General features: G+C 64.3%; 38 protein-coding genes. 12 read left to right on the top strand and 26 right to left on the bottom strand.

All coding sequences use genetic code 11. From position 1 onward, the window contains the following. From QK290_RS11145 to QK290_RS11130, 4 genes are all read right to left on the bottom strand, one after another. The coding region (locus QK290_RS11145; protein ID WP_282330720.1) for a cbb3-type cytochrome c oxidase subunit I at positions 1-1,051 on the bottom strand (1,051 nt) is incomplete at its 3' end. A gap of 10 nt (positions 1,052-1,061) precedes the next feature. Beyond that, positions 1,062-1,934 (bottom strand): cytochrome c oxidase subunit II, encoded by an 873-nt coding sequence (gene coxB, locus QK290_RS11140; protein ID WP_282330719.1) that lies wholly within the window; start codon positions 1,932-1,934, stop codon positions 1,062-1,064. A gap of 187 nt (positions 1,935-2,121) precedes the next feature. Beyond that, positions 2,122-2,511 (bottom strand): iron-sulfur cluster assembly accessory protein, encoded by a 390-nt coding sequence (locus QK290_RS11135; protein ID WP_282330718.1) that lies wholly within the window; start codon positions 2,509-2,511, stop codon positions 2,122-2,124. Positions 2,512-2,695: 184 nt separating this feature from the next. Further along, complete coding sequence (locus QK290_RS11130; RefSeq protein ID WP_282330725.1) at positions 2,696-4,102, bottom strand: dipeptidase; 1,407 nt, start codon at positions 4,100-4,102, stop codon at positions 2,696-2,698. A 93-nt stretch (positions 4,103-4,195) separates the two neighbouring features. Between QK290_RS11130 and QK290_RS11125 the strand changes: the two genes are divergently transcribed. Beyond that, the gene (locus tag QK290_RS11125; RefSeq protein WP_185260594.1) at positions 4,196-4,798 is read left to right on the top strand and encodes a DUF3043 domain-containing protein; all 603 of its coding nucleotides are present in this window, start codon (positions 4,196-4,198) and stop codon (positions 4,796-4,798) included. Positions 4,799-4,884: 86 nt separating this feature from the next. Here the strand turns inward: QK290_RS11125 and QK290_RS11120 are convergent, their stop codons facing one another. Next, complete coding sequence (locus QK290_RS11120; protein ID WP_282330717.1) at positions 4,885-5,958, bottom strand: quinone-dependent dihydroorotate dehydrogenase; 1,074 nt, start codon at positions 5,956-5,958, stop codon at positions 4,885-4,887. A 75-nt stretch (positions 5,959-6,033) separates the two neighbouring features. Between QK290_RS11120 and QK290_RS11115 the strand changes: the two genes are divergently transcribed. Beyond that, positions 6,034-7,044 carry an alpha/beta hydrolase gene (locus tag QK290_RS11115; RefSeq protein ID WP_282330716.1) on the top strand — a complete coding sequence of 337 codons (1,011 nt, stop codon included), beginning with the start codon at positions 6,034-6,036 and terminating at the stop codon, positions 7,042-7,044. Here QK290_RS11115 and QK290_RS11110 read toward each other — a convergent pair. From QK290_RS11110 to leuA, 3 genes are all read right to left on the bottom strand, one after another. Further along, positions 6,999-7,829: an isoprenyl transferase gene (locus QK290_RS11110; RefSeq protein ID WP_282330715.1), complete on the bottom strand. Its 831-nt coding sequence runs from the start codon at positions 7,827-7,829 to the stop codon at positions 6,999-7,001. The two genes, QK290_RS11115 and QK290_RS11110, sit on opposite strands and share 46 nt — an antisense overlap. Positions 7,830-7,831: 2 nt before the next feature. Beyond that, positions 7,832-8,584 carry a DNA repair protein RecO gene (gene recO / locus QK290_RS11105; RefSeq protein WP_282330714.1) on the bottom strand — a complete coding sequence of 251 codons (753 nt, stop codon included), beginning with the start codon at positions 8,582-8,584 and terminating at the stop codon, positions 7,832-7,834. 84 nt (positions 8,585-8,668) lie between these two features. Next, positions 8,669-10,408, bottom strand: a complete 1,740-nt coding sequence (leuA, locus tag QK290_RS11100; protein ID WP_282330713.1) for a 2-isopropylmalate synthase — start codon at positions 10,406-10,408, stop codon at positions 8,669-8,671. 255 nt (positions 10,409-10,663) lie between these two features. On the opposite strand from leuA, the gene QK290_RS11095 reads away from it, so the two are divergent. Continuing rightward, positions 10,664-12,616 (top strand): M13-type metalloendopeptidase, encoded by a 1,953-nt coding sequence (locus QK290_RS11095; RefSeq protein WP_282330712.1) that lies wholly within the window; start codon positions 10,664-10,666, stop codon positions 12,614-12,616. A 28-nt stretch (positions 12,617-12,644) separates the two neighbouring features. Here QK290_RS11095 and QK290_RS11090 read toward each other — a convergent pair whose 3' ends face one another. The 5 genes from QK290_RS11090 to QK290_RS11070 form a co-directional block, all read right to left on the bottom strand. Next, the gene (locus QK290_RS11090) at positions 12,645-14,219 is read right to left on the bottom strand and encodes an LCP family protein (protein WP_282330711.1); all 1,575 of its coding nucleotides are present in this window, start codon (positions 14,217-14,219) and stop codon (positions 12,645-12,647) included. 98 nt (positions 14,220-14,317) lie between these two features. Next, positions 14,318-15,292 (bottom strand): GTPase Era, encoded by a 975-nt coding sequence (gene era, locus QK290_RS11085; RefSeq protein WP_185260602.1) that lies wholly within the window; start codon positions 15,290-15,292, stop codon positions 14,318-14,320. Beyond that, positions 15,276-16,607, bottom strand: coding sequence for a hemolysin family protein (locus tag QK290_RS11080; protein WP_282330710.1), 1,332 nt, complete (start codon positions 16,605-16,607; stop codon positions 15,276-15,278). Before QK290_RS11080 ends, era begins: the two co-directional genes overlap by 17 nt. After that, entirely contained in the window at positions 16,604-17,077 is a 474-nt protein-coding gene (gene ybeY, locus QK290_RS11075) for an rRNA maturation RNase YbeY (protein WP_282330709.1), read from the bottom strand. The genes QK290_RS11080 and ybeY overlap by 4 nt, the downstream gene beginning before the upstream one ends. Further along, positions 17,074-18,159, bottom strand: a complete 1,086-nt coding sequence (locus QK290_RS11070) for a PhoH family protein (protein ID WP_282330724.1) — start codon at positions 18,157-18,159, stop codon at positions 17,074-17,076. The genes ybeY and QK290_RS11070 overlap by 4 nt, the downstream gene beginning before the upstream one ends. A 291-nt stretch (positions 18,160-18,450) precedes the next feature. Between QK290_RS11070 and QK290_RS11065 the strand changes: the two genes are divergently transcribed. Continuing rightward, a complete protein-coding gene (locus QK290_RS11065; RefSeq protein WP_282330708.1) occupies positions 18,451-19,491 on the top strand; it encodes a GerMN domain-containing protein in 1,041 nt (346 codons plus the stop codon). A 12-nt stretch (positions 19,492-19,503) separates the two neighbouring features. Here the strand turns inward: QK290_RS11065 and QK290_RS11060 are convergent, their stop codons facing one another. The 3 genes from QK290_RS11060 to hrcA all read right to left on the bottom strand — a co-directional run bounded on the left by QK290_RS11060 (position 19,504) and on the right by hrcA (position 22,507). Further along, positions 19,504-20,286: a 16S rRNA (uracil(1498)-N(3))-methyltransferase gene (locus QK290_RS11060; protein ID WP_282330707.1), complete on the bottom strand. Its 783-nt coding sequence runs from the start codon at positions 20,284-20,286 to the stop codon at positions 19,504-19,506. A gap of 2 nt (positions 20,287-20,288) precedes the next feature. Beyond that, complete coding sequence (gene dnaJ, locus QK290_RS11055; RefSeq protein ID WP_282330706.1) at positions 20,289-21,416, bottom strand: molecular chaperone DnaJ; 1,128 nt, start codon at positions 21,414-21,416, stop codon at positions 20,289-20,291. A 77-nt stretch (positions 21,417-21,493) separates the two neighbouring features. Further along, the gene (gene hrcA / locus QK290_RS11050) at positions 21,494-22,507 is read right to left on the bottom strand and encodes a heat-inducible transcriptional repressor HrcA (protein WP_282330705.1); all 1,014 of its coding nucleotides are present in this window, start codon (positions 22,505-22,507) and stop codon (positions 21,494-21,496) included. A gap of 147 nt (positions 22,508-22,654) precedes the next feature. Here hrcA and QK290_RS11045 point away from each other — a divergent pair, with 147 nt between their 5' ends. Both QK290_RS11045 and QK290_RS11040 read left to right on the top strand, forming a co-directional pair. Then, positions 22,655-23,503 (top strand): DUF3097 domain-containing protein, encoded by an 849-nt coding sequence (locus QK290_RS11045; protein WP_282330704.1) that lies wholly within the window; start codon positions 22,655-22,657, stop codon positions 23,501-23,503. 129 nt (positions 23,504-23,632) lie between these two features. Next, complete coding sequence (locus tag QK290_RS11040; protein ID WP_185260611.1) at positions 23,633-24,052, top strand: DUF4870 domain-containing protein; 420 nt, start codon at positions 23,633-23,635, stop codon at positions 24,050-24,052. Between the two features lie 12 nt (positions 24,053-24,064). Here the strand turns inward: QK290_RS11040 and hemW are convergent, their stop codons facing one another. Both hemW and lepA read right to left on the bottom strand, forming a co-directional pair. Beyond that, positions 24,065-25,294 carry a radical SAM family heme chaperone HemW gene (gene hemW, locus QK290_RS11035; protein WP_282330703.1) on the bottom strand — a complete coding sequence of 410 codons (1,230 nt, stop codon included), beginning with the start codon at positions 25,292-25,294 and terminating at the stop codon, positions 24,065-24,067. A gap of 36 nt (positions 25,295-25,330) precedes the next feature. Further along, entirely contained in the window at positions 25,331-27,184 is a 1,854-nt protein-coding gene (gene lepA, locus QK290_RS11030) for a translation elongation factor 4 (RefSeq protein WP_282330702.1), read from the bottom strand. Positions 27,185-27,347: 163 nt separating this feature from the next. Here lepA and QK290_RS11025 point away from each other — a divergent pair, with 163 nt between their 5' ends. Together QK290_RS11025 and rpsT are read left to right on the top strand one after the other, a co-directional pair. Beyond that, positions 27,348-27,854 (top strand): type II toxin-antitoxin system PemK/MazF family toxin, encoded by a 507-nt coding sequence (locus QK290_RS11025; protein ID WP_282330701.1) that lies wholly within the window; start codon positions 27,348-27,350, stop codon positions 27,852-27,854. A 168-nt stretch (positions 27,855-28,022) separates the two neighbouring features. Then, the gene (rpsT, locus tag QK290_RS11020) at positions 28,023-28,283 is read left to right on the top strand and encodes a 30S ribosomal protein S20 (protein WP_056340153.1); all 261 of its coding nucleotides are present in this window, start codon (positions 28,023-28,025) and stop codon (positions 28,281-28,283) included. 117 nt (positions 28,284-28,400) lie between these two features. On the opposite strand, the gene holA is transcribed toward rpsT, so the two are convergent. The 5 genes from holA to leuS all read right to left on the bottom strand — a co-directional run bounded on the left by holA (position 28,401) and on the right by leuS (position 35,921). After that, positions 28,401-29,417 (bottom strand): DNA polymerase III subunit delta, encoded by a 1,017-nt coding sequence (gene holA, locus QK290_RS11015; RefSeq protein ID WP_282330700.1) that lies wholly within the window; start codon positions 29,415-29,417, stop codon positions 28,401-28,403. Beyond that, positions 29,351-30,952 (bottom strand): ComEC/Rec2 family competence protein, encoded by a 1,602-nt coding sequence (locus QK290_RS11010; protein ID WP_282330699.1) that lies wholly within the window; start codon positions 30,950-30,952, stop codon positions 29,351-29,353. Before QK290_RS11010 ends, holA begins: the two co-directional genes overlap by 67 nt. A gap of 397 nt (positions 30,953-31,349) precedes the next feature. After that, the gene (locus QK290_RS11005) at positions 31,350-32,243 is read right to left on the bottom strand and encodes a ComEA family DNA-binding protein (RefSeq protein ID WP_282330698.1); all 894 of its coding nucleotides are present in this window, start codon (positions 32,241-32,243) and stop codon (positions 31,350-31,352) included. Between the two features lie 63 nt (positions 32,244-32,306). Continuing rightward, the gene (locus QK290_RS11000; RefSeq protein ID WP_282330697.1) at positions 32,307-33,332 is read right to left on the bottom strand and encodes a DegV family protein; all 1,026 of its coding nucleotides are present in this window, start codon (positions 33,330-33,332) and stop codon (positions 32,307-32,309) included. A 57-nt stretch (positions 33,333-33,389) separates the two neighbouring features. Beyond that, positions 33,390-35,921 carry a leucine--tRNA ligase gene (leuS, locus tag QK290_RS10995; protein WP_282330696.1) on the bottom strand — a complete coding sequence of 844 codons (2,532 nt, stop codon included), beginning with the start codon at positions 35,919-35,921 and terminating at the stop codon, positions 33,390-33,392. 605 nt (positions 35,922-36,526) lie between these two features. Here leuS and QK290_RS10990 point away from each other — a divergent pair. The 4 genes from QK290_RS10990 to QK290_RS10975 are packed head-to-tail and all read left to right on the top strand — an operon-like array spanning position 36,527 to position 44,236. Continuing rightward, entirely contained in the window at positions 36,527-39,703 is a 3,177-nt protein-coding gene (locus QK290_RS10990; RefSeq protein ID WP_282330695.1) for an efflux RND transporter permease subunit, read from the top strand. Continuing rightward, the gene (locus tag QK290_RS10985) at positions 39,700-40,155 is read left to right on the top strand and encodes a hypothetical protein (RefSeq protein WP_282330694.1); all 456 of its coding nucleotides are present in this window, start codon (positions 39,700-39,702) and stop codon (positions 40,153-40,155) included. The genes QK290_RS10990 and QK290_RS10985 overlap by 4 nt, the downstream gene beginning before the upstream one ends. Position 40,156: 1 nt before the next feature. After that, positions 40,157-43,300, top strand: a complete 3,144-nt coding sequence (locus QK290_RS10980; protein WP_282330693.1) for an efflux RND transporter permease subunit — start codon at positions 40,157-40,159, stop codon at positions 43,298-43,300. A gap of 33 nt (positions 43,301-43,333) precedes the next feature. Then, on the top strand, positions 43,334-44,236 hold the full coding sequence (locus QK290_RS10975) for a hypothetical protein (RefSeq protein ID WP_282330692.1): 903 nt from the start codon (positions 43,334-43,336) through the stop codon (positions 44,234-44,236). A gap of 79 nt (positions 44,237-44,315) precedes the next feature. Here the strand turns inward: QK290_RS10975 and glpK are convergent, their stop codons facing one another. The 3 genes from glpK to QK290_RS10960 all read right to left on the bottom strand — a co-directional run bounded on the left by glpK (position 44,316) and on the right by QK290_RS10960 (position 48,477). After that, entirely contained in the window at positions 44,316-45,830 is a 1,515-nt protein-coding gene (gene glpK / locus QK290_RS10970) for a glycerol kinase GlpK (RefSeq protein WP_282330691.1), read from the bottom strand. A gap of 43 nt (positions 45,831-45,873) precedes the next feature. After that, positions 45,874-46,626, bottom strand: a complete 753-nt coding sequence (locus tag QK290_RS10965) for an MIP/aquaporin family protein (protein ID WP_282330690.1) — start codon at positions 46,624-46,626, stop codon at positions 45,874-45,876. 93 nt (positions 46,627-46,719) lie between these two features. Further along, positions 46,720-48,477, bottom strand: a complete 1,758-nt coding sequence (locus tag QK290_RS10960; protein WP_282330723.1) for a glycerol-3-phosphate dehydrogenase/oxidase — start codon at positions 48,475-48,477, stop codon at positions 46,720-46,722. Positions 48,478-48,523 lie beyond the last annotated feature (46 nt).

Genomic DNA, 48,523 nt, shown 5'->3' with positions numbered 1-48,523 from the left:
ACCCCCGCCACATGGTGCCGATCCAGTTGAAGAACTTCACGCCGGTGGGGACCGCAATCAGCATGGTCATGAAAGCGAAGAACGGCAGCAGGACCGAACCGGTCACGTACATGTGGTGCGCCCATACGGTCACGGACAGGGCTGCAATGGCGATTGTCGCGTAGACCAGGCCCTTGTAGCCGAAGATGGGCTTCCGGCTGAAGACCGGGAAGATCTCGGACACGATGCCGAAGAACGGCAGCGCGATGATGTACACCTCCGGGTGACCGAAGAACCAGAACAGGTGCTGCCACAGCACCGCGCCGCCGTTTTCCGGATCGAAGATGTGTGCACCGAAGCGGCGGTCGGCTCCGAGTGCGAACAGTGCGGCAGCCAGCGGCGGGAAGGCCATCAGCACGAGGATGGACGTCACCAGGGCGTTCCAGGTGAAGATGGGCATCCGCCACATGGTCATGCCCGGAGCGCGCATGCAGATGATGGTGGTGATGAAGTTGACCGCACCCAGGATGGTGCCGAATCCGGACAGCGCCAGGCCGAAGACCCAGAGGTCACCGCCGATGCCTGGGCTGAACGTGGTGTTGGACAGCGGCGCGTAAGCGAACCAGCCGAACGACGCCGCACCCTGGGGGGTGATGAAGCCGGACACCGCGATGGTGGAGCCGAAGAGGAAGAACCAGAAGGCCAGGGCGTTCAGCCGTGGGAACGCGACATCGGGGGCCCCGATCTGCAGCGGCATGATGACGTTGGTGAAGCCGGCGAACAGCGGGGTGGCGAACATCAGCAGCATGACGGTGCCGTGCATCGTGAACAGCTGGTTGTACTGCTCCTTGGTCTGCAAGATCTGCATGCCAGGTTCGAACAGTTCAGCCCGAATGAGCAGAGCCATGACGCCACCGAGGCAGAAGAACACAAATGAGGCGATCAGGTACATGTACCCGATGGTCTTGTGGTCGGTGGAGGTGATCCAGTTGACGACGATGCGTCCCTTGGACTTAGGAACTACGGGAGCCTCTAAGGTTCCGGCAGGTGCGGTCTGGGTATAAGTAGCCACGTCGCTCCCCTTACTTAATTTCGTTCAGGTTCGGGTTGCGGTCATACTCTTCGCCGAGGAGTCCGGTATTGCCGTCTGCCTTGAGCTTGTCCAGGTGAGCCTGGAATTCGGCTTCGGAGACAACCTTGACGCGGAACAGCATTTCGGAGTGGTACTCACCACAGAGCTCGGCGCACTTGCCGTCGTAGGTTCCCTCTTTGGTGGGTGTGAACCTGATGTAGTTAGTCTTGCCGGGTATCATGTCGCGCTTCTGGAGGAAGGCGGGAACCCAGAAAGAGTGGATGACATCGCGGGAGTTCAGCTCGAGGTCCACAGACTTTCCAACCGGCAGGTAGAGCGTCGGCAGCGCTTCCTTATTGATGGTGTTACCGGTCAGGTGTGCTTGGACACCTGCCTCGTAGACATCCTCGGTGACGACATCGCCGGACTTGTAGTTGAAGTCCCAGGCCCACTGCTTGCCGCGGACGTCAACAACGACGTCGGCGGGCTTGGAGCGGTCATCGATGGCCTGCTGGTCGCGGTCGGTGAAGTAGAAGAACACCAGGACCATGAACAGCGGGATGGTCAGGTAAAAGACCTCCAGCGGGAGATTAAAGCTGGTCTGCCGCGGGAAACCCATGGTGCCCTTGCGGCGGCGGTAGGCGACAAGGCACCAAACGATCAAGCCCCACGTGATGATGCCCACAACAAGGGCTGCAATCCATGAGTTGACCCAGAGGTCCATGATCCGGTCAGTGTGATTGGTGGTGCCACGCTCGGTGGGCAGCCACCCCTTCTCTACCTCTGGCGAACATCCAGTCAAAACCAACGCGCCGGCAACTGCCAAGCCTGAGATCGTAGTGATCGTTTTGCGTCGGCTGCCGGTTCGGTTCTGCGAACTCACAGACGGCCCTTCCTACTTGTTGCTGTTGCCCGGCCACCCAAGGGGCCGGCCGGGCACACTAAAAGTTTTACTACTCGGTGTAGAGCTTACCGCTCTGCCGGGCGTTTCGCCCACATGTCGGCGCCGTGCCTCCGCGCCGTTTTTGGCGGACGGAATGCAGGCGCCGGCATCGGGCGAAAGAACCGGGTCAGTGGAACGAATCACCACAGGCGCAGGAGCCACCGGCATTGGGGTTGTCGATGGTGAAGCCCTGCTTGGAGATGGTGTCCTCGAAGTCGATGCTGGCTCCACTGAGGTACGGCACGCTCATCTTGTCCACCACGACTTCGACACCGTCATAGTCGCGGACGGCATCTCCTTCGAGGAGGCGCTCGTCGAAGTACAGCTGGTAAATGAGGCCGGAGCAGCCGCCGGGCTGGACGGCAACGCGGAGGCGGAGATCGGTCCGGCCTTCCTGCTCCAGGAGGCTGCGCACCTTGCCTGCTGCGACGTCGGTCAGTTTGACCTCGTGTGCGGCCAGTTCATCGCTGGCAGCGCTGGTGGTCTCGGTGATGTTCTCGTTGGTTGCGGTGCTCATTTGGCCTACCTTAGGACGGTCCTGGCGGCCCCGCGTCAGCGGTGCCTGCCCCTACGGATACGGTACGGGCTATAGCTACATGCTACGTCGGTCAGCCCTGTAGCTCTAACTCCTGACGTAACCCAGCCTGTCCGCTGATTGTTCCCAACGGTGGAGGAATGCCTGCATCAGAGCGGCATGGGATTCAGGCCAGGCCTTCTGCATTCAGCCGGGCAAGCAGCAGCGCCTCGGCAACCACAGCATTCTTGAAATCACCAATGTGAAGGGACTCGTTGGCGCTGTGGGCACGGGAATCTGGATCCTCAACACCGGTCACGAGGATCTGGACGTCCGGATAAACATCCATCAGGTCCGCGATGAACGGAATTGACCCGCCGATTCCAGTCTCCACGGCCGGAACGCCCCAGGCCTCCCCCAGCGCCCACATGGCGAACGTCGCCGCCGTTGAAGATGTATCCGCGAGGAACGATTTTCCACTTTCCCCGGGAGTGAACACCACCTTTGCCCCAAAGGGTGCATTGGTCTGGACGTGGCGCTGAACGGCTTCCATCGCTGCCGCCGGATCCTGGCCAGGCGCCAGGCGCAGGCTGAACTTGGCACGCGCCCGTGGCAGGAGCGTATTTGAGGCCACGTCCACGGCGGGAGCATCGAAGCCGATGATGGACAGCGCGGGCTTGGTCCACAGCCGGGCGGCGATGCTGCCCGTGCCGGCGAGCCGGACGCCGTCGAGAACGGAGGAATCGGCACGGTACTCCGCTTCGGTGAGCTCTACGCCGACGTTGTCATTTGATACCAGGCCTTCGATGGCCACGTTGCCGTCTGCATCGTGCAAGGTGGCAATCAAACGGGACAGCAGGGTTGGCGCGTCCAGTACGGGGCCGCCGAACATGCCCGAGTGGACAGCATGCTCCAGCACCTGAACTTCAATGGTTCCGTCCACAAGGCCGCGCAGGCTGGTGGTAAGGGCGGGAATGCCCACCTTCCAGTTGCTGGAGTCGGCCACCACGATCACATCGGCCTTCAGTAGTTCCCGGTGCGTTTCCAGGAACGAACGGAAGGTGGGAGAACCGGCTTCCTCCTCCCCTTCGAAGAAAAACGTCACGCCAAGCCCGAATTCCGCGCCCAGCACCTCGGTCGCTGCGGCATAGGCGGCCACATGGGCCATGATCCCGGCCTTGTCGTCTGCAGCGCCGCGTCCGTACAACCTGCCGTTCCGTTCGACGGCGGCAAAAGGCTCTGTTTCCCACAGCGCCGGATCTCCGGGCGGCTGGACATCGTGGTGGGCGTACAGCAGGATGGTCGGTTTCCCTGCCGCCGCCTGGCGGCGTGCGACGACGGCAGGGCCGCCGGGAGTGCCGTCGTCCTTGTTACTGCGCAGGATCTGGACATCCTCCACGCCGGCAGTGCGTAACAGTTCCGCTACGGCCTGCGCGCTGGCTTCCAAGGGGGCAGGATCGAAACTGGGCCAGGCGATGCCGGGAATGGCCACAAGTTCCTTGAGCCGGTCGAGGGTGGTATCGAAGGAAGCTGCGACGGATAACCTGAGTCCGTCCGCGTCGATGGCCGGCGCAGGGTGACCGGAGCCGGGCATGTCGGCGTCTGACGGGTTGGCTGCTGGAGTGGGAGTCATGGCGAACACAATACCCGCGCCGAAACTCCGTGTGCCGCAAGGTATTCTGTTCACGTGTTCGGACGTAAAAAGGAAGCGCCAACGGCGCAGCAATCAATAGACCAGCAGGCCGCCGAAGCGGCAGCCCGGCAGGATGCCGCGTTGGGCAAGGGTGCGCCCACGCCCAAGCGCAAAGCCCAGGAGGCCGCCCGTAAACGGCCTCTGGTGCCGGAGGACCGCAAGGCGTCCAAGGCCGTTGAGCGCCAGGCCATCCAGGACCAGCGGACCAAAATGCGTCAGGCGCTCGATACGGGTGATGAGAAATTCCTGCCCTTGCGCGACAAGGGACCGCAAAAGCGTTATGCCCGCGACTACGTGGATGCGCGCTTCAGCCTGGGCGAATACCTGATGTTCGGCGCCTTGGTATTTGTCATCATTTCCCTGATCGTGCCGGCTTCGAGCGAGCAGATGGTTTATGTCCTGGGCGGTTTCTGGGTGATGTTCCTGGCCGTCTTTGTGGATGTGTTCATTCTGTCCCGGCAGCTCCGCAAGAAGCTGACCGAGAAGTTCGGCGAGGTTGAGCGTGGCACCGTCTGGTACGGCTCCATGCGCTCCCTGCAGTTCCGCAAACTGCGCCTGCCCAAACCGCTGGTGAAGCGCGGGCAATACCCGTCCTGATGTGCAGGCCGGGCCAGACCCGGCAGCACTCCTCCCTTAGACAACGAAAACCCCGGCAGTCAGACTGCCGGGGTTTTGTTGCCTAATTAACTGTTGCGTTGGGCTTTCGCCAGGCCGCGGTTGATCCGGGACGCCCAGAAGGGCCCCTCGTACAGGAAGGCCGTGTAGCCCTGGACCAGCGTGGCCCCGGCATCCAGGCGGTCCTGGACGTCTTTGGCCGTCTCGACGCCGCCGACCGCCACCAGCGTGATCGCACCCCCAGTGGCCTCCCTGAGGCGGCGAAGGACTTCCAAGGAACGCTGCTTCAGCGGTGCCCCGGACAGGCCCCCGGCACCACATTCCTCCACTTTCGCAGCCGGCGACGACAGCCCCTCACGCCCGATGGTGGTATTGGTGGCGATAATGCCGTCCAGCTTAAGGTCCAGGGCCAGCTTGGCGACGTCGTCGATGTCCTCATCGCTGAGATCCGGTGCGATCTTCACCAGCAGCGGGACGTGCCGGCCAGCCGCCTTGTCCGCCTCGTGCCCCACTGCGGTCAGCAGCGGACGGAGGGTCTGGACATCCTGCAGGAGGCGCAGCCCGGGCGTGTTGGGTGAGCTGACATTGACTACCAGATAGTCCGCGGCCGGCGCCAGGCTCCTTGCACTGATCAGGTAATCGGCCACGGCGTCGTCGAGTTCCACCACCTTGCTCTTGCCAATGTTCACCCCGATCACGGGGCGCACTGTGGGAAGCCGGCGCTGCAGCGCCGCGCGTGCCGCTTTGAGGCGCGGTTCGACGGCGGCCGCGCCATCGTTGTTGAACCCCATCCGGTTAATGACAGCCCGGTCCTCGATCAGCCTGAAAAGGCGTGGCTTCTCGTTGCCCGGCTGCGCCTGCCCGGTGATGGTTCCTACTTCGACATGGCCAAAGCCAAGTTCGGTGAGGGCCTCGATGCCGAATCCCTCCTTGTCGAACCCGGCTGCGAGGCCGAACGGGGACGGGAAGGTCAGCCCGAAGGCAGAAGTCTGCAGTGAGGCCGCGGGCGCCGTGAACCGGTGCAGCAGCCGTCCTGCGCCGGAAGCATGGGCAAGCTTGATTCCCTTGAATCCGATCTTGTGGGCGCGTTCCGCGTCCATCCACGAAAAGGCCAGCCTGAAGAATGTCGGATATACGCGCATGGCTCTAGTTTTCCGTCTCGGACGGTCCAGACCAAACCGGGCCGCCATACACGCGACCCCGGCTAGCATAAAGCCATGAGGTGGCAGCCAGATATCCTCGGTGCTGGCTTCGAAGCCTGCACCTTCGAGGCCGGGGGCGACGACGGCGTCCAGCGCACCGCCACGCTGGTGCGCTTCCGTCCGGCGAACGAACCGGCGGCCACCGGCCGGCGACGGACCGTGCTGTTCCTCCATGGTTGGAGCGACTACTTCTTCAATGTGGACCTCGCCCGGTTCTGGACGGGCCGGGGCTACGAGTTCTACGCCCTGGACATGCACAACCACGGCCGCAGCCTGCGCCCGGAAACGCCGGGCGGCTACGTGGCGAACCTGGCGGACTATGACGCCGAGATCGAGGCGGCCATCGCCATCATCCGGGCCGACGCGCACCCCCCGGAGGTGGAGGCCGGGATCTCCCTTACGCTGATGGGCCACTCCACCGGCGGCCTGGTGGCCGCCCTCTTTGTCAGCAAGCACCCCGGAGCAGCCTCCCAGCTGGTCCTGAACAGTCCATGGCTGGAGATGCACGGCAGCTCGCTGGTGCGCCGTGCTGCGTCCACGATGGTGGGGCCCGTGGCGCGTTTCCGGCCGGAGGCTGTTTTGCGCCTGCCCGAGCGGGGGTTCTATTGGCGGACCATCAGCAGTTCAGCCGACGGCGAGTGGCCGCTTGACGACAGGTTCCGGCCGCCCATGGCGTTTCCGCTCCGCGCGGGCTGGCTCAGCGCCATCCTGGCCGGCCACACCAAGGTGGCCCGTGGCCTGGACATCGACATACCCATCCTGGTGCTGCTTTCCCGGGGCAGCGCCACCGGGCCGTTCTGGTCCGAGGAAATGCGGCGCACCGACGCGGTACTGGACGTCAACATCATCGCCCTCCGCGCCCTGACACTGGGGGGCAGCGTCACGGTGGAACGGATCGACGGCGCGCTCCACGACGTTTTCCTCTCCCCTGCCAAAGTGCGGGCCGACGCCTATGCGCGGCTCGCCCGCTGGCTCCGGGGTTACGGTACGGCTGAACCGGGCGAGGCGTCCACGGCGCCGCCGTAGCGCCGGTCCCGCTGGGCGTAGATTTCGACGGCGTCCCACAGGGTCCGCCGGTCGACGTCGGGCCACAGCGTGTCCATAAAGACGAACTCAGCGTACGCCGACTGCCACAGCAGGAAGTTGGAGAGCCGCTGCTCCCCCGAGCTCCGCAGGAACAGGTCCACGTCCGGCAGGTCCGGCTCGTCGAGGAACTTCTGGATGGTTTTCTCGGTGATGGCACCGGGCTTGAGCCGGCCTGCGGCAACCTCGGCTGCTATGGCCGATACTGCGTCTGTGATTTCCGCCCGGCCGCCGTAATTAACACACATGGTCAACGTGCAGGTGCTGTTGCCCGCGGTAAATTCCTCGGCCTCTTCAAGTTCGCGGATCACCGAGCCCCACAGCCTGGGACGCCGGCCGGACCACCGCACGCGGACACCCCACTCGTCCAGCTGGTTTCGCTGCCTTCGTAGCACGTCCTTGTTAAAACCCATCAGGAAGCGGACCTCCTCCGGTGAGCGGCGCCAGTTTTCGGTGGAGAATGCATAGACGCTCACGAACTCGATGCCCAATTCGATGGCGCCCGCCACGACATCCAGGAGGGCAGGCTCGCCCGCCTTGTGACCCTCGATCCGCGGCAGGCCCCGCTGGTTGGCCCAACGGCCGTTTCCGTCCATCACAATAGCGACATGGCGGGGGACGAATTCGGCGGGAATCGCCGGGGCAACCGCGCCTGAAGGGTGCGGATACGGTGCCACCGCAGGGGTGGTCCGTTGCCGCGAAGGACTCATCTTTTTTCCCAAGGCCACTGTCAGCCACGCTCCACATGTTTGAGGGATTTCAGGACACGTTCAAGGTGCCATTGCAGGTATACGGCCACCAGTCCCGCAGCCTCCCGGCGGTGCGGCACCTGCGAACCGTCCGCCGTCGTCCAGTCCCCCGTCAGCAAGGCACCCAGCAGCACGACGGTCTCTGCCGCCGGCGCAGGCGAACCCGGTGGCCTGCAGTCGGCGCAGACCATGCCGCCGAGGGGAGCTGAAAACGCCGTATGGGGGCCGGGCCGGCCGCAGCGGGCACAGTTGGTGAAACTCGGCGCCCAGCCGCCGGTGGCGAGAGCGCGCAGGAGATAGGAATCGAGAATCAGTCCGGGCGCATGTTCGGCCCGGCTCAGCGAGGCCAGCGCACCCACCAGCAAGTTGTACTGGGCGGTGCCGGCTTCGCCGTCTACATCCGTCAGTTTCTCCGCAGTTTCAGTCATGGCAGCGGCCACGGTGTAACGGCCATAGTCTGCGGCGATGTTGCTGCCGTAGCCGCCCTTGGCAACCGCCTGGGTGACGATGTCCAGTGTCTTTCCGGAGACGAGCTGCAGGTCTGCAACCATAAAGGGCTCCAGCCGCGCCCCAAACTTGCTGCTGGTCCGCCGTACTCCCTTGGCGACGGCGCGGATCTGGCCGTGGTGCTTGGTCAGCAGGGTGATGATGCGGTCGGCTTCTCCCAGCTTGTGGGTACGGAGCACCACGGCGTCATCCCGGTAAGACCGGGCAGCAAAGGATTGTTGGACCACGGTTAATCTTCGCACTGAGTTCCGGAAAGCCGGCGATGCCGGTGCGTTGCGCGCCGTGATTCCCGGCGCGCAACGCATTCCGAATCAGGCGCGGGAATCCCGGATGGCCCGGTTGACCGCGGAAATGACGGCCTTGAGCGAGGACATGCTGGTGTTGGCATCGATTCCGACACCCCACAGGACCCGCTCCCCCACGGCGCACTCGACGTAGGCTGCGGCCATGGCGCTGCCGCCTTCGGAAAGGGCATGCTCGCTGTAGTCCAGCACCCGGACATCCACGCCGTCCTCGCGCAGGATGCTCAACAGCGCGGCGATGGGCCCGTTTCCGGCGCCCGTGCGACGGGCCTGGACGCCGTCAACGGTGAGCGAGGCGTGCAGGGTCATCCCGCCGTCGTCATCTGTTTCGGTGCTGACCGAACCGAGCGAGTAACGGCCCCACTGGCCGTCCGTCTGGCCGGAGGGCAGGTACTCATCCTGGAAATGCTGCCACAACTGGGCGCCGCTGACTTCGCCGCCCACGGTATCGGTCTTCTTCTGAATGACGCCCGAGAATTCCATCTGTGCGCGGCGCGGCAGGTCCAGGCTGTGTTCGTTCTTGAGCAGGTAGGCCACGCCACCCTTGCCGGACTGCGAGTTGACACGGATGACGGCCTCGTAGCTGCGGCCCAGGTCCTTGGGGTCAACGGGCAGGTACGGAACCTGCCAGGTGAAGTCCGCAACGTCCTTGCCCGCGGCGGCAGCATCCTTCTCGAGCGCCTCGAAGCCCTTCTTGATGGCGTCCTGGTGCGAGCCTGAGAATGCGGTAAACACGAGGTCGCCGCCGTAGGGGGAACGCTCTGCGACGGGGAGCTGGTTGCAGTACTCCACCGTGCGCCGGATCTCGTCGATGTCGGAGAAATCGATCATGGGATCGATGCCCTGCACGAACATGTTCAGGCCCAGGGTGACGAGGTCCACGTTGCCGGTCCGCTCGCCGTTGCCGAACAGGCAGCCCTCGATCCGGTCCGCGCCGGCCAGGTACCCCAGCTCGGCGGCGGCCACGCCGGTGCCCCGGTCATTGTGCGGGTGCAGGGACAGGATGATGCCTTCGCGCGGGTGCAGGTTCCGGCTCATCCACTCAATGGAATCGGCGTAAACGTTCGGAGTGGCCATTTCCACCGTGGCGGGCAGGTTGATGATGACCTGGCTGTCGGCGGATGCTTCGAAGACGTCGGCGATGGCGTTGCAGACCCGGACGGCATAGTCCAGTTCGGTTCCGGTGAACGACTCCGGCGAGTATTCATAGGTGATATGCGTGTCGACGAGGGTTTCCTCGTACTTCTTGCACAGCCGGGCGCCCTGGAGTGCGATGTCCAGAATGCCGTCCTGGTCCTGGTTGAACACCACGCGGCGCTGCAGGACGGACGTTGAGTTGTACAGGTGGACAATCGCCTGCTTAGCGCCGACCAAGGACTCATAGGTCCGTTCGATCAGGTGCTCGCGTGCCTGGGTGAGGACCTGGATCGTGACGTCGTCCGGGATGTGGTTTCCGACGATGAGCTGGCGGACAAAGTCGAAATCGGTCTGCGAAGCAGACGGGAAGCCGACTTCAATTTCCTTGTAACCCATGCGGACCAGCAGATCGAACATCTTCATCTTGCGGGCAGGGCTCATCGGGTCGATCAGCGCCTGGTTGCCGTCACGCAGGTCCACGGCGCACCAGCGCGGGGCTTTGGTGATGACCTTGTCCGGCCACGTGCGGTCAGGCAGTTCAACGGTGATCAGATCCTGGAACGGCGTGTAGCGGTGGACGGGCATTCCGGAGGGCTTCTGTGCGTTTCGCATTACTATCGGGGCCTTTTCTGTGGTTCAAATCTGAAAGGGTGGCCGGGCAACACAAACTCCGCGACGAGGATGGGCCTTGCGCTAGATCGCGTCTGAGGCCTCGCCGCGGCAGCTAAGAAGGAGCAGTTCTGCGCGCACCATTTGAGGGTAGCACGCGTGCGTAAGATGAGAGGGCGCCACCGTCCTTATCGTCCAACATGCAGACGCCGCGCCGGTGCCAGCGCCGGCCGCGGCACGTCACACGAAGGAGCTTTTGTGCCCATCTCGGGGATCGATCTGTCCAACATTGACCACACCGTCAGGCCGCAGGACGACCTGTACCAGCACGTGAACGGGTCCTGGCTCAAGGCCACGGAAATTCCGGATGACCGGCCACTCGAGGGAACATTCACCGCACTGCGTGACGGAGCGGAAATCGCGGTCCGGGACATCATCGAGGAAGCAGCCGCCAAAGGTGAGGCCGCCAGCGGGATAGAACGGAAGGTGGGCGAGCTCTACAACAGCTTTATGGACGAAGCCACCGTGGAGGCCAAGGGTATGGAGCCCATCGGCGGTCGCCTGGCCGACGTGTTCGCCACCACCACGGTTGCCGACCTTGTGGCCTTGGCCGGGCGCCTGTTCCGGTCAGACGTTTCCGGGCTCTTCTACATCTACCCGGCTCCGGACGCGGGCAACCCGGACCGCATCCTGCTCTATACCGGCCAGGGCGGCCTCGGACTGCCGGACGAGTCCTACTACCGGGAAGAAAAGTTCGCCCCCATGGTCAAGGCCTATGGCGAGCATGTCCGGACCATGTTCACGCTGGCAGGGGTGGCCGATCCGGAGCCTGCGGCCGCACGCGTCGTTGCCCTCGAAACCAGCCTCGCATCCCACCACTGGGACAACGTCACCCTGCGCGACCCGCAGAAGACCTATAACCTCAAGTCCGCTGAGGAAGCGGCCACCCTGTTCCCGCTCCTTAACACCTGGTTCGAAGCTGCCGGGATCGACGCCGACAAGCGCAACGAGATCGTAGTAAGCACACCGGACTTCTTCAGTGGGGCCGCCGGCCTGCTGGAGTCCGAACCGCTCTCCGTGTGGCAGGAGTGGCTGGCCCTGCGCATTGTCAACGGTGCGGCGCCCTACCTGTCCTCCGAGTTCGTGGATGCCAATTTTGCCTTCTACGGAACAACCATCAGCGGCACGCCCCGGAACAAGGACCGCTGGAAGCGGGCTGTCGCCGTCGTCGAAGCCGCACTCGGTGAGGCCGTTGGGCAGATCTACGTCTCGAAGCACTTCCCCGAAACCCACAAAGCCCGCATGCAGACCCTGGTGGCCAACCTGATCGAGGCCTACCGGCAGTCCATCACAGGCCTTGCGTGGATGGGTGCGGATACCAAGGCTGAGGCGCTGCGGAAGCTGGAGGCTTTCCGCGCCAAGATCGGCTACCCCGACAAGTGGATCGATTACTCCGCGGTGGAAATCGACCCGCTGGACCTTTTGGGGAATGTTGAGCGGGCCCACAATGCCGACGTCGACCGCCACCTGGATGAGGTGGGCAAACCGGTGGACCTTAACAAGTGGCTCATGACACCGCAGACGGTCAACGCGTACTACCATCCGATGCTCAACGAGATCGTCTTCCCGGCCGCTATCCTGCAGCCACCGTTCTTCACAGCCGACGCCGACGACGCCGTTAATTACGGTGGCATTGGAGCGGTGATCGGCCACGAGATCGGCCACGGTTTTGATGACCAGGGGTCGCAGTTCGACGGCGGCGGCGCGCTGCGGAACTGGTGGACCGAGGATGACAGGACGGCCTTTGAGGAGCTCACGGCGAAGCTGGTGGCACAGTTCGACGCGTTGTCGCCGTATGCCGCGCCAGCGCACAACGTCAACGGCAAGCTAACCCTCGGGGAAAACATCGGCGACCTCGGTGGCCTGACCATTGCCTACAAGGCTTATCTCCTCAGCCTCGATGGCAGGGAACCCGAGGTGCTGGACGGGCTAACGGGGCAGCAGCGGTTCTTCGCGTCCTGGGCGGCCGGCTGGCGGCAGGTGATCCGGTCTGAAGAGGCCATCAGGAGGCTCGCCACGGATCCCCACTCCCCCAACGAGTTCAGAACCAACGCCATCGCCCGGAACCTGGACGCCTTCCACGAGGCCTTTGGCGTGACCGAGCACGACGGCATGTGGATGCCCCCGGAAGCCCGCGTCAGCATCTGGTAATCTTCCCGGTGTCTGCTGGGTTCTGCCGTCAGCCCTGGACGATCAGCACCGGGTTGGCCTGCTGGCACACTGTATCGCCGGCCGTCTGGTTGACGATGTCCTCTGGCAGGGCGGTGCCCGCGCCGGCGCTGTAGGTTGCCCCGGTGCTGAAGTCAGTTCCAAGGTAGACCTGGACTCCCGCGACGCGGGGTGCCGGCTGGACCTGGACGGCCGGGATCCCGAGCAGCGCAGCCACATCGGCTGCGACGTCGGCGAATTCAGTACCGTAGTAGACAACGCTCTGCGCGACAGGTGCGGCTTGCAGTGGCCCGGATTGGGTGAAACCGCCGGTGATCAAGGCCTGCACGATTTCCTCGGCGCGTCCCGGGATGCCGCTGCCGTTGGCCACGGTGACTGGCTGCAGCGCCTTGTCATACGGCGGCACAGCCGGGGCTGTTTCTGTGGGCGGGGCTGTCGTTTCTGTCGGCGCCGAGGTAGGAGTGGTGGGAGCTGTTGGATCCGTGAGGTCCACGTCTTCGCGGAGTGCCGCAAACAGCTGTGACCCTGCGGGCTCCGCAATCTGCAGGCGGTTGATGTCCGTGGTTGCCGGTGCGTTGGGCACGGCCACAAACGCCACCTTGCTGATGTCGATGTCCTTCAGCCGGCTACCAATACTCACGAGCGACGGCACGGAGGCCAGCCCCTCATCCACGGTGAGGTTCTTCGTCACAACATCGGCAATGTTCAGCATTTTAGAGGGGTCGGACAGTGTGCCGTCGTCCTTGATCTTGCGCGTAAGGGAGGACAGGAATCCCTGCTGTGCCCTGATCCGGCCGAGATCGCCGCCGTCGGCGAAGGCGTGCCTGGTCCGCAGGAAGGCAAGGGCCATTTCGCCCTTGACCGAGGACGTGCCCTTCGGCAGGCGCAGCCGGGAGTCCGGATCGTAGACCGCGTCACTGATGCACACGTCAACGCCGCCCACCGTGTTGGAAAGTTCCTTCACGGCGGTAAAGTCCGCCATCATGAAGTGATCGATCTCCAGGCCAGTCAGTTTGTTGACCGTGTCTACGGCGCAGCCGATTCCTGCTTCATTCATGGCCTCGTTGATCATGACACCGCTGCGGGCAGGATACGTCCGTTTGGTCTTCTGGTCGGTGCACTCCGGAATATCGACCAGCAGGTCCCGGGGGAAGCTGATGACGCTGACGCGTTTGTTGTCGGCCGAGACGTCCATCAGCATCATAACGTCGGACTTGCCGTACCCGGTTGAGTCGTCCGCAGAGCCGTACTCCGCGTTTGCGCCGTCCCTGGTATCCGAGCCCAGGATCAGGATCTGCATCCGCTCCGATTTGTCTGCCTCGGGGTTCCCGGTGCCACCGGCGTTCAGCGGCGAAGTCGTGATGTTGGACTGAAGTCGAAAATACCAATACCCGGCAAAACCAAGACCGCCGACCACCAGGATGGTCACCACTGCGGTAGTCACCTTCAGCCACGCCCGCATCCGGCTGCGGGAGCCGAGATGCCGGGCAACGCCGACGGCTGTGGCATCAGCGTGGCGGGAGACAGGACCGGTCCCGGCTGACGCGTCAGCTCCGTACTCGCGATTGTCGCGGCCTCGCCCCATGTGTGGTACCTTCCTCGAAAAAATTGAACCCGGCCTATTTTAGTCGCCCAGTCTGGGAACTTCCCGACGACCGGCCGGGGCATGGTGTATGGGCCGCGTCAGAAACCCAGCTTGACCAGCTGCTTAGGGTCACGCTGCCAGTCCTTTGCCACCTTCACATGCAGGTCAAGGTAGATACGGGCGCCGAGCAGCGCCTCGATCCCCTTGCGGGCGGTGGTACCGACTTCGCGGAGACGTGCGCCGCCTTTGCCGATGATGATGGCCTTCTGCGACGGACGCTCCACATAAAGGTTGACCCGGACGTCGAGGAAGGGCCTGTCTTCGGGCCGGCCTTCACGCGGAACAATCTCATCAACGACGACCGCCAGTGAGTGGGGCAGTTCGTCCCTTACACCTTCGAGGGCCGCTTCCCGGATGAGTTCCGCGATCATCACAGCTTCGGGTTCGTCCGTCAGGTGGCCATCCGGATACAGGGGCGGCGATGCTGGCATGTGGCTGATCAGGACGTCTGCGAGGGTGTCGACCTGGAACCCGTCGGTGGCGGAAACGGGCACGATGTCTTTCCAGCCGTCCTCGCCTATGACATCCCTGCCCAATGCGGCGACGGCGAGCAACTGCTCCGTGAGCGCCTGCCGGTCCACCGTGTCCGCCTTGGTGACGACCGCGATGACCGGCTTGTTGCCGATGGCTGCGAGCTGCGCGGCGATGTATTTGTCGCCCGGGCCGATCTTCTCGTTGGCGGGAAGGCAGAAGCCGATCGCGTCGACCTCGGCGAGCGTGTCGGCGACGAGTTCGTTCAACCGTTTTCCCAGCAGGGTACGGGGGCGGTGCAGGCCAGGCGTATCAACCAGGATCAACTGGGCGTCATCGCGGTGCACGATCCCTCGGATGGTGTGCCGCGTGGTCTGCGGCTTGGCGGAAGTGATCGCCACCTTCTGGCCCACCAGGGCGTTCGTCAGGGTTGATTTTCCCGCGTTCGGCCGCCCCACGAGGACCGCAAAGCCCGCCCTGTATCCGCCGAACTCTGTTGCGGCTGAATCCGGGCTGGCCGGACGACTATTTTTCTTGCTCACGTGGAACTCCCTGCTGGGTTGCTTCCGCCTCGTCGAGGACGTCTTCAAGGTCAGTGTTTGTCTTTGGTGCTGCTGCGGCAATGATGTGGCTGACGCGGTTGCGGCGGCCCTCGAGCCGTTCGGCGAGCAGCGAGATGCCATCCACCTCCACGTGGCTGCCCACAATGGGAACGCGGCCCAGTGCCTTGGCCAGCAGCCCGCCCACGGTGTCAACTTCCTCGTCTTCGAGCTCTATGTCGAACAGTTCTCCGAGGTCATCGATGCTCATCCGGGCGCTCACGCGGTACGAACCACTGCCCAGGGCCACGGCCTCGGCGCTTTCTGTGTCATATTCGTCCACGATTTCGCCGACGATTTCCTCGATGAGGTCTTCGAGGGTGACAAGGCCGGCCGTGCCACCGTATTCGTCGATCACGATGGCCACGTGTGTAGACTCCTTCTGCAGCTCCCGGAGGAGGTCGCTGACCGGCTTGGACTCCGGGACGTACCGCACCTCGCGGGCCAAGGTTTCGACCGGGGGTGGCTCGTCGTCGGGCCCCAGCTCATGAAGCGTCGCCGCAACGTCCTTGAGGTAGACAATTCCGAGGATCTGGTCCGTGTTGTCGCGGATCACGGGGATCCGCGAGTAGCCCGACCGCAGGAACATCGACATGGCCCGTCTGAGACTGGAACCGGCGTCGATGCTGAGGATATCGGTTCTGGGCACCATTACGGCGCGCACCAGGGTATCGCCGAAGTCAAAGACTGATTGGATCATTTCCGCTTCGGTGTCTTCGATCATGTCCGATTCAGAGGCCCGGTCCACGAGCTCGCGGAATTCCTGTTCGCTGAAGAACGCGTCATCACCGGCAGGGGCGCCGGGAGCGACGGCACTGCCCAGTGCCACAAGCCACCCGGGAATGGGACCGAGGATCCACGTCAGGAACCTGATCAGCGACGCCGTATACCGGACCACAGCGGCCGAATGGAGCCTGCCGATCTGCCGCGGGGAAACTCCCACGATGACGAAGCCGAGCAAGGCCATGATCCCGGTTGCGGCAAGCCCGGCCAGCCAGACGTTGTCCAGCAGGCTGTGGAGCAGCACAGCCACCGCCACGGCTGAAGCCATCTCGAACCAGACCCGCCAGAACCTCAAGGCCCGGATGTGGGCCACCGGCTGGGCCAGGATGCGCTGCATGGCGTTTCCGCGGCTTTTCAGCAGCGCGTCTTCCGCGTCATGCCGGGAAAGAAATGTGAACGCGGCCTCGGCTGCGGTCAGGACTGCTGCGGTGCTGAGGAACGCCAGGGCCATGCCGACAAGGAGCAGAGGCGTCACTGCGTGGTCTCGGCGGGTGCTTCTTTGCCGGTGAAGCCGGAAAGCAGCTGGCGCTGGAGGCCGAACATCTCTTCCTTTTCCTCGGGCTCTGCGTGGTCATAGCCGAGCAGGTGGAGGATTCCGTGGGTGGTCAGCAGCAGCATCTCATCCTGCAGGGAATGCCTGGCGTTGACTGCCTGCACCTGCGCCACCTGGGGGCACACGGCAATGTCACCCAGCATCCCTTGTGGAGTGGGCCGGTCCGGCGTACCGGGAGTCAGTTCGTCCATGGGAACCGAGAGCACATCGGTGGATCCGGGCTCGTCCATGAGTTCGATGTGGAGCTTTTCCATGGCTGGTTCATCCACCAGGAGAATGGAGAGTTCAGCCTGCGGGTGGATAAACAACTGCTCGAAAACGTACCGGGACAGTGCCACGAGCGCGGCTTCATCAACCTGGATGCCGGATTCGTTGTTAACCTCAATGCTCACGCGTTTTCCCCCCGCTTTTCCCGGCTCACCGAGTGTTTGACTTTGCTCCGCTGGACGTCGTCCCAGAGACTGTAGGCACGCACGATGTCACCCACAAGGCGGTGGCGGACCACGTCAGTGGAGTCCAGAACGGTGAAGTTCACGTCCTCGATTCCCTGCAGGATCTCCTCTACTATCCGCAGGCCCGACCGGGTACCAAAGGGAAGGTCCACCTGGGTGACGTCGCCGGTGACCACCATTTTGGATCCGAAGCCCAAGCGCGTCAGAAACATCTTCATCTGTTCCGGTGTGGTGTTCTGTGCTTCGTCCAGAATGATGAAGGCGTCATTGAGCGTGCGCCCGCGCATGTAGGCCAGCGGCGCCACTTCGATGGTTCCCGCCGCCATCAGCCGCGGGATGGACTCGGGGTCCATCATGTCGTGCAGCGCGTCGTACAGCGGGCGCAGGTAGGGATCGATCTTGTCGCTCAGTGTGCCCGGCAGGAATCCCAGCCGTTCGCCGGCCTCGACCGCGGGCCTGGTCAGGATGATTCGGCTGACTTCCTTCTGCTGCAGGGCCTGGACAGCCTTGGCCATCGCGAGGTACGTCTTACCCGTGCCTGCAGGGCCAATCCCGAAAATCACGGTGTTCGCGTCAATCGCGTCCACGTAGTTCTTCTGGTTCAGGGTTTTGGGCCGGATGGTCTTCCCCCGGCTGGAGAGGATGTCATGGGTGAGGACATCCACAGGGTTCTGCAATGACTGGCTGCGCAGCAGCGCTACGAGCTGGTGCAGCACCGCGGGGCTTATGACGGTGCCGCGGGCCACGAGGCCGCGCACTTCGTGCAGGAGCCGCATAATGCGCGGAACTTCGTTGGCGGGGCCACTGATGGACAGTTCGTTTCCACGGACGTGGAAATTGACCGACGGGAACTGCTCTTCGATGTAACGCAAGGCCTCGTCATGGCTGCCGAGCGATTGGACCATCTGGTCGGAGTTGTCAAAGAGAACCACCTCCGTCCGGACACCGGGAAGTGAATGGGGGAATTCTCCGGCGGCGCGGTCGGTATTGAGCCGGCGCTTTCCGTTCGCTGATTCAGTCATGGTGCTGGCCCGCAGGCCCGGGGTCTCCTCCAGTTCGAAACTTAAAGTGCCGCCGGCTGCTGCGTGGGCGGGGCTGTTGCCGAGCACGCGGGAGCCAGCGGAGTCCTTCCATCTTACGCCAGGAGGCACCTCCCGGCAGCGCCCGGCAGTCGCCGGGAAGGGAGCCCGCCACGGGCGTGCTGCGGGACGGCTGGCGTCTTTAGGTATCAACTTCATATCAGGCTCATATCGTTCCCGTTGCAGTTGGGCCGGCAGCCGGGTTTCGGTCCTTTTGGCAGAACCGGCTATGCCATGCTGGAAATCACAGCCGTCCGGGGACCGGCTCACGGGGCCCAGGCCCACCATTTCACAGCCGGGAAAGGACAGGCCACGAGAGTGCCGGAAACCGCGATCGCCCTCACTGCCAGACGCGCCGCACCGCGTTTCCGTCCGCAACGCCTCCTGGGTCTGCTGCCAGCATTTCTCCTTCTCACCGGTTGCATCGCGGACCCCAGCCCGGAGCCTAACCTGACGGCAAATTCCAACCAGGCCGCCACCGGCTCACCCGGGGCGCCCTCCACCAGCGCGCCTCTGGAGACCACACAGTCTTCCAACAAGGCGCCCGTCTACTGGATTGGCCGAAGCAATAACAACGTGTTCCTGTACCGGGAGTTCCGGGACGTGCCGGAGCAGGAGAATCCTGTGACACGTGCCCTTCGGGCCATGATGTCGGAAAAGCCGCTGGACCCGGATTTCTTCACGCCCTGGCAGGATCCGGAGAAACTTGCCTCCTCCATCTCCGGCAAGAACGTCATTACCGTCGACGTCTCGGAGGATGCCTTTAACAGCAATCTCGACGCTGACATGGCCGGCCGCGCCATTCAGCAGCTGGTCTTTACCGCTACGGCAGCGGCCGCGAGTTCCGGCCTGATTGATTCCGGCCAGCAGATCCAGGTCAGGATCCTGGTGGATAGCCACACCGACTACGTTGCCTTCAACCACGTCCAGCTTGGCGACCCAATGTCCCGGGCTGCCGGAATGGTGGCGCCCGTTTGGATCATCGATCCGCAGGAAGGGACGGACCTGGCAGGCGGAAGCGTCAAGATCACCGGCCGCAGCACGGTTCCGGGCGGTAAGCTTCGCTGGCAGATCCTGCGGGCCGAAGCGAACGGGAACAAGACGCCCTACCTTACTGGGGAGACCACTGCAGCGGCCGAAGCGGCCCAGGCCGGAGTGTTCACGCTGGCGCTGAGCCTGTCCGCCGGGAACTATGAGCTCCGTGTTTCGCAGGTGGAGACGGCAGGCAGCAACCAGGAGCTGAATGTGGACACTCGGAACTTCGACGTCCGGTAGCAGCAGGCGGCCTCAGGATACCGGGGCTGTCCAGCGTCCCAGGACATCGCTCGCTAGGACAACCGCTGCCGGTCCGGCCGTGGATGACCTGAGGACGTGGTGGCCCAGGAGGGCCGTCACGGCCCCGGCGTCGCAAAGCCGGGTCACTTCGCGAGGACTGATTCCGCCTTCCGGGCCAACGATGAGCAGTATTTCGAGGGGTCGGGCGTCAGCCTGGGCGCCCTGCCATGATTCCAGGACAGACCGGAGCGGCCGGACCGCGTCTTCGTGCAGGATTACGGCCAGATCCGCTGCCGCCACTGCCGCTGCAAGGCCTGGCGTTTCGACGGCGGCGCGCACCTCGGGGATCCAGGCGCGGCGTGCCTGCTTGGCGGCCGCCGTGACCACGGACTGCCATTTTGCGTGGGCCTTGGCCGCACGCTCGCCCTTCCAGCGGACGATTGAGCGCTCGGACTGCCAGGGAATTACGGCATCGATCCCGAGTTCGGTTGCCGTTTCCACGGCCAGTTCGTCGCGGTCTCCCTTGGCGAGGGCCTGCACCAGCACGAGCCGGATGTCGTGCCGGTCCTCCACGGAGACGGCGGAGCATTCCACGGTAAGCTCTGCAGCCGACGCCGAGACAACAGTTCCCGTCAGCCGTTTTCCGGTGCCGTCAGCAATGTCCACGGCCTCTCCAGGAGATAGCCGTTTCACAGTCACGGCGTGGCGTGCCTCCGGCCCTTGGAGGACAAATCGGGCACCGGGCACCAGCTCGTCCAGCGACCCGGCAGCGCTGAAGAAAACGGGATTGCTCACCGCTACAGGTTACCGAAACGGTCCCGCAGCTTGGCAAAGACGCCGCCGCTGGCTGCCAGTTTGCCTTCCGTGAACTGCTCGCCCCGAAGCTTCGCCAGCTGCCGCAGGAGGTCCTCCTGCGCCGCATCCAGCTTGGCCGGCGTCTCAACCTGCAGATGGACCATCAGGTCCCCGCGGCCGTAACCGCGCAGGTGCGTCACGCCGAGCCCTCGGAGCGTGATGATTTCCCCTGACTGCGTGCCTGCCTTGACGTCGATCTCCTGCAGCCCGTCAAAGGTTTCCAGTGACAGTTCGGTGCCCAGGGCGGCGGCTGTCATCGGAATGTGCAGCGTTGCGTGCAGGTCGTCGCCGTCGCGGGCGTAGGTGGCGTCGTTGTTGACCCGTAGTTCCACGTAGAGGTCCCCGGATGGTCCTCCGGCCGGGCCTGCTTCGCCTTGCCCGGAGAGCTGGATCCGGGTGCCTGTGGCAACTCCGGCGGGCACCTTGATGGTGAGGGACCGCCGGCTGCGGATGCGGCCTTGGCCGCTGCATTCGTTGCAGGGGTCCTTGATGACCGTCCCGAAACCGTCGCAGCTGCCGCAGGGGGCCGCCGTCATGACCTGGCCCAGGATGGAGCGCACCGCGCGCTGGACCTGGCCGCTGCCGCCGCAGATGTCACAGCGGACAGGGTGGCTGCCTTCGCGGCAGCATGACCCGTCGCAGGTGGGGCAAGTGACCGCGGTGTCCACTTCGAGTTTCCGGTTGACGCCGAACACGGCATCCCGCAGTTCGATCCGGACACTGATTAGTGCGTCCTGGCCGCGGCGGACCCGGGACGCGGGGCCGGAGGAGCCGCCCGCGCCGAAGAACGTGTCGAAGATATCCTGGAACGCGAAGCCCTGGCCGGAGTATCCGCCGCCGCCGAAACCGTTGTCGGTGCCGTTCTCGTTGCCGGTGGTGTCATAGATCCGGCGCTTCTGCGGGTCCGAAAGTACCTCGTAGGCGTGGGTCACGGCCTTGAAGCGGTCCGAAGCATCATCCCCGGGGTTTACATCCGGGTGAAGAGTGCGGGCCAGCTTGCGGTAGGCCTTCTTGATCTCTTCCCCGGTGGCTTCCGGCGAGACTCCGAGGACGTCGTAGTGGCTGCTCAAAGTTCGTATCTCTTCCTTGTTGTACTGCCGGCAGGCGGGCTGCCGGCACTGCTCTTCGTGCCTGGACCGTAGTACTGTTACGGACCCAGAATTCTTGAAAGGTAACGGGCTACTGCCCTGACGGCGGCCATGGTGGTGGGATAATCCATCCGGGTGGGGCCCAGCACACCGATCTTGGCGGTGCTGTCCGGTCCGTAGCCCGTGGCCACCACGGAGGCTTCCGCGAGCCCGTCGTACGGGTTTTCACGCCCAATACTGACTGCCACTCCCCTCGGATCCTGCGCCATGTCGCTTAGGAGGCGCAGCAGGACAACCTGCTCCTCGAGGGCTTCGAGGACTGGTCCGATACTGAGCGGAAAATCCACATTGGAGCGGGCGAGGTTCGCTGTTCCGGCCATGACCATGCGTTCCTCGCGGGTGTTGTGGGCGAGCGTTTCCAGCCCGTGGGCCAACGCCTGGGCCGCCGCACGCTGGCCCGGGCTGACGGACGAAACGACCCCCGGCAGCGAGGGCGCCAGTCGGCTCAGCGAGATGCCCACGAGGGATCCGAGGAAGTGTGCCCGCAACGCCGCGACGGCGTCGTCGCCAAGGTCCTGGCCTACGTCGATCACACGCTGCTCTACCTTGCCGGTGGTGGCGATGAGGACCACGAGTACCTGCCGCGGCGCAAGCAGGACGAATTCGATGTGGCGGATGGTGGCGCGGCTCAGATGCGGATACTGCACGACGGCGACCTGGTTGGTCAGCTGCGACAGCATCCTGACGGTTCTGTCCAGGACGTCATCCAGATCGTCTGCACCCTCCAGCAGCGCCTGGATTGCCCGCCGTTCCGCCTGGGAAAGCGGCTTTACCGCTGAAATCTGGTCCACAAACAGCCGGTAGCCTTTGTCTGTGGGGATCCGTCCTGCGCTCGTGTGCGGGGCGGTGATCAGGCCGTCGTCTTCCAAAGCCGCCATGTCGTTGCGGATAGTGGCGCTGGACACGCCGAGGTGGTGGCGTTCCACGAGCGCTTTGGAACCCACTGGCTCGCGGGAGTGCACATAGTCCTCCACGATGGCGCGCAGTACTTCGAGTTTGCGCGGCTCGCTCATACTCCACCTCCATCCGTGATCGCTGCGGGGTTAGCACTCGACATGCCTAAGTGCTAACAGTCTAATATGAGTCACTCCGTTGTTAGCATTGGTACCGCTCCGGGCGAAATTCCGGGCCAGGATCTAGCGGCGAGGCGGAATCAATCCATGCAATACCAGAACTGGGGTCCGCAGGAGATCACAGCGCCCGTCAGGAGCGAACTTCCTGAAGTTCCCGTGGCGCGCGGCATGGTCCTTGAAGATGTCCAGTCCGGCTGGGTGGGAGCGGTGACCCGGGTGGAGAAGTCCGGCGGCATGCATGTGGTGGCCCTCGAAGACCGGCGAGGCAAGTCCCGGTCCTTCCGGCTCGGCTTCGGGTTCCTCCTGGAGGGGCAGCCCATCCGACTCGTTCCCCCGGCGCCCAGGCAGGCCGCCCCCGTGGTGGCCGGCCGGACGGCGTCCGGCTCAGTCCGCGTGGCCGGCCAGCGGGCCCAGGTGGCCAAGGCGAGCAGAATCTGGGTGGAAGGAAAGCACGACGCCGAACTGGTGGAGAAGGTCTGGGGTGACGATCTCCGCGTTGAGGGCATCGTCGTCGAACCTTTGCATGGCATTGATGACCTCGCCGGGGCGGTGGCCGCGTTCGGTCCCGGTCCCGGCCGCCGGCTGGGGGTCCTGGTGGACCACCTGGTGCCGGACTCGAAGGAGTGGCGCATCGCGGCTGCCGTGATGGCCTCCCCCGGCGCGGCGGGGAATGTCCTGATCGTCGGGCACCCTTACGTTGACGTGTGGCAGGCCATCCGGCCCGCTGTACTGGGCATCGAAGAATGGCCGGTGGTGCCCCGCGGGCAGGACTGGAAGACCGGCATCCTGGCAGCGTTCGGCTGGCCGCACTCCACGAAGGAAGATATCGGGCTTGGCTGGCAAAGGCTGCTGGGCGCAGTCCGCAGCTATGCGGACCTGGAGGCATCACTGCTCGGGCGGGTGGAGGAAGTCATCGACTTCCTGACAGCGCCTTAACCCCGGATCCGGCTCCGCGCGGCGGCATTTGGTGGCCGAACCAGTATTCTTGGTACTGCGGGCGCTGCAGTTGCTTTCAGTCCGGCACTCTCCAACCCAGCACCATTGCACTTTCGAAGGAAGAAAACCGTGGCACAAAACGCACGCGAGCACCGGGACGACCACGGCGGCCAAGGCCGTTCCGAGTACCAGGGCGTTCCGGCAAATGCGCTGCCGCTGACGGCCAGCGAAGACCGCCAGTGGGCCACGCTGGCGCACTTCGGCGGGATTCTCGGCTGTGTTCCGTCCCTGCTGATCTACCTGATTTTCCGTGAGCGCGGGCCGTTTACCGCCCAGGAATCCAAGGAAGCACTGAACTTCAGCCTGCCGCCCACCATTGCTGCGCTGGTGGCCAATGTCCTGGTGTTTATTCCGGTGGTGGGAAACATCTTCGCTGTCATCGCCACCCTGATCTGGATTGCCCTGACCTGCTTCTCGGTGGCCGCAGGCATCCATGTCAACAAGGGCCAGCCGCACCGCTACCAGTACAACCTGCGCTGGATCAAGTAGTCCCCACCACTGTTAGTCCGGCAGGATCCTGCGGACCACGGCGTCGGCCAGCAGGCGCCCCTTCAGGGTCAGAACCAGCGTGCCGTGGAAGGCTGCCGGCGGCTCCACCAGGCCGTCCGCGATGAGCCCGGCCACGGAATGCCGGCCGTGTTCGCCCAACGTTGACGTTGCCAGCCCCGACACGAGCCGGGCCTCAAGCATCACGCGCTCCACATCACGGGTTTCGGCGTCGAGCGTTTCGCGCCCGGCGGCCGGTGACAGCCCCTGCGCGAGCCGTCCGGCGTAGGCCGTGGGGTGCTTGACGTTCCACCACCGCACTCCGCCGACGTGTGAGTGTGCACCGGGTCCGATGCCCCACCAGTCGTCCCCCCGCCAGTACGCCAGGTTATGCCGGCATGCCTGCTCCGGCGTCCGGGACCAGTTGCTGACCTCATACCAGCTGAGGCCCGCTGCGCCGATCAGTTGGTCGGCGAGTTCGTACTTGTCGGCGTGGTCGTCGTCGTCGATTCCAGGGACTTCACCACGGCGGATCTGGGCGGCCAGCTTGGTGCCGTCCTCCACGATCAGCGCGTAGGCACTGATGTGGTCAGGCTGATAGGACAGCGCCGTCTCCAGGGAGAACCGCCAGTCCGCCAGGGACTCCCCCGGCGTCCCGTAGATAAGATCCAGGCTCACGGCCAGTCCGGCGTCCCGAGCCCACTGGACCACCTGCGGCACACGGCTGGGCGTGTGCGTGCGGTCCAGGACCTTTAGGACATGAGGAACCGCGGACTGCATGCCAAAGGACACCCGGGTGAAACCAGCGTCGGCCAGCACCTGCAGTGATGCAGGGGTGACCGAGTCCGGGTTTGCTTCGGTGGTCACTTCGGCGCCGGGTTCCAGGCCCCAGTGCCCGACGGCGGCAGTCAGGATCCGGGCGAGGTCTTCCGCGGGGAGCAGCGTAGGGGTGCCACCGCCGAAGAAGACTGTACTCAGCGGCCGGTCCGGCAGACCCGAGTCCCGCAGGGCGGTGGCCGCCAAGTCGACTTCGGACACAGCCGTGCTGGCGTAGGCGTCCTGCGACGCTCCGCCGCCCAGCTCGGTGGCCGTGTAGGTGTTGAAGTCGCAATATCCGCAGCGCACCGCGCAGAACGGGATATGCACGTACAGTCCGAAGGCCCGGTTTGCCGCACCGTCCACTGCCTGGGCGGGCAGCAGACCGTCCGACGGCGCCGGGTCGCCGAGCGGAAGGATGCTAGGCATTGCAGGGGCCTCCGGTGTTGCCGGCCACTGTGATCACTACTTCTTGGCCTTGTCCTTGGACTCGTCAGTGGTCAACGCAGCGATAAAGGCTTCCTGGGGAACCTCAACACGGCCCACCATCTTCATGCGCTTTTTGCCTTCCTTCTGCTTCTCCAGCAGCTTGCGCTTACGGGAAATGTCGCCGCCGTAGCACTTGGCCAGAACGTCCTTGCGGATGGCGCGGATGCTTTCCCGGGCGATGATCCTGGAGCCGATGGCAGCCTGGATGGGTACTTCGAACTGCTGGCGGGGAATAAGCTCGCGCAATTTGCCGGTCATCATCACACCGTAGGCATAAGCCTTCTCGCGGTGTGTGATGGCGGAGAAGGCATCCACCTGTTCGCCCTGGAGCATGATGTCCACCTTGACCAGGTCGGCCACCTGCTCGCCGTCAGCCTTCCAGTCGAGCGAGCCGTAGCCCCGGGTCTTGGATTTGAGGATGTCAAAGAAATCGAACACGATCTCAGCGAGCGGCAACCGGTACCGGATTTCGACCCTGTCCTCGGACAGGTAGTCCATGCCGCCGATAACACCGCGGCGGCTCTGGCAAAGTTCCATGATGGCGCCCACGAACTCATTCGGAGCAAGGATGGTGGCGGCCACCATCGGCTCGCGGACCTCGGCGATCTTGCCGGAGGGATATTCGCTGGGGTTGGTCACGTGGACCACCTTCTTGTCCTCCAGCGTTACCTCGTACTCCACGTTGGGGGCAGTGGAGATCAGGTCCAGATTGTATTCTCGTTCGAGCCGCTCCCTGGTGATTTCCAGGTGGAGCAGGCCGAGGAAGCCCACCCGGAAGCCGAATCCCAGCGCGGCGGACGTTTCCGGCTCATAGACCAGTGCGGCGTCGTTAAGCATCAGTTTCTCCAGCGCATCGCGGAGCACCGGATAGTCCGTGCCGTCCAGCGGATACAGGCCTGAGAAGACCATCGGCTTGGCATCGGCGTAGCCGGGAAGGGAGGCAGTGGCAGGCTTGGCCAGGTTGGTGACGGTGTCGCCCACTTTGGACAGGCGGACGTCCTTCACCCCGGTGATGAGGTAGCCCACTTCGCCCACGCCGAGGCCTTTGGAAGGGGTGGGCTCCGGGGAACTCACCCCGATTTCCAGGAGTTCGTGGGTGGCCCGGGTGGACATCATCTGGATACGTTCACGGGGGTGCAGCATGCCGTCAACCACACGGACGTAGGTGACCACACCGCGGTAGGTATCGTAGACGGAGTCGAAAATCATGGCACGCGCTGGGGCGGTCGGGTCCCCCACAGGGGCCGGCAGGTCGCGGACGATCTTGTCCAGCAGGACCTCGACGCCCATACCGGTCTTGCCGGAAACGCGGAGCACGTCGTCGGGGTCGCCGCCGATCAGGCTGGCCAGTTCGGCCGCGTACTTCTCGGGCTGGGCTGCCGGGAGGTCTATCTTGTTCAGCACCGGGATGATGGTGAGGTTGTTTTCCATGGCCAGGTAGAGGTTCGCGAGAGTCTGCGCCTCGATGCCCTGCGCCGCGTCAACGAGCAGAACGGCCCCTTCGCAGGCGGCCAACGAACGGGACACCTCGTAGGTGAAGTCCACGTGACCGGGCGTATCGATCATGTTCAGGGCATAGCTGGTCCCATCGAGCTCCCAGGGCATGCGGACCGCTTGGGACTTGATGGTGATGCCGCGTTCGCGCTCAATGTCCATTCGATCCAGGTACTGGGCCTTCATGTCGCGGGACTTAACCACCCCGGTGAACTGCAGCATGCGGTCAGCCAGGGTGGATTTACCGTGGTCAATGTGCGCGATGATGCAGAAATTCCGAATGATGGCCGGATCAGTCGCGGCGGGCACCGGGGCGGTGCGGGCCATGGGAGACACGCAGGGTCCTTACTGTTGACATTCGTGCGACCGCCGCCAGGACGCACCGAAGGCATCCTGCGGCTGGACCGCACATTTGGAACCTCCAGTCTCCCACGTCCGGGCGCATCGTATTGCATCCAGGTCAAACCGGCCCCGGGGGGCCCGGCGATAGTGTTGGCCCATGACTTTCAACCTCCGCTCCTTGGCCAATGCCGTCCGGATCTCCGTCAGGGTCCTGCAGAACCTTCGTCCCGGCCCAACCCAACTTGTGGGAACGGACACGCCCGCCATCTATCCTGGCGACTTTGGCGGCACGGCTGCCATACGGTACGCCCCGCAGCCCGACGGCAGTCCCGACCCCGGCGAGATCGTGTGGACCTGGGTACCGTACGAAGAGGACCACAGCCGGGGCAAAGACCGCCCTGTTCTGCTGGTAGGCACGAGCGGCCGGTACTTGCTGGGAGTGATGCTCACCAGCAAGGACCACGACCATACCGGCAACGGTTCCGGAGACTACGTGGACATCGGGACCGGCAGCTGGGACCGCCAGCGGCGGCCCAGCGAGGCCAACCTGGGACGGATCCTGCAGATCAGACCGGACGCCATCCGGCGCGAAGGTGCTGTCCTGGACCGGAAACGCTTCGACCTGGTGGCCGCAGGCATCCGGCGCCGACACGGCTGGAAGTAACCCGCCAAATGGCCAGTCTGCGGGGGGTCTGCTACTCTGTATAGCTGTGTGTCCGTGCAGGTCGACGGCCACTCATGGTTGGTCGCCATAGGTATCCCCACGCCGCTCAGTCAATGGCCAATCTGAAAGCCCTCTAGACCATTTCCGCATTAAAAAGAGAGTTCACACGTGGCTAATATCAAGTCCCAGAAGAAGCGCATCCTTACCAACGAGAAGGCCCGCCTGCGCAACAACGCAGTCAAGTCTGAGCTGAAGACGGCCATCCGCGCCGTCAACACCGCCGTTGAGTCCACCGACAAGGATGCAGCTGCCGCTGCTCTGCTTGTTGCCGGCCGTAAGCTGGACAAGGCTGTCAGCAAGGGTGTTCTGCACAAGAACAACGCAGCAAACCGCAAGTCGGCCATCTCCAAGAAGGTCAACGCGCTGTAAGGTTTCCAGTTCACCTGAACTGATGATTGTGGCCGGCACCCGATGGGTGCCGGCCACACATCTTTAAGTTACCAGCCGCTACGTCAGCGTTACGTACGCAGCCGCAGTCAACTGGAATCAGTGTCCGCGCACAGAGGTTGCAATGACGGTCACGGCATGTTCAACGGCATAGACGGGATCACGCGAAAGACCTTTGACCTGTGCATCGGCCTCGGCGGTCGCCTGGATGGAGCGGACCAGGCCTTCCGGGGTCCACCGGCGCACATCGCGCTGAGCCTGCTCCACGAGCCACGGCTGCATGCCCAAGTCCCGGGCGATCTGCGCCGGGGACCCCTGGGCGCCGGCAACTTTAGCCACCGTCCGCAGCTTGGCCGCCAGCGCCGCCACCAGCGGAACCGGATCGGCTCCGGTGGCAAGCGCGTGGCGAAGGATGGAGAGAGCTACTGGCCCGTTTCCTGCCATCGCAGCGTCCGCGACCTTGAACGCCGAAGCCTCAATCCGGCCGCCGTAGTAGCGGTCCACCATGTCCGGGGTCACTGCCCCCGTGGCATCCGCGATCAGCTGGCTGCACGCCGCCGCGAGTTCCGAAAGGTTGGCACCAACGGCGTTCACCAGCGTCTGTACGGCGTCGGAGCTGATCTTGCGTCCGGCTGCCCTGAATTCAGTCGACACGAAAGTTGCCTTATCCGCGTCTTTCTTCAGGGGCTGGCAGTCCACCACCGGCCAACCGCCCGCTTTGATAGCATCGAGGAGCTTCTTGCCCCGGACTCCCCCGGCGTGGCGCAGGACGAGCACCGCGTCCGGTTCCGGGCGGGACAGGTAGGTCAGCGCGTCGGCCAGGAAAGCATCGTTCATGCCTTCTACCCCTTCGACTTCGATCAGCTTGCGCTCACCGAAGAGTGAGGGGCTGACATTCATCGCGAGGGTTCCGGCTTCGTAGGCGCCGGCTGCGAGGCGGCTGACCTCCACGTCAGGGAACGCCGTTCGCACCTGGGCGCGGAGATGGTCCATGGCCCGGATGCCGAGGTATTCCTCCGGTCCGCCCACGAGGACGATTTCGGCTGGCGTCACGTCCCGCCAGGTGGCCGTGTTGGACGCCGGAGTCCTGGTTCGAGTGGTCTGGGCTGCGGCCATGGTGGATTCCTCCCGGAAATTCTGGTGCGGTGTCTAAGCCTGCCACGCTGGGCCGCAGCCGCCAAGCCGGGGGCACGATGGCATGGCCAACGTCGGCCTGGCCGACACCGGGACACCGCGGCCCCCAGATGCCGTTCCAATAGGTCCAACACGGATTCGGTTCGGGCGTGCAGTACCCGGACCCCCCGGAACACCTGCCGCGGCCTGACGGATAGCCACACAATGGCAAACGTCAGCCCGGAGAGCAGCACCATGGTCAGGAGTCCGAATGGTCCTTCGGGCCAGGGCAGCGCAGCCCCCGGCAACCCGGCCGTGAACCGTGCGGTCCCAGCCACCCCGGCACTGAAAGTCCCGGCCACCGCGATCAGCACTATGGCCAGCCACGGTGCGGCAACCACCAGCGGGACAGCGGCCGTTCCCAGCAACGTCACCGGCGCCACCAGCGGGGCAGCCATCAGGTTCGCAAGCAGTGAATACGTCGAGAACTGGGGCTGCAGAAGCACAATCACCGGACCGCACAGCAACTGCGCGGACAGCGGGACGGCCCAAGCCGCAGCCGCCCAGCGCGGAATCACCGCCGGAGTCCACTCAATCATCCGCCGTCCCAAAACGATGATGCCCAGAGTCGCGAGCACAGACAACAGAAAGCCAAAGCTGGTACCGAGACCGGGATCGATCAACAACAGACCCATCACAGCGAGGCAGAGGAAACTGAGTCCGCGGCCCATACGACCCCCTGCCAACGACGCAACTGCGATTGAACCCATCAACGCAGCGCGCAGCACGCTGGCATCCGGGCCCACCAGCACCACAAACAATCCCAGCCCGGTCAAAGCCAGCCCTGCCGCCGGGAGCCGGGGCAGGCGAAGGCTGCGTGCAGCGATCAGCAGCGCACCCAGGACCAGGCTGCAGTTGGCTCCGCTGACCGCGGTCAGGTGGGTCATGCCCACAGTTTTCATCGCCGCATTGAGCCCTTCGTCGAGGGCGCTGGTATCTCCGGTGACCATACCCGGGAGAAGACCAGCCGGATCGGCGGCAAGGAAGGACGCCGCGAAGACGTACCGGACGCGCAGGTCCTTCGCAACGAGCTGCCAGACCGGGGCATCGGCATCGTCGACTGCGGCGCTGCTGACGGTCCCGGAACCGGCACGGGGTGGCAGGGAAGCCGACAGGACAGCGGTTTCCTGCTGGCCTGCGTCCGGTGGCTCCAGCTTGCCGGCCGTCCGGACCACCTGCCCGGGCACCAAGTCTCCCCAGCCCTTGCCGCCCATGACCACCACTGGGGCACGGGTGCGGATGACCTGGCTGCTGACGGTAATCTCCTCTGTCTGCGCCGTCACCGACCACCGTGCAGGCGGCCCCGAAGTTCCCGGGACGGTCAAGGCACGCGGGGATCCGGTGACTTCCAGGATGGCCACCACCGAGTTCCCGGTCGCGACAGCTTCGGCAAACGGCCCGTCGTGGCGTTGTGAGGAGGAGACGGCCGAATGGGCAGCGGCGGTCGCGGCCAGCAGCAAGGCAACCGCGGTGGTCATCAGAAAGCTCCGCCGGCCTGCCACCAGCGCCCTGCCTCGCAAGCCCCGGGTCAACAGGCACGTGGCCAATAGCACCAACCCGCAGCAGAGTCCCACCAGCGTTTCTGGGGTAAGCCAGACGCCGGCGACGGCGGCACTCCAGACGAGGAGGGCGGGCAGTGCCAGCCTGACGTCCGTGCGCCGACGCGGCGCATCGGCTGATGAAGTCGATGGCTCCTGGCCCCGAAGTTTCGTCCCGACGCGTTCACCCAACCTGCGGACGTTCAGCCCGACGGCTCGGACCCCGGAGGGCGAAGTCAAAGCGGCCGTACCCGCGGAAGCCGGAAACGCTCCGGGAGCCCGCTGGCCCTGCACAGCTGAGTCAACAAAGCGGCTCCACGGGCTGCGCCCGGCCACCTCAGACCCCTACCAGGGGAAGGAGCGTTTCGAGCATTTTGGGGCCCACTCCGTCCACGGCGTCGAGCTCCTCGACCGACGTGAAGGAGCCATGTTCCTTGCGCCAGTCCACGATCCGCTGAGCCAGCACGGGTCCAACCTTCGGCAGGGCGTCCAGCTCTTCGACGCTTGCCGTGTTGAGGTTGACCTTTCCTCCTGCTGACGCGGTCCCACCATTGCCAGGCTCCTCCGCCGCTTCCCCGGGTGGGACGGATGAACCGGCGGGGATTTCTTCGCCGGCCTGGGGAACGTAGAGCTTTTGTCCGTCCGTCAGCACGGCAGCAAGGTTGAGCCGGTTCAGGTCTGCGGCGGGTGTGCCGCCCCCTGCCGCGGCGATTGCCTGGTGAACCCGGCTGCCCGCGGGCAACTGCACAACCCCGGGCACCGCGACGGCCCCCGCCACGTGGATGATGACGGTGCCGGCCTGTGGACTTTCCGGCGCCAGTTCAGGCTGTCCGGCTCCGCGTGGCTCGGTACCGTGGCTGACCACCCCCGCAGGCATGCTGCCCTGGGTGGAGCTGTCACTCAGTGGCCTGACTTCGGGCTGACCGGCGGCAACCTGAGCCCAGAACCAGACGCTGCCAAGTACCGCGATGGCGGCAATGAGCAAAGCGACCCGCAGGCCCACCCGCCATCTCAGTAACGGTCCCGTCCTCTCTGTACCGGCAGGGAAATCATCAGCGGCCCCCGAAGCGGCGTCGTCACAGGAACCGTGAGCCGCGCCGTCGTACTCAAACACCCTTTCGCCGCCGTCGGTGAGCAGTAGCCCCGGGCCGGCTCCGAGCGTGGACCGCAGCCGGTCCCGGGCATGCCGGGCCCCCTGGCGTGCTGCTGCTCCAGCGTCCCGGCGTGACATGCACCAAACGCTAGGGATACATAGCCGCCGGGGACAGTCCCGGCTGCACCTATGTGGAAACCGCTATGTGGAAACTGCGGGGAGCTCCGGCTCCGAGTTCCGCACAGTTGGGCCGTTCTCCCCCACGATCACCGCGAGCACGCCAAGCCCGGCGTGGGCTGCCAGGACGGCTGGCAGGGAGCTGATCTGGGCCGGCGGGCAGCTGGGCAAGGCGGCGGACAGCCGTGCTGCCAAAGCTTCTGCCTCGGCCGGATTACCGAAGTGGTGGACGGCAAGGCGGGCCTGGCCATGGGGGCGCGATGCGGCGTCCGCGGTGGCCAACTCCTGGAGGCGGGCCACAGCCTTGACTGCCGATCTGACCTTTTCCAGCGGTATGATCTTTCCGTCGTCGACGGCCAGGATGGGTTTGATGGCGAACATGGTCCCCAACAGCGACGCTGCCGCGCCGATCCGCCCGCCCCGGCGGAGCTGTTCAAGGCTGGGCACGTAGAAATAGACCTTGGTGCGCGCGAACTGCGCCGCCGCCGCGGCTGCTACGGCTGTGGTGTCGCTGCCTGCCGCGGCTGCCGCCACCGCGGCCTGCACACCCATGCCCAGAGCCATGCCCACGGTGGAGGAGTCGAGGACTTCCACCGGGATTGCAACCCGGGTGGCCGCGAGCCTCGCCGCATCCGCGGTCCCGGACAAGCCTCCGGAGATGTGAATGGAGACCACGCTTTCGTAGCCCAGTCGTTCAGCGGCCAGGAAGACCTGTTCAAACTGTCCCGGTGACGGGCGGGACGTCTTGACCGATGTGCCGCTGGCGAGTGCCAGCGCAATGGTTTCGGTGATCTCGTCTTCGCCCTCGCCGTAGATTTCCGCGCCCACCATAACGGGCATCGGGATGACAGTCAGCCGTCCGTCGCCGGCGCACGAACGCACCCAGTCGGGCGGCAGTGCGGAGGCAGAGTCGGTAACCACTGCGGTACGGACGACGACGGCGGGCGCCACCGGGACTGGCGACGGTTGCGTGCCAGGGCGCGGTGCGGGACGGAGGGCAGCCAGACGCTCCCGGAGCCAAAGCCAGGCAGCGGCGTCACGGTCGGGCAAGAGCGCCTCCTGGTCTAGGACCGGCCGCCAGTTGGAACCGGCGGCCGGTGTCCCGGGCTAGGCCGGGACGATGTTGACCAGTTTAGGCGCTCGCACGATCACCGTGCGGATGCCGCGGCCGTCAAGCGCGCGCTGGACGTTTTCACTGGCCAGGGCCAGTTCCCGCAGTTCGTCTTCGCCGATCCCCGGCGAGACTTCGACGCGGTCACGGACTTTGCCTTGGACCTGGACCACCGCGGTGACGGTCTCCTGGACCAGCAGCGCTTCGTCGTGTACCGGCCAGCCGGCGTTCGCCACGGACGCGGGATGGCCCAGGACGTTCCACATGTCTTCCGCCGTGTACGGCGCGAAGAGGCTCAGGATGACGGCAACGGTTTCCGCCGCCTCCCGGACGGCGGGATCCGCGCCGCCGGCACCAGCGGCTGCATCTATGGTTTTGCGTGTTGCGTTGACCAGCTCCATGAGCTTGGCCACCACCACGTTGAACTTGTTAGTGTCCAGCAGCGCGGCGGCGTCCGCGATGGTGCGGTGCGTGACGGAGCGCAAGGCACGGTCACCGGCGCTCACGTCGGCACCGGGCTCGCTCGTGACGTCCTGCGCCAGCCGCCAGGCGCGGGCCAGGAACTTTGCAGAGCCCGACGGCGAAACGTCCGCCCAGTCGACGTCGTCCTCCGGCGGGGACGCGAAGATCATGGTGAGGCGCACGGCGTCCACGCCGTACTTGTCCAGCTGCTCGCTGAGGTCTACACCGTTGCCCAGCGACTTGCTCATGGCCTTGCCCCCGTTGAGGACCTGGCCCTGGTTCAGCAGCGCGCTGAACGGTTCGTCGGCGTCGATCATGCCGAGGTCGTGGATGACCTTGGTGAAGAACCGGGCGTACAGCAGGTGCAGGATGGCGTGCTCGACGCCGCCCACATACTGGCCCACGGGCATCCACTCGTTGATCTTCGCCGGATCGAACGGGCCTTCGGTGTACTGCGGTGAGACGAACCGCAGGAAGTACCAGGATGAGTCCACAAACGTGTCCATGGTGTCGGTATCGCGCTTTGCCGGCCCGTGGCAATTGGGACAGTCGACATTGACCCAGGCTTCCGCGGCGGCCAGCGGTGACGTGCCCTTCGGGGACAAGTCTTCGCCGCGCAGGTCAGCCGGCAGCCTGACAGGCAGCTGCTCGTCAGGAACGGGAACCTCGCCGCAGGAAGGGCAGTGGATGATCGGGATGGGCGTGCCCCAGAACCGCTGGCGGCTCAGCAGCCAGTCACGCAGGCGGAAGTTGACGAACTTCTCGCCGGTGCCCTGCTCCTCGAGGATGCCGATGGCAGCGGGGATGGCTTCTGCCTTCGGCAGCCCATCGAGGATGCCAGAGTTGATCAGGGTGCCCTCGCCGGAGGTGGCCTTGCCGGAAACGGTGGGGTCCTCCTCACCGGTGTCAAGCACGGCGCGGACGGGCAGGTCGAACGTCGTGGCAAAGTCGAGGTCGCGCTGGTCATGGGCGGGGACGGCCATGATGGCGCCGGTGCCGTAGTCGGCCAGGACGTAGTCAGCGGCCCAGACCGGCAGCTTTTCGCCGTTCAGCGGGTTGACGGCGTAGCGGCCGGTGAAGACACCGGTTTTTTCGCGTTCGGTGGACTGGCGTTCGATTTCGGTCAGCGCCTTGACCTGTTCGCGGTAGGCGTCCAGGCCGGCAGCGTGCTCCTCGGTGACGAGTTCGACGGCGATCGGCGCGTCGGCTGCGACAACAAAGAACGTGGCGCCGTACAGCGTGTCCGGGCGGGTGGTGAAGACCGTGACGTCCTTGGCGGGCTTGCCGCCTTCGGCTTCGATCACAAAGTTGACGTGGGCACCTTCGGAGCGGCCGATCCAGTTCTTCTGCATCGCCAGAACCCGCTCGGGCCAGTGGCCGCGCAGCTCGTCCATGTCATCGAGCAGCCGGTCAGCGTACTCGGTGATCTTGAAGTACCACTGGTTGAGGGACTTCTTGGTGACGGGGGTGCCGCAGCGTTCGCAGGCACCGTTGACCACCTGTTCATTGGCCAGGACAGTCTGGTCCTTGGGGCACCAGTTGACTGGAGAGTCCTTGCGGTATGCCAGGCCCCGCTCGTAGAAGCGCTTGAACAGCCATTGGGTCCAGCGGTAGTACTCGGGGTCCGAGGTGTGCACCCGCCGGGACCAGTCCGCGGAGATCGCGTAACGCTTGAACGACGCCGCCTGGGTGTCGATGTTGGCGTAGGTCCACTCGCTCGGGTGGGCGTTGCGCTTGATGGCGGCGTTTTCCGCCGGCAGGCCGAAGGAGTCCCAGCCGATCGGATGCAGGACGTCGAAGCCCTTTTGCCGCAGGTACCGGGCCACAACATCGCCCATGGCAAAAGCCTCGGCGTGGCCCATGTGCAGGTCACCCGAGGGGTACGGGAACATGTCCAGCACGTAGCGGCGTTCGCGGGAACCATCATCCACAGGCGTGAAAACCTTAAGGTCTTCCCACACCTGCGGCCACTTGGCCTCCATCGCCGCGAAGCTGTAGGCACCCTCTTCGGGTGTTTCCGCCGCCACTGCTGCTGTTCCGGTCTCTGTCTCCGGCTGAACGCTCACTGCTGCCCTCTTCTGTTCTGTTGTGGCATCGGTACTGCCACAACGGTCTGATCCCCTCTGCTGCCCGCCCGTCAAACGTGCCCGGACACACAAAAGCCCCTCTCCATGGAGGGGCAGCCGCACGGCATTCCGGTTGATTCCGGACACCGGGCGGCTAGCTAAGCAGAAGGATCGCACGCATAGGACTACTTTAGCCTACCCACTGCAGGTGGGCAGGCCCAGGCTAAGGGAACGCGCCAGTCCGGGCCGGGCGCAGGGGCGCGTGCGGGTGGTCGAGGGCCCCGAGGATTTCTCCAGTTTCAAACCGGCGGGATCCTCGTGGCCAGTGCCGGCACCCGTCGAAATGGACAATGCCGCCGGGCCCATTAGGTAGCCCAGATCTCCTCGCCAAAGAGAACCCTGCAACGGGGCGGCTCCATTAGGTAGATTCTACCCTTGCCAAAGGGGGTGAACCGGTCCACAGTGATGTCAAGTCTGTGGGGAAACTAGACGGTCTCAGGTCGAGGAGCCTGACATGTATTCTTGGCGTTTATGTCCCGCACAACGTTGTGATGGACTGAAGAATCCGCCCTTCACCCCGGCGAAGAATTAGCGAGGAACTGACCATGTTTGGCTGGGTTACCCGGTTCAGCATGCAGTTCCGAATTTTGGTTCTCGCCCTCGCGGCGGGCCTTATAACTTTTGGCATCGTGAACGTTCCACATATGGCCGTGGACACGATGCCGGAGTTCGCCCCCGCACAGGTCGAGATACAAACTGAGGCCCTAGGGCTCTCCGCGGTTGAAGTTGAGCAGCTTATTACCGCACCGATGGAAGCAGACCTCCTCAACGGGGTGGCCTGGCTGGACGAGATCCGCTCGAAATCCGTCCCGGGGCTGTCGTCCATCGAACTTGTCTTCGAGCCGGGCACGGACCTTCTGCGCGCACGCCAGTTGGTCGCGGAACGGATGACGCAGGCGCACGCGCTGCCTAACGTCTCATCGCCGCCGCTGATCATGCAGCCCATGTCCTCCACCAGCCGCGTGCTGATGGTCAGGATGAACTCCAAAGAGCTCTCCGGCATTGAAATGTCGGTCCTGGCCAGATGGAAAATCAAGCCGCGGCTGATCGGTATCCCAGGCGTGGCGAACGTGTCCATCTGGGGCCAGCGCGAACAGCAGCTGCAGGTTGAGGTCACTCCGACGCAGCTGCGCGACAAAGGCGTCACCCTTGAGCAGCTGATCAAGACCACAGGCAATGCGGTCTGGGTTTCGCCGTTGAGCTTCCTGGAGGCTTCGACGCCCGGGACCGGCGGTTTCGTGGAGTCGCCCAACCAGCGCCTTGGCATCCAGCACGTCCTTCCCATCCGCACCCCGGCCGACCTGGCCAAGGTCAGCGTGGAGGACACGGACCCGCCGTTGCTCCTGGGCGACATTGCCCAGGTCAAGGAAGACCACCAGCCGCTGATCGGCGACGCCGTTGTCGGGGCCGACGCTGGCCTGATGCTGGTCATCGAAAAGTTCCCTGGCACCAGCGCCCTGGCGGTCACCCAGAACGTTGAGGCGGCGCTGAAGGACATGGAGCCCGGCCTCACAGGGGTCCAGATCGATACGTCCGTTTTCCGGCCAGCAACCGGCGTCCAGGACTCCCTCAACAGCCTCAGCCTGGCGCTGCTGATCAGCCTCCTCATCGCGGTAGCCCTGTTCTGGCTGCTCTTCCGTTCCTGGCGGGCCGCCGTGATTGCACTCGTGGCCATCGCCACTACGGTGATGACGGCGGCGGCGGTGCTGATCGCCCAAAACGCAACCCTTAACATCACTATCCTGATGGGCGTTCTGCTCGGCTCGTCCGTGATTGTGGGCGACATCGTGGAAGACGTTCAGGCCCACCGACGACGGCGCGCTGTCCGCGAGGCGACGGACCCCGAGGCTACCCCGAGGTCGCGCAGCAGCTACATCGTCCGCGGGGTCCGCACACCGCTGTTCCACGCATCGCTGATGATGGTGGTTGTCCTCGTTCCGACGCTCTTCGTGACTGGACTAGGCGGCTCGTTCTTTTCACCGCTTTTCTGGTCGTTGGCCCTGACGCTGGCCGCCGCCCTGATCGTAGGCTTGTCCGTCACACCGGTATTGGCGTTTTTCCTCCTTCCGTCCAAGACCGCGACCGACAGGGAACTTCCCGCCGTCGGACGTGGGAAGGCGCACTACAACCGAGCACTGGGCGGGGTCAACTCCCGGAAGTCCCTGGCGATCGTGGCCGTCGTGGTCGTGGGGATCTTTGGCGTCGCAGCCGGCTCGCAGCTGGCAGGAAACCGGCCGCTCGTTCCCGCCATGCCCGACAGGACCCTGTTGGTGCAGTGGGACACCATGGCCGGGACTTCCAATGACGAAGTCCGGCGGATCGCTGCCCTGGCCTCCGATGAACTCAGGGCGCTCCCGGGAATTTCGGGAGTCGGCGGGCATGTGGGACGCGCCATCTCTGCGGATCAAGTGGTCGGCAACAGCTCTGCTGAGCTGTGGGTGTCGATCGCACCGGACGCCAACTTCGGCGAAACGGAGCAGGCGGTACGGGACGTGGTGCAGGGCTACCCCGGCATCGGGCACAACGTGCTGAACTACTCGCAACAGACAGTCGGCGACATGCGCTCCAGCCTGGAGCCGGGCTTTGCGGTCCGGGTCTACGGAACGGAAATGCCGGTGCTGCGTGAAAAGGCAGAGGAGGTCCGCCAGGCCCTTCAGAAGATTGACGGTGTGAACAACCCGGCCATCGACGCTACGGACATGACCCCGATCGTAGAGGTCGAGGTCAATCTCGAAGCGGCCCAAAAGTTCGGCATCAAGCCCGGTGACGCGAGGCGCGCCGCTGCGACCCTGATGCAGGGCATCGTCGTGGGGAACCTCTTTGAGGAGCAGAAGGTGTTCGAAGTGGTTGTGCGCGGCGCGGTTGGTGTCCGGGATGACCTGACCAGCATCCGTGAGCTGCTCCTGGATGCTCCTAACGGCGGCCACGTCCAACTGGGCCAGGTCGCCGACGTTCGCATGGTCCCCAACGAAGTTGTTATCCAGCACGATGCCACCTCGCGGCGGATCGACGTCGTGGCTGACGTCAGCGGACGCCCGCTGGCAGATATCCAGCGGGATATCGAGGCGGCCATCCAAAAAATCCAGTTCCCGCTCGAATACCACGCCGAGATCCCCACGAAATACAGCCAACTGCAGGCCGCAGACACCCTGGTTCATGGACTCGGAATCGCGGCCATCCTGGCTGTGCTGCTTCTGCTTCAGACAGCAGTGCGGAGCTGGAACCTGGCCCTCGCCGTCCTCCTGACGCTTCCCGCCGCGATGGCGGGAGCAGCGGTCGCCGCATGGATCGGGGCGGCATCCTTGTCCTGGCTGTCCATGACCGCGTTTGCTGCCGTCCTGGCGATCGCTGCACGCAACGCGACACTCCTGTCCGCGCGTGTTGACGAGCTCTGGCGGGAGTCCGAACAGATGTCACGCACTGACGTGGTCATGACGGCGGCCCGGGACCGGATATCGCCGATCCTGAAATCCGCCCTCATTACGTTCCTCGTGCTGATACCGCCCGCCTTCCTCGGCGGCACGGTAGGCAATGCGTTGATGCTACCCATGCTGCTGATCATTGCCGGCGGCCTCGTAACCACAACGCTAGTGGGGCTCTTTGTGCTCCCACTGCTCACACTCTGGTTCGGTCCCCGCGCCGAGCCGGAAGAGTGGTCCGAAGTCTACGAATCGGAAGTTCCAGTCGCCCCCGTTATGCCGGAAAAGGTGGAAGTATCATGACCAGCCAAAAGCCCCTGCGGCGCCTGCCAGTGGCGGCCGCTGTCTGCGCAGTACTGCTGTTTTCACTGCCCGCCTGTGCTCAACCCTCAGCCATGGCAGAAACCGCATCTGAAGCGGCTGCCACGGTGGAAAAGAATGCCACCACCGGCATCGCACGCATCACGCTGAGCCAGCGGGCGATTGAACGGCTGGAGCTGCTTACGGACACGGTCAAACCGGGTTCGGGCGGCGCAGGCATCATGTTCCCTTACGCAGCGCTGCTGTACGACGCGCAGGGGAAGACCTGGGTCTACACCAACCCAGAGCCACTGCTGTACGAGCGCCAGGCCGTCACGGTGACCAAAGTCGAAGCGGGCGCGGTCACAGCCAGTGTCGGCCCAGCCGTGGGAACGCCAGTGGTAACCGTAGCCGCGGCGGAGCTGTTCGGCGCCGAGTTCAACACGGGCAAATGACATGCGGCGCATCGTCGCGGCCAGCCTAAGGTTCAGATCGATCGTCATCGCCATGGCCGCGGCGCTGATGATCGTGGGCGGCACCCAGCTCAGCAGCGCCTCAGTGGACGTGTTCCCCGAATTCGCACCACCGAAGGTCGAGGTCCAGACAGCCTGCCTGGGACTTACCGCCGCCGAGGTGGAGGAACTCGTGTCGGTACCCATGGAGCAAGCCTTCAACGGCATCGACGGCCTCCACCACATGCGGTCCAAGTCCGTACCGCAGCTGTCCTCGATCGTAATGGAATTCGAGAACGGCACGGATCTGCTGACCGCACGGCAACTGGTGTCCGAGCGGATGGCGACGGTCATTCCCACCCTGCCCACCTGGGCAGCGCCGCCGTTGATGCTGCAGCCGCTCTCCTCCACCAGCCGGGTGATGAAGATCGGGCTGTCCTCGGATACGCGGTCCCTGATCGAGATGTCGATGATTTCCTACTGGAACGTCAGGGCCCACCTGCTCCGCGTTCCTGGCGTAGCCAACGTCGCCATCTGGGGCGAACGCCTCCAGATGCTCCAGGTCCAGGCCGATCCGGCCAGGCTGGCAGCCAACAAAGTCAGCCTCGAAACGGTGATGAGTTCCACCGCCAACGCTCTGGACGCCGGCCTGCTCAAGTATTCCTCCGGCGCCCTGATCGGCACCGGCGGTTCCCTGGACACGCCCAGCCAGTCCATGGGGATCCGGCATGTCCAACCCATCACGTCCCCTGAGGACCTGGCCAAAGTCGCCCTCGAGGACCGGGAGGGACTGCCCCCGCTCAAGCTGAGCGACGTGGCAAACGTGGTGGAAGATCATCAGCAGCTGATCGGTGACGCCGTCATCAACGGCGGTCCGGGCCTGATGCTGATCGTGGAAAAGCTGCCGTGGGGCAACACCCTCGAAGTGACCCGCGGGGTGGAAGAGGCGTTAAAGCAGCTCGAGCCCGGCCTGACCGGTATTGCCGTGGACACCACCATCTTCCGTCCGGCCACGTTCATTGAGGAGTCCCTGGGGAACCTGGGCATTGCGCTGCTCCTTGGCTGCCTGCTGGTCATCATGGTGTTGAGTGTCTTCCTGTTCCAGTGGCGGACCGCCCTGGTCAGCGTCATGGCCATCCCGTTGTCGCTGCTGGCGGCAGCCCTGGTGCTCTACTGGACCGGCGGCACCGTAAACACGATGGTGCTTGCCGGGTTGGTGATTGCCGTCGGGGTGGTAGTGGACGATGCCATCATCGACGTCGAAAACATCGTCAGGCGCCTCCGGCACCACCGGGCCACCGGTGGCACCGGCAGCACGGCCAGGGTAGTGGTCAACGCTTCCCTTGAAGTCCGCGGGCCAATCGTCTACGCCACGCTGATCATCGTCGCCGCGACGGTTCCGATCTTCTTCCTCGACGGACTCACGGGAGCGTTCTTCCGGCCACTGGCAACCTCCTACACCCTGGCAGTGTTCGCGTCGATGCTCGTGGCGCTGACGGTCACGCCAGCCATGGCATACATCTTCCTGCGAAATGCCAAGCTGGAGGACCGGGATCCGCCCGTGGTCAGGGTTCTGAAGCGTTGGTACGCCAACGCGCTCCGGCCCATTGTCCGCCGTCCTGTCCCCGGTTACCTGACCCTGGCAGCCGTGGGCGTCATCGGCATCGTGGCGGCTCCGCTGTTGGGCCAGTCCCTGCTGCCTTCCTTCAAGGAACGGGACTTCCTGATGCACTGGGTCACGCAGCCCGGCACGTCGAACGCCGAAGAAGTCCGTGTCAGCCAACTGGCCTGCAACGAACTCATGACCATTCCCGGAGTGAACAATTGCGGCTCCCACATCGGCCAGGCATTCGCTGCCGACGAGGTGGTGGGGGTCAACTTCGGTGAAAACTGGATCAGCGTTGACCCCGGCGTCGACTACGACGAAACCCTGGCGTCAGTCCAGACCGTCGTTGAAGGCTACCCCGGAATCCAACGCGACGTGCAGACCTACCTCAAGGAACGCATCCGCGAGGTACTCACCGGAACCGGCTACGCCGTCGTCGTCCGCGTCTATGGCGACGATCTTGCGATACTCCGCCAGGAGGCAGACAAGATCAAGGAAATCCTTGCCGGCACGGCAGGAGCCATCGGCGCCAAGGTTGCCCTCCAGGCCAACATTCCGCAGATAGATGTGGAGGTGGACCTGGAAGCCGCCAACCGCTACGGGCTGAAGCCCGGCGATGTGCGCCGCGCCGCAGCCACGATGGTAGCCGGCGAAGAGGTAGGCGACGTATACCGGGACGGGAAAGCCTACGATGTCCAGGTATGGAGCGCCCCGGAGAGCCGGACGAGCGTCACAAGCATCGAGAAGCTCGTCCTGGATACGCCGTCGGGGACGAAAATCCGGATGGCTGATGTGGCCAAGGTTTCGGTGAAGCCCACCCCCAACGTCATTGAGCGTTCAGAGGGATCCAGGCGCATCGATGTCAGCGCCAACGTCAAGGAAGGCGATCTGGCGAAGGTGGTGGAGAAGCTCAAGTCCGGCATGGAAACCATCCAGTTCCCGGTCGGCTACAGCGCGGTGGTTCTCGGCGAGTACGCCGAGCGCCAGTCCGCATCGCAACGGCTGCTGCTCTACTCGATTGGCGCACTGATCATCGTCTACCTCCTCCTGCAGGCTGCTTTCAGGAGCTGGCGGCTGGCCACCCTGGCCATCCTGACGTTGCCGGTGGCACTCGTGGGCGGGGTGATCGCCGCACACCTCAGCGGCGGAATCCTGTCCCTCGGGTCGCTGGTGGGCTTCCTGACCCTCATGGGGATCGCGGCACGCAACGGCATCCTGCTCATCAACCACTGCCAGCACCTGGAACAGTTCGAGGGCATGCCCTTCGGACCTGCGCTGGTGCTTCGGGGGGCTTCCGAGCGCTTGTCGCCGATCCTCATGACCACACTCGCTACTGCCTTGGCCTTGGTGCCGCTGGTGGTGATGGGGAACATCCCGGGCCACGAGATCGAGCATCCCATGGCTGTGGTGATCCTGGGCGGGCTGGTCACATCAACGCTGGTCAACCTGTTCATCGTCCCTTCGCTGTACCTGCGTTTCGCCAAAGGCGGCCACGGCCGCCGGCACGGGTCACACAAGTTGCAGCCCGCCCCTGCGGTTTAGGCAGATCCCCCACGAGTATGAAAGGCACGTGAGATGGTTTTTCGAGCACATAAGTTCACGGCGTACGGTTCCGCATTACTGCTGGCCTTCGGATCGCTGACGGTGATGTCGGCAGAGACGGCGGCTGCCGCACCACCGTCCCCGGAACTCTGCGGGCCAGGCTCCGCGATCAATTTTGACCGTTCGGATTTCCAGGCAACGCCCCGGATCGATAACAAGTGGTTCCCGCTCAAGCCCGGCATGCAGTACACGACGACGGGGACCGTGACCTCTGCCGAAGGGACCAGCAGACGGACCGTCGTGCATACAGTCACCGGGCTGACCAAGGTAATCGACGGCGTCAAGACCCGTGTCCTGTGGGACCGCGACTACTCGGACGGCGAACTGGTGGAATCCGAGCTGGCCTTCTTTGCGCAGACTGGAAAGGGAACGGTCTGGCTCTTCGGCGAATATCCGGAGGAATACGAAACCGGCGAGTTCGTTGGTGCGCCCAGCACTTTCATCAGCGGGCTTGCCAAGGCCCGGGCCGGCATCGCCATGCAGGCCAGGCCCCGGACCGGCACGCCGGACTATGTCCAGGCCTATGCCCCCAAGGTTGACTTCCTTGACTGCGGGACAGTGTTCAAGAAAAACCAGCACGTCTGCGTCCCGACTGGCTGCTACGACGATGTACTGGTGATCGATGAATACAACCCGCTGGAACCGCCTGAGGCAGGACATCAGCGGAAGTTCTACTCAGCCGGAACAGGGCTGGTGAAAGTCACCGCCGTCGGCGGTCCCGATCAGGAATTCATGGACCTGGTGACAGTGAAGAAGCTGGGCGCCGCGCAGCTCGCGGCCGTCAACACCCAAGCGCTGGAACTGGACGAGCGGGCATACACGGTCAGCAGGAGCGTCTATGCGAAGACACCGCCGGCTGAACTCGACGGACCCTGACCCGGACAAGACCAGGGAGGGCGGCGCTCCTCGGGCCACCCTCCCTGTTTGTTGCTGTCCGGAGACCGGTTCGGAGTGCTTAGCGCACGTCCTCGTCGACCCAATCCATGGACTTCGTCACGGCCTTCTTCCAGAGGCGCAACTGCCGGTCCTGCTCGGCCTGATCCATTTGCGGCTCCCACCGCTTGTCCTCGGCCCAGTTGGCTGAGCACTCGCCAAGGTCCTTCCAGAAGCCGACGGCGAGGCCGGCTGCGTAGGCGGCGCCCAGCGCGGTCGTCTCCACCACTTTCGGACGGATCACCGGCACGCCCAGGATGTCCGCCTGGAACTGCATCAGAGCGTCGTTGGCCACCATGCCGCCGTCGACCTTCAACTCCGTGAGCGGAACGCCGGAGTCAGCATTGACTGCGTCCAGTACCTCGCGGGTCTGGAACGCCGTGGCCTCCAGCGCCGCCCGGGCGATGTGGTTCTTGTTGACGAACCGAGTCAGGCCCACAATGGCGCCGCGGGCATCCGAACGCCAGTACGGGGCAAAGAGCCCCGAGAACGCCGGCACGATGTAGACGCCGCCGTTGTCCTCAACGGCCGCCGCCAGCGTTTCCACTTCCGGCGCGCTGCTGATCATGCCGAGATTGTCCCGGAGCCACTGGATCAGCGAACCGGTGACCGCGATGGAACCTTCCAGCGCATAGTGCGTGGGGGCGTCTCCGAGCTTGTACCCGACCGTGGTGAGCAGTCCGTTCTTCGAGTGAACGATCTCCTCGCCGGTGTTGAAGATCAGGAAGCAGCCGGTGCCGTACGTGTTTTTGGCTTCACCTGCTTCGAATGCCGCCTGGCCGAACGTGGCCGCCTGCTGGTCACCCAGGATGCCGGAAACAGGCACTTCGCGCAGGAGTTGCGACGTATGCACGGTGCCGTAGACCTCGGAGGAGGACTTGATTACCGGCATCATGGAGGCCGGAACGCCAAAGGCGGCCAGGATGTCCTGGTCCCAGGCGAGCGTCTCAAGATCCATAAACAGGGTCCGCGAAGCGTTGGTCACGTCGGTGACATGGACACCGCCGTCGACGCCGCCGGTCAAATTCCAGAGCACCCAGCAGTCAGTGTTGCCGAACACGAGGTCGCCTGCTTCGGCTTTTTCCCGCGCTCCTTCGACGTTGTCCAGGATCCACTTGATCTTTGTACCCGAGAAGTAGGTGGCCAGCGGCAGCCCCACCTTGTCCTTAAAGCGCTCCACTCCACCGTCTTTTGCCAGCTCATCAACGATCGACTGGGTGCGCGTGTCCTGCCAGACAATGGCGTTGTAGACGGCCTTGCCGGTTGTTTTGTCCCAGACAACCGCCGTTTCACGCTGGTTGGTGATGCCGACGGCGGCGATGTCGTGGCGGGTCAGGTTTGCCTTCGACAGTGCGGTGCCGATGACTTCGCGGGTGTTGTTCCAGATCTCAGCGGGATCGTGCTCCACCCAGCCGGCCTGCGGAAATATCTGCTCGTGTTCCAGCTGGCCGCTGGAGACGATGCTGCCACTGTGGTCGAAGACGATGGCGCGGCTGCTGGTGGTGCCCTGATCGATGGCGATTACATACTGGTTCATGATGACGTCCTTGTCTGTATTTCGTGTGCGTTTGAAATGGTTACTAGCCGGCGACGGCAGGCATGATCATGGGAACCCAGAGGGCCACCAGACCGGCAAGCGTTCCGCCGATCAGCGGACCCACTACCGGGATCCAGGAGTAGGCCCAGTCACTTGAACCCTTGCCCTTGATGGGCAGGATAGCGTGGGCTATGCGGGGCCCGAGGTCGCGGGCCGGATTAATGGCATAACCCGTGGGTCCACCCAGGGATACGCCGATGCCCACCACGAGCAGTGCCACCGCCAGCGGCCCAAGGCCCGAGGGCGTCCCGCCGAACGTCAGGATGACGAAGACCAGGACAAACGTGCCGATGATTTCCGTGAGCAGGTTCCAGGGCGTGGAGCGGATGGCCGGACCGGTGGAGAACGTTGCCAGCTTGTTGGCTTCCACGGGTTCGGCATCGAAGTGCTGCTTGTACGCGACCCAGCAAACGACGGCGCCCAGGAAAGCGCCAAGCAGTTCGCCACCGAAGTAGGTGAACGTGGACGCGACATCCACCGGAACGTCCGGAGCATACTCCTTGCCGCCCTTAACCAGTAGGCCCAGCGTGACGGCTGGATTGAGGTGGGCGCCGGATTTGGCGGCAACGAAAACACCCGCGAAGACGGCGATCCCCCACCCCCACGTCACCATCAGGAACCCGCCGCTGTTGCCTTTTGTGCCTTTAAGGGCCACGTTGGCCACGACACCGCAACCCAGCAGGGTGAGCATCGCCGTTCCGAAGACTTCGGAAAGAAAAACAATTCCAAGAGACATCATTGACTCCTCTATTTTCTGTTTTCGGTCCTTCGCGGGTTGAAGGACCGTTGGGCCGGAGCGCTTTGACGCCCCGGCTGCAGCCTGGTCTGCCTAGGCCACCAGGCTGTGGATCTGTACGCGGTGGAATCGCTCCAGTACTTCCCGCGCATGCTTGATCTCGTCGGTCTTGGCTGTGGCATCCCAGCCCAGCGGGGCGGACAGGACGTCCGCAACCTCGACAAGAAGTTCTCCGGTGACAAGTCCACGGAAGGCGAGCGACGTACGCCGGATCAGGACATCGATGAGGTGCCCGATCTGCTCGTTCCGGGCCATAAACTCCAGCTCCCGGACACTGAGTTCACGGGTGGAACGGAGCAGCCTGTCCGGCCCGGCATCAAGGTAGCGGATCACGTCGTCTGCCCTCGTGCCGTAACGCGTCAACAGGACGGCAGTGCGGTCAGCATCCCGCCCGGTACCCACGTGCGCCTTGATCCATTTCTGGATTCCGGCCTCATCCGTGGGGAAGCCGGCACCGCCTCCGATGGCGAGCTTCGCCGTGGAGACCTTCCGTTCCATTCCCAGCTCGGCAAGCACATCATTTGCCATGTGCTCGGCCAACGCCCGGAATGTGGTCCATTTGCCGCCCACCAGGCTGAGTACGACCGCGGCTCCGGCGCCGGGCGCCCCGGGATCCGGGGTGCGCCGTTCGATGCTGTAGTCGCGCGAAACAAACCCAGGCTGGGTGGCATCGTGGCGTGGCAGCGGGCGGACGCCGGAGAACGTGTAGACGATCTGGTCACGCTGCACGCTGATGTCCGGGAAAACGTGTCCGATCAGGTTGAAGAAGTACTCGATCTCCTCATCCGTGCACACCGCGTCCTTCGTCATATCCGCATTGATGTCAGTGGTTCCCACCAGGACCCGGTCGCCCATGGGGTAGATGAGGACGATCCGGCCGTCCGTGTGTTCAAAGAAGATCTCCCGGCCTTTGCAGGCCTCGAGCAGGACCGGGTGGTCCAGTACGATGTGCGATCCTTTTGTGCCGCCCATGAAGGCCGACGCCGCCCCCATGGCTTCGTTGGTCAGGTCCACCCAGGCGCCGGTGGTGTTGACGATGACGTCCGCGGTGAAATCGAAGAGCTCCCCTGTCAGTTCGTCGCGCAGCTGGACCGTGGTGCCGGACTGTGTGGCAGGCCCGCCGAGAGAATGAAGTGCAAGGTAGTTGCTTGCCCGGGCTGTTGAGCTTTCCGGTCCGCCGTTGCCCTTGCCTGCCTTTTCGCCGTCCTGGAGCACATCGAGCGTGAGCCGCTCGGGGTTATGCACCGACGCGTCGAAGTATGTGGCAGCGTATTTGATTCCGGGGTGCAGCTGCGGCAGCTCGGCGAGGGCCCGCTTCCGTCCGCGGAACTGGTGGCGCGGCACGGCACCGCCGTCGCGGGAAAACGAGTCATACATGCTCAGGCCCAGTTTGATCAGGAAAGCGCCGCGCTCCTTGGGCTTGCCCTGCTGTTTGTGCGTGAGGAACCGCAGGGGTGCCGACAGGACGCCGGAGAAGGTGCTGAAAATGGGGATGGTGGTCTGGAGGGGCTTCACATAATGCGGTGCGATCCGCAGGAGTCGGTTGCGTTCCACTACAGATTCCCGGACGAGGCGGAATTCTCCGTTTTCGAGGTAACGGATGCCGCCATGAATCATGTGTGAGGACGCACCGCTGGCACCCTGGCAGTAGTCGCCACGCTCCACCAGGGCCACATCCACTCCCTGCAGGGCGAGGTCCCGGAACGTTCCCACGCCGTTGATGCCACCGCCGATGATCAAAACTTTGGCGTGCGGACGATTTCGCAGACCCTGGACCGATGCGCGCAGCACCGGGCTGTGGACGGGCGTGGCTCCGCTGTGGCTGAATGAATCTCTG

Source organism: Pseudarthrobacter sp. AL07 (assembly GCF_029960665.1).
In the GTDB taxonomy this organism is placed as follows: Bacteria; Actinomycetota; Actinomycetes; order Actinomycetales; family Micrococcaceae; genus Arthrobacter.
The sequence above is the reverse complement of the archived record's forward strand: the minus strand, read 5'-3'. Positions and strand labels throughout refer to the sequence as shown.

What these genes read in the sequence shown, in the direction of transcription:
- QK290_RS11135 (WP_282330718.1), bottom strand. Translation starts at nt 2,511, where the DNA reads ATGAGCACCGCAACCAACGAGAACATCACCGAGACCACCAGCGCTGCC.
- QK290_RS11130 (WP_282330725.1), bottom strand. Translation starts at nt 4,102, where the DNA reads ATGCCCGGCTCCGGTCACCCTGCGCCGGCCATCGACGCGGACGGACTC.
- QK290_RS11120 (WP_282330717.1), bottom strand. Translation starts at nt 5,958, where the DNA reads ATGCGCGTATATCCGACATTCTTCAGGCTGGCCTTTTCGTGGATGGAC.
- QK290_RS11115 (WP_282330716.1), top strand. Translation starts at nt 6,034, where the DNA reads ATGAGGTGGCAGCCAGATATCCTCGGTGCTGGCTTCGAAGCCTGCACC.
- leuA (WP_282330713.1), bottom strand. Translation starts at nt 10,408, where the DNA reads ATGCGAAACGCACAGAAGCCCTCCGGAATGCCCGTCCACCGCTACACG.
- QK290_RS11090 (WP_282330711.1), bottom strand. Translation starts at nt 14,219, where the DNA reads ATGGGGCGAGGCCGCGACAATCGCGAGTACGGAGCTGACGCGTCAGCC.
- QK290_RS11070 (WP_282330724.1), bottom strand. Translation starts at nt 18,159, where the DNA reads ATGACTGAATCAGCGAACGGAAAGCGCCGGCTCAATACCGACCGCGCC.
- QK290_RS11065 (WP_282330708.1), top strand. Translation starts at nt 18,451, where the DNA reads ATGCTGGAAATCACAGCCGTCCGGGGACCGGCTCACGGGGCCCAGGCC.
- hrcA (WP_282330705.1), bottom strand. Translation starts at nt 22,507, where the DNA reads ATGAGCGAGCCGCGCAAACTCGAAGTACTGCGCGCCATCGTGGAGGAC.
- QK290_RS11045 (WP_282330704.1), top strand. Translation starts at nt 22,655, where the DNA reads ATGCAATACCAGAACTGGGGTCCGCAGGAGATCACAGCGCCCGTCAGG.
- hemW (WP_282330703.1), bottom strand. Translation starts at nt 25,294, where the DNA reads ATGCCTAGCATCCTTCCGCTCGGCGACCCGGCGCCGTCGGACGGTCTG.
- QK290_RS11025 (WP_282330701.1), top strand. Translation starts at nt 27,348, where the DNA reads ATGACTTTCAACCTCCGCTCCTTGGCCAATGCCGTCCGGATCTCCGTC.
- holA (WP_282330700.1), bottom strand. Translation starts at nt 29,417, where the DNA reads ATGGCCGCAGCCCAGACCACTCGAACCAGGACTCCGGCGTCCAACACG.
- QK290_RS11010 (WP_282330699.1), bottom strand. Translation starts at nt 30,952, where the DNA reads ATGACCACCGCGGTTGCCTTGCTGCTGGCCGCGACCGCCGCTGCCCAT.
- QK290_RS11005 (WP_282330698.1), bottom strand. Translation starts at nt 32,243, where the DNA reads ATGTCACGCCGGGACGCTGGAGCAGCAGCACGCCAGGGGGCCCGGCAT.
- QK290_RS10990 (WP_282330695.1), top strand. Translation starts at nt 36,527, where the DNA reads ATGTTTGGCTGGGTTACCCGGTTCAGCATGCAGTTCCGAATTTTGGTT.
- QK290_RS10985 (WP_282330694.1), top strand. Translation starts at nt 39,700, where the DNA reads ATGACCAGCCAAAAGCCCCTGCGGCGCCTGCCAGTGGCGGCCGCTGTC.
- QK290_RS10980 (WP_282330693.1), top strand. Translation starts at nt 40,157, where the DNA reads ATGCGGCGCATCGTCGCGGCCAGCCTAAGGTTCAGATCGATCGTCATC.
- QK290_RS10975 (WP_282330692.1), top strand. Translation starts at nt 43,334, where the DNA reads ATGGTTTTTCGAGCACATAAGTTCACGGCGTACGGTTCCGCATTACTG.
- glpK (WP_282330691.1), bottom strand. Translation starts at nt 45,830, where the DNA reads ATGAACCAGTATGTAATCGCCATCGATCAGGGCACCACCAGCAGCCGC.
- QK290_RS10965 (WP_282330690.1), bottom strand. Translation starts at nt 46,626, where the DNA reads ATGTCTCTTGGAATTGTTTTTCTTTCCGAAGTCTTCGGAACGGCGATG.